Source organism: Amycolatopsis ruanii, assembly GCF_003385175.1.
Classification (GTDB): Bacteria; Actinomycetota; Actinomycetes; order Mycobacteriales; family Pseudonocardiaceae; genus Amycolatopsis_E; species Amycolatopsis_E thermalba.
In genome coordinates, this window is record NZ_PQHY01000012.1 from 56,549 (window position 1) to 111,308 (window position 54,760).

Below are 54,760 nucleotides of genomic sequence, written 5' to 3' on the forward strand. Positions count from 1 at the left end.
GACCGGATCGGGGCGCTGGAGCTGCTGATCGCCCTGATCGCGATCGAGGGCGTGTCGATGGCCGCGTTCGTGTTCGCCCAGCACGTCGCGGTGTTCCTGGCCGTCGCGGTGGTCAACACCACGGCCGAACGCGCCACCGCCGGTGTCCGCACCGCCTACGTCGCGCAGCTGGCCGACGAGGCGACCCGGGTGGCGCACCTGGCCCGGCAGCGCGTCGCCAGCCACCTCGGCTACACCGTCGGCGCCGCGGCCGGGGCCGCCTGCCTGACGCTGGGCAGCCCGGCCGCGTTCCACGTCCTGATCACCGTCGACGCGGTCACCTCGCTGATCTACGCCGCCCTGCTCACCCGGGTGCCCGCGGTGCGGCCGGTCGCACGCGCGAGCAAGCCGCGCACCCTGTTCGCCGATCCCGCGTTCCTCGCGGTGGTCTCCACGACCGGCCTGCTGTCCCTGTGCTGGGGCCTGGTCTCGACCGCGCTCCCGCTGTGGCTGGTCCGGAACACGCACCTGCCTGCCGGGCTCGCCGGCGTGGTCGTGATCGTCAACTCGCTCGGCGTGGCGCTCCTGCAGGTCGTGGCGAGCCGCGGCTGCACCGGTGCCCGGCACGGCGCCGCGCGGGCGGCGTGGTCGGGCGGCGCGCTGGCGCTGGCCTGCCTGCTGTCCGCGGCGACCGGCGGGGGTGGCGGTGCCCTGGCTGCCGGGCTGGTGCTGCTCGCCACGGCCGCCCACCTGGCCGGCGAGCTGTGGTTCATCGCCGCGAAGTGGGCGCTCACGCTCGACCTCACCCCGCCCGGCGCGACCGGCCGCTACCAGGGCCTCGCCGCCACCGCCCAGGCGGCCGCGCAGATGCTCAGCCCCGCGCTGATGACGCTGCTGGTCGGCACCTGGGGCCGGCCCGGCTGGTTCGTGCTCGCCGCGGTGTTCCTCGCCGCCGGGCTGGGCACGATCCCGGCCGCCGCCTGGGCGATCCGCACCCGGATCGAAACCGGTTCTCACGCCGTGTGACCCAGTCTCGGCTCACCAAGCTTGTCCATGATGAGAACATGTTCTAGTTTTGGGTCCGTGGAGACCGATCTGGGTTTGGCCGGCGCCGTGGTTCTGGTGACCGGGGGCGTGCGTGGCGTGGGCCGGGGCATCAGCCAGGTCTTCACGGCGCAGGGCGCACGGGTGGTGACTTGCGCCAGGCGCGAGCCGGAGGCGCCGGTGGGGCAGTTCGTCGCCTGCGATGTGCGGGAGCCGGAGCAGGTCGAGGCGCTGATCGCCCGGATCGTGGCCGAGCACGGTCGCCTGGACGTGGTGGTGAACAACGCGGGTGGAAGTCCGTTCGCCTCCGCTGCCGAGGCGTCGCCGCGGTTCCACGACAAGATCGTGCAGCTGAACCTGCTGGCCCCGCTGCTGGTGGCGCAGCAGGCGAACGCGGTCATGCAGCGCCAGGACGGTGGCGGGTCGATCGTGATGATCTCCAGCGTGTCCGCGACCCGCCCCTCGCCGGGAACGGCCGCGTACGGCGCGGCGAAGGCGGGGCTGGACAACCTGACGGCGAGCCTGGCGGTGGAGTGGGCGCCGAAGGTGCGGGTCAACGCGCTCGACGTCGGGATGGTGCGCACCGAGCAGTCACACCTGCACTACGGCAGCGACGTGGCGGCGGTCGGGAAGACGGTGCCGCTGGGACGGCTGGCCGAGCCGGAGGAGATCGGGCAGTGCGCGGCGTTTCTGGCTTCCCCGCTGGCTTCCTACGTGTCGGGGGCGACGTTGCAGGTGCACGGCGGTGGTGAGGCGCCCGCGTTCCAGGCGGCCGCGGATGTCAACAGGGAGGGTTCATGACGGGGTTGTGCCAGGACCGCGTGGTCGTGGTGACCGGCGCCGGGCGCGGCATCGGGCGGGCGCACGCGCTGGCGTTCGCGGCCGAGGGCGCGCGGGTGGTGGTCAACGACGTCGGCGTGGCCCTCGATGGTTCCGCGACCGGGGACGGTCCGGCCGCCCGGGTGGTGGCCGAAATCGAGGCGCTGGGCGGCCAGGCCGTGGCGAACACCGACGACGTCGCCGACTGGGCCGGGGCGCGGGCGTTGATCGGCACCGCGGTGGAGCGGTTCGGCCGGCTGGACGTGCTGGTCAACAACGCGGGGTTCGTGCGGGACCGGATGCTGGTCAACCTCGGCGAGGACGAGTGGGACGCGGTGATCCGAGTCCACCTCAAGGGCCACTTCGCCCCGCTGCGGCATGCGGCGGAGTACTGGCGCGCGGAGGCGAAGGCCGGGCGGATGCCGAGCGCGCGGGTGGTCAACACCAGTTCCGGCGCGGGCCTGCTGGGCAGTGTGGGGCAGTCCAACTATTCGGCCGCGAAGGCGGGGATCGCCGGGCTCACGGTGGTCGCGGCGGCGGAGCTCCAGCGGTACGGCGTGACGGTGAATGCGATCGCCCCCTCGGCACGCACCCGCATGACCGAGGAGGTGTTCGCGGAGACGATGGCCCGCCCCGATGAGGGGTTCGATGCGATGGCGCCGGAGAACATCTCGCCGCTGGTGGTGTGGCTCGGTAGTGCGGAGTCCGGCGCGGTGACGGGCCGGGTGTTCGAGGTCGAGGGTGGCAAGGTGTCGCTGGCGCAGGCGTGGCGGCACGGCCCGTCGGTGGACAAGGGCAGCCGCTGGGAACCGGGGGAACTCGGGCCGGTGGTGGAGAAACTGATCGCCGAGGCGCCCGCGCCCGAACCCGTGTACGGAGCGAGCTGATGCCGGTTCTGACCAAACGGGACGGTCACGTCGAGATCGTCACCGTGGATTTCCCGCCCGTGAACGCGCTGCCGGTGCAGGGCTGGTTCGACCTGGCCGCCGCCGTGCGGGGCGCCGGAGAGGATCCGGACGTGCACACGGTGGTGCTGCGCGCGGAGGGCCGGGGGTTCAACGCCGGGGTCGACATCAAGGAGATCCAGCGCACCGCGGGCTACGAAGCACTCGTGGGGGCGAACAAGGGCTGCTACGCGGCGTTCGGTGCGGTGTACGACTGCGCGGTGCCGGTGGTGGCGGCGGTGCACGGGTTCTGCCTGGGCGGCGGGATCGGCCTGGTCGGCAACGCGGACGTGGTGATCGCCTCGGAGGACGCCACGTTCGGGGTACCGGAGGTGGAGCGGGGCGCTCTGGGCGCGGCGACCCACCTGGCCCGGCTGGTGCCGCAGCACCTGATGCGCACCCTCTACTTCACGGCGCGCACGATCACCGCGGCCGAGCTGCACCGGCACGGCTCGGTGTACCAGGTGGTGCCGCGCGAGCAGCTGGACGAGGCGGCGCTGGCGGTGGCGCGGGACATCGCGGCCAAGGACCCCCGGGTGATCCGGGCGGCGAAGGAGGCGTTGAACGGCATCGACACCCAGCACGTGCACCGCAGCTACCGGTTCGAGCAGGGGTTCACCTTCGAGCTGAACCTGCTCGGTGCGTCGGACGAGGCCCGTGAGGAGTTCCTGAATGGCCGATAAGCGCATGACCGCCGACGAGGTCGCGGCGGAGGTTCGCGACGGCATGACCATCGGCATCGGCGGCTGGGGCTCGCGCCGCAAGCCGATGGCCCTGGTCCGTGCTCTGCTGCGCACTCCCGTGAAGGACCTGACCGTGGTGTCCTACGGCGGCCCGGATGTGGGCCTGTTGTGTGCGGCCGGGAAAGTCAGGCGGGTGGTGTTCGGGTTCGTCACGCTGGACTCGATCCCGTTCGACCCGTGGTTCGGCCGTGCCCGCGAGACCGGGGCGATCGAGGTGACCGAATACGACGAGGGCATGTTCGCCGCCGCCCTGTCCGCAGCCGCGCAACGATTGCCGTTCCTGCCACTGCGGGCCGGGCTGGGCTCCGACGTGATGCGGGTGAACCCGGAGTTGCGCACGGTGCGGTCGCCCTACGCCGACGGCGAAGAGCTGGTGGCGGTGCCCGCGCAGGACCTGGATGTGGCGCTGGTGCACCTCAACCGCGCCGACGCCCGCGGCAACGCCCAGTACCTCGGCCCGGACCCCTACTTCGACGATCTGTTCTGCCTGGCGGCGAAGAAACGCTTCGTCTCGGTGGAAAAGGTGGTGGACACCGCGGAGCTGGCTGGGCCGGTGCAGTCGCTGTTGCTGAACCGCGGCTCGGTGGACGGTGTGGTGGAAGCCCCGCGGGGCGCGCACTTCACCACCGCGGTGCCCGACTACGGCCGGGATGAACGGTTCCAGAAGCACTACGTGGCCTGCGCCAAGGACCTGGACGCCTGGCCGGGGTTCGTCGACCGGTTCCTGTCCGGCGACGAACGGCAGTACCTGTCCGAAGTGGATCGATTCGAGGCGGCGGCATGAGCGCGACCCGGGCCGAGATCGCCGTGGTGGCGGTGGCCGAACTCTTCCGTGGCGACGGCGAAATCGTGGCCAGCCCCATGGGCTACATCCCTTCGCTGGGCGCGAAACTCGCCCGCCTGACCTTCGAACCCGACCTGCTGCTCTCCGACGGCGAGGCCTACCTGATCGACGCCGACGGGAACGTGGAAGGCTGGCAGCCGTTCCGCAAGATGCTGGACACCATCGTCCCGCACGGGCGGCGTCACGTGGTGATGGGCGCCAACCAGATCGACAAGTTCGGCAACCAGAACATCTCCGCCATCGGCGACCACACCCGCCCGGCGAAGCAGCTCCTCGGCGTGCGGGGCGCGCCGGGCAACACGGCCAACCACCGCACCAGCTACTGGGTCCCGCGGCACAGCCCCCGGGTGTTCGTCGAGAGCGTGGACATCGTGTCGGGCGTGGGCTACGACAACGCCGCCAAAGCCGGACTGAAGTACCACGACGTGCACCGCGTGGTGACCAACCTGGGCGTGTTCGATTTCGCCACCCCGGATCGCTCGATGCGCGCCGTCTCGCTGCACCCCGGTGTCACGCCCGAGGAGATCACCGCTGCCACCTCCTTCGAGATCGATCTCTCCAGCGCGGCTACCAGCCGCGAACCCACCGAGGAGGAGCTCCGGCTCATCCGCGAGGTGCTCGATCCGAAGGGCTTGCGGGACAAGGAAGTGCCGTCATGACCCTGGACACCGCCCTGACCCGGCTCGTCGGGGTGCGGCATCCGGTGGTGCAGACCGGCATGGGCTGGGTCGCCGGACCCCGCCTGGTCTCGGCGACCGCCGAAGCCGGCGGGCTGGGCATCCTGGCCTCGGCCACCATGACCTACCCCGAACTCGAATCCGCGATCGCAGACGTCAAACACCGCACCGGCCAGCCCTTCGGCGTGAACCTCCGCGCCGACGCCGCTGATGCTCCCGAGCGGGTCGACCTGCTCATCCGCGAGGGCGTGAAAGTCGCCTCCTTCGCGCTGGCGCCGCGCAAGGAAATGATCGCCAAACTCCGCGACCACGGCGTCGTGGTGATCCCGTCGGTCGGAGCCGCGCGGCACGCCGAGAAGGTCGCCGCCTGGGGCGCGGACGCGGTGATCGTGCAGGGCGGCGAGGGCGGCGGCCACACCGGGGGAGTGGCCACCACCCTCCTGCTGCCCTCGGTGCTCGACGCCGTGGACATTCCCGTGGTCGCGGCGGGCGGGTTCTTCGACGGCCGCGGACTGGCCGCCGCACTCGCCTACGGGGCCGCGGGGGTGGCGATGGGCACGCGGTTCCTGCTCAGCAAGGAAAGCACCGTGCCCGAGGAGGTCAAGCGCGTCTACCTCGCGCAGGGCCTGGCCGGGACGGTGGTGACCGAACGCGTCGACGGGCTGCCGCACCGCGTGTTGCGCACTGAGCTGGTCGACAAGCTGGAAGACACCGGGCGGGTCCGGGGCACCATCCAAGCCCTCCGCAATGCGTTGCGGTTCCGGCGGATCACCGGGCTGTCGCTGCCCGCGATGGTGCGCGAGGGGCTGGCGATGAAGCACGGCAACGAGATGACGTGGAGCCAGATCCTGATGGCGGCCAACACGCCGATGCTGCTGCGCGCCGGCCTGGTCGACGGCCGCACCGACGCGGGTGTGCTGGCGTCCGGCCAGGTGGTCGGGATGATCGACGACCTGCCGACGGTGGCCGAGATCGTGCAGGTCACGGTCACCCAGGCGGAGGAGATCCTCCACCGCCTGGGCACCGCCTGATCAGAGCCATTCGATGATCGTCACGTTCGCGGTGCCGCCGCCCTCGCACATGGTCTGCAACCCGTAGCGCCCACCGCGCCGTTCCAGCTCGTGCAGCAGCGTGGCGAGCAACTTCGTGCCGGTGGCGCCGATCGGGTGGCCCAGCGCGATCCCGCCGCCGTTGACGTTCACCCGCGCGGGATCCGCCCCGGTCTCGTCGAGCCAGGCCAGCACCACGCTGGCGAAGGCCTCGTTGACCTCGAACAGGTCGATGTCGTCCACCGTCAGTCCCGTCTTGCGCAGGGCGTGCGCGGTCGCGGGGATGGGGCCGGTGAGCATCCACACCGGATCCGCCGCCCGCACCGAGATGTGGTGGATGCGCGCCCGCGGCGTGAGCCCGTGCTCCCGCACGAACTTCTCCGAGGCGAGGACGGCCGCGCTGGCGCCGTCGGAGATCTGGCTCGCCACCGCGGCGGTCAGGCGCGACCCGTCGCTGAGCGGCTTCAAGCCCCGCATGCGTTCCAGGCTGGTGTCGCGGCGCGGGCCCTCGTCAACCTCGAAGCCGTCCACGGGCACGATTTCCGCGGCGAACCGTCCGGAGTCGATGGCGTCGAGGGCGCGCTGGTGGCTGCGCAGCGCGTAGGCCTCCATCGCTTCGCGCGTGATGTCCCAGTGCTCGGCGATCATGTCGGCGCTGCGGAACTGCGACACCTCGACACTGCCGTAGCGCTCCTGCCAGCCCTTCGAGCCGGAGAACGGGTCGTCGAAGCCGTACTCCCGCCCGGCGAGCATCGCGGCGCTGATCGGGATGCGGCTCATGTTCTGCACCCCGCCGGCCACCACCAGGTCCTGGGTGCCGGACAGCACGGCCTGCGCGGCGAAGTGCACGGCCTGCTGGCTGGACCCGCACTGCCGGTCCACGGTCACCCCCGGCACGTGGTCGGGGAACCCGGCGGCCAGCCACGCGGTGCGCGCGATGTTGCCGGACTGCGGGCCGAGGGTGTCGGTGCAGCCGAGGATCACGTCGTCGACCACGACCGGGTCCACCCCGGTCCGCTCGACCACGGCGCGGATGACGTGCGCGCCCAGGTCGGCGGAGTGCCATCCGGACAGCGCGCCACCACGCCGTCCGACGGGGGTGCGCACGGCGTCGAGGAGAAATGCTTCAGGCACAACGGCTCCCTAGGGGTGCTGGCTGGACACGGACACGACCTCGCCGGTCAGGTAGGAGGCGTAGTCGCTGGCGAGGAACACCATCACGTTGGCGACTTCCCACGGCTGCGCGGCGCGGCCGAACGCCTCTCGTTGCTCCAGCTCGTGCAGCAGCTCGTCGCTGGTGACCTTGGCGAGGAAGGGGTGCATCGCGAGGCTCGGTGCGACGGCGTTGATCCGCACCCCGTGTTCGGCGGCATCCAGGGCGGAACACCGGGTCAACGCCATCACCCCGGCCTTCGCGGCGGCGTAGTGCGCCTGCCCGGCCTGGGCGCGCCAGCCGATCACGGAGGCGTTGTTGACGATCGCCCCACCACCGCCCTGCTCCACGAACTGCCGCAACACCGCCCGGGTGCAGCGGAACGTGCCGGTCAGCGTGATGTCGAGAACCCGGGACCATTCCTCATCGGTCATCTCCAGCACCGACTTCGTGCCACCGAGCCCGGCGTTGTTGATCATCACGTCGATCCGGCCGAACTGCCCCACCGCACCCGCGATCAGCGCCTGCACCTGCTCCTCGTCGGTGACGTCGCAGGCGATCGCGTGCACCTTGCCCAGCTCCGCGAGCTCGGTGGCCTTCTCCGCGAGGCGGCGTTCGTGCCAGTCGCTGATCACCACGCTCGCGCCCTCTTCCAGGCAGCGTTTCGCCACCGCGGAGCCGATGCCGGTGCCGGCGGCGGCGGTCACGACCACGACTTTGCCGGCGAGCAGGTCGTGCCCGGGCGGGTAGTGGGGGATCAACGGGCCTCCTTGGGCAGGCCGAGCACCCGCTCGGCGATGATGTTGCGTTCGATCTCGTCCGAGCCGCCGTAGATCGTGTCGGCCCGGGTGAACAGGAACAGCCGCTGCCACTCGTCCAGCTCGCCCTCGGCCACCAGCGACCGCGCGCCCAGCCCCGGCTCCACCAGCTCGCCCAGGCGGCGATGCCACTGCGCCCACATCAGCTTGCCGACCGCGACCTCCGGCCCCGCGGCCTGACCCAGCGTCCGCAGCGCGTGCGCCCGCAATACCCGCAGGCCCATCCGCGCGCGCTCCAGATCGGCGCGCAGCAGCGGATCGTCCCAGGTGCCCAGGCGTTTGGCCGCCGCCTCGATTCCGTCGAGTTCGCGGCGGAACCCGATCTGCTGCCCCAGCGTGGACACCCCGCGCTCGAACCCGAGGGTGGCCATCGCGATCCGCCACCCCTCGCCCGGCTCGCCGACCACCATCGACGCGGGGGTGCGGGCGTCGTCGAAAAAGACCTCGTTGAACTCCGAGGTGCCGGTCAGCTGCTGGATCGGGCGGACCGTCACCCCGTCCTGTTCCAGCGGCACCAGCAGGTAGGACAGGCCGCGATGCCGCTGAGACCCCCGCTCGGTGCGCGCCAGCACGAAACACCAGTCCGCGACGTGCGCCAGCGACGTCCAGATCTTCTGGCCGTTGATCACCCACTGGCCGTCCCGCAGCTCCGCCGAGGTGGACACCGCCGCCAGATCCGACCCGGCACCGGGCTCGGAGTAGCCCTGGCACCACAGTTCCTCGACCGCCACGATCTTCGGCAGGAACCGGCTCTGCTGCTCCGGCGTGCCGAACGCGATCAACGTCGGCCCCAGCAACTGCTCCCCGATGTGGTTGACCCGCGCCGGCGCCCCCGAGGCCGCGTACTCCTCGTGGAAGGCCACCTGCTCCTCCAGCGACAACCCGCGCCCGCCGAATTCGGCCGGCCAGCCCACGCACGTCCACCCCGCCGCCGCCAGGTGCCGCTCCCACGCCAGCCGCAGCTCGAACGCCTCGTGCTCGCGCCCCGGCCCGCCCAGCCCACGCAGCCGCGCGAACTCACCGGTCAGGTTGTCCGCCAGCCAGTCCGCGACCTCACGGCGGAACCGCGTCAGCTCCAACGCACGCCTCCTTGCTGCCAGGCCTCCGGGCCACCTAGGGTAATGAGAACACGTTCTAGTTTCTCGGTCCAGGGGAGGGTGCGGTGGGACAGACCACGATCCCGGCCGTCGTCCGCGATGCCGCCGCGAAGTTCGGCACGTCCGAGGCGCTGGTCGACGGCGGCGTGCGGCTGGATTTCGGGCAGCTTCTGGAACGTGTTCAGACCGTGGCCCGGGCGTTCCTGGCCCGCGGGATCGGACCCGGTGACCGGGTCGCGATCAACCTCCCGAACACCCGCCACTGGGTGCTGTCGGCGCTGGGCGCGCTGTACGCGGGCGCGGTGCTGGTGCCGGTCAACACCCGGTTCACCGCCGCCGAGACCGTGGACCTGCTGGCCCGCAGCCGGGCCAAGGCGCTGGTCGTCGCGGCCGACTTCCTCGGCGCCGACCGGCACGCCGCGATCCGGGCGACCGGCGCCGCCCTGCCGGACCTCGGCACCGTCGTCCGCGTCCCGCTCGAACAACCGCACCGCCCGGTCGAAGGCACCCTCGGCTGGGACGAGTTCCTCGCGCTCGCCGAGCAGGTGCCCGTAGCCGACGCCGAAGTCCGCGCGGACGCCGTCCGGCCGGACGACGTCAGCGACATCCTGTTCACCTCCGGCACCACCGGCCGCTCGAAGGGCGTGCTGTCCGCGCACCGGCAGGTGGTCGACGTGGCCGCCGCGTGGGCGGAGTGCGGCCGCGTCACCGCCGACGACCGGTACCTGGTGATCAACCCGTTCTTCCACAGTTTCGGCTACAAGGCCGGGATCGTGGTGTGCCTGCTGACCGGGGCCACGATCGTGCCCCAGGCGGTCTTCGACGTGCGGACCACGCTCGGGGTGATCGAACGCGAGCGGATCTCCGTGCTGCCCGGCGCGCCGACGATCTTCCAGTCACTGCTCCAGGAGCCCGACCGCGGTGACACCTCGTCGCTGCGGCTCGCCGTCACCGGCGCGGCGACCGTGCCCGCGTCGCTGGTCCGGCGGATGCGCGCCGAGCTGGGGTTCGAGACCGTGCTGACCGCCTACGGGCTCACCGAGGCGGTGGTGGTGACCATGTGCCGGCCCGGCGACGACGCCGAGCTGGTCGCGAGCACGTCCGGGCGCGCGACCGCCGGGTTCGAGGTGGCGATCCGCGGCGCGGAGGTCGTCGTCCGCGGGCCCAACGTCATGCTCGGCTACCTGGACGACCCCGAGGCGACCGCGCAGGCGATCGACGAACAGGGCTGGCTACGCACCGGCGACGTCGGCGTGCTCGACGACGGCGGCAACCTGACCATCACCGGCCGGCTCAAGGACATGTACATCTGCGGCGGGTTCAACGTCTACCCGGCCGAGGTCGAGCACGCCCTCACCGAGCTGGCCGGCGTGCGCGACGTCGCCGTGGTCGGGGTGCCGGACGAGCGTCTGGGCGAGGTCGGCAAGGCGTTCGTCGTCGGCGACGGGCTGACCGCCGAGCAGGTGATCGGGTTCTGCCGGGAGCGGCTGGCCAACTACAAGGTCCCGCGGCTCGTCGAGTTCGTCGGCGAGCTGCCCCGCAACGCTTCCGGCAAGGTGCTGAAGCGGCAGCTGAGGTGAGGAGCAGGCATGAGTGAACCGGTGGTCCGCTACGAGCGCCGGGGCGCGGTGGCGCTGGTGACGATGAACCGCCCCGAGTACCGCAACGCGCAGAACTCGGCGGTGACCTACGCGCTGGACGACGCGTTCACCCGGGCGGTGAACGACGCCGAGGTGAAGGTGATCGTGCTGGCCGGGGAGGGCAAGCACTTCTCCGCGGGCCACGACATCGGCACGCCCGGCCGGGACGTGGACCAGTCGTTCGAGCGGCGCGCGGTGATGTGGTGGGACCACACCACAAGGGAGGGCGGGGATCAGCGGTTCGCCCGGGAGTCCGAGGTGTACCTGGGGATGTGCCGCCGCTGGCGGGAGATCCCGAAACCGATGATCGCTTCGGTGCAGGGGGCGTGCATCGCGGGCGGGCTGATGCTGGCCTGGATCTGCGACCTGATCGTGGCCTCCGACGACGCGTTCTTCGCCGATCCCGTGGTGCGCATGGGCATTCCGGGGGTGGAGTACTTCGCGCACCCGTGGGTGCTGGGGCCGCGGGCGGCGAAGGAGGTGCTGTTCACCGGGGAGCGGTTCAGCGTGCAGCAGGCGAGGGAATGGGGAATGGTCAACCGGGTCGTGCCGCGGACGGAGCTGGCGCAGCGCACTCTGGAGCTGGCGGACAAGATCGCGGAGATGCCGCAGTTCGGTCTGGCGCTGGCGAAGAAGGCGGTCAACCAGGCCGAGGACCTGATGGGGCTGCGGTCCGGAATGGACTCGGTGTTCGGGCTGCACCACTTCGCCCACGCGCACAACGCGGAGACTTCGACGGATTCGCTGGGCGGGCAGGACGCGCGCTCGATGCGGGACGCGAACAAGGGGGCGTGAGTGGACCTGGACATCGATCCCGAGTCGGCGGCGTTCCGCGACGAGGTGCGGGAGTGGCTGGCCGAGCACGTGCCCACGCTCCCGTCCATGGATACCGCGGAAGGCTTCGCGGCGCACCGCGAGTGGGAGGCTCAGCTGGCCGACGCGCGGTTGTCGGTCGTGTCGTGGCCGCGCGAGTATGGCGGCCGGGACGCGTCGCTGTTGCAGTGGGTGTTGTTCGAGGAGGAGTACTACGCCGCGGGCGCACCCGGACGCGTCAGCCAGAACGGGATCTTCATGCTCGGGCCGACGCTGTTCGCGCACGGGACGGCCGAGCAGCGGGACCGGATCCTGCCCGCGATGGCGCGGGGTGAGCAGGTGTGGGCGCAGGCGTGGTCCGAGCCCGAGGCCGGGTCGGACATCGCGGCGTTGCGCAGCAGCGCGGTGCGCACCGACGGCGGCTGGTTGCTGTCCGGGCAGAAAACCTGGAGCTCCCGGGCCGCGTTCGCCGATCGCGCGTTCGGGCTGTTCCGGACCGATCCGGCGGAGCAGCGGCATCGCGGGCTGACGTACTTCATGTTCGACCTGCGCGCCGAGGGCGTGACGGTGCGGCCCATCCCGCAGCTGGACCTGGAGCCGGGGTTCGCCGAAATCTTCCTGGACCGGGTGTTCGTGCCGGATGAGGACGTGATCGGCGAGCCGGGGCAGGGCTGGCGGGTCGCGATGACCACCGCCAACAACGAACGCGGCCTGTCGTTGCGCAGCCCCGGCCGGTTCCTCGCCGCCGCCGGCCGGCTCGTGGATTTGTGGCGTGCGGAGGGGGAACCGGCCGCGGCGCGGGACCGGGTGGCCGACGCCTGGATCGGGGCGCGGGCCTACCAGCTCTACACGTTCGGCACCGTGTCCCGGCTGGCCGAGGGCGGGGAGCTGGGGCCGGAGTCCAGTGTGAACAAGCTGTTCTGGTCGCACCTGGACGTCGCCCTGCACGAGACTGCGCTGGACCTCCTCGGCCCGTACGGTGAGACCGACCCCGCGTGGGTGGACGGCTACCTGTTCTCCCTCGCCGGCCCGATCTACGGCGGCACCGACCAGATCCAGCGCAACACCATCGCCGAACGGCTGCTGAAACTGCCCAGGGAGGCCCGCCGATGAGGTTCGCGTTGTCGGCGGAGCAGCAGGACTTCGCCGCGAGTCTGCACGACTTCCTCACCGGCGCCGACCCGGTGGGCGCGGCCCGGGCGTGGGCGCAGGGACGGCACGAACCCGGGTTCAAGGTGCTGCGTGGCCTGGCCGAACTGGGCGTGCCGGCGCTGCTGATCGACGAAGGCCACGGCGGGCTCGGCGCTTCACCGGTGGACCTGGTGGTGGCCTTCGAGGCCCTGGGCGACCACGCCGTGCCCGGCCCGCTCGTCGAGACGGCCGCGGTCGCGCCCGCCGTCGAGGCGGCCGGGTCGTGGTGGCCCGCCCTGGCGGCGGGGGAGGTCTTCGCCACGGTGCTCGCCCCGCCACACGTGCCGCTGGCACTCGACGCCGACATCGCCGGCCTGGTGGTGGATCTCGGCGCGGGGCCCGCGGCACCGGCCGGGCACGGGGAATTCGTGCAGTCGGTGGATCCGGTCCGGCGGTTGTTCCGGCTCGGCACCTCCGCGCCGGCGACCGACGGCCGGGCCTTCGACCTGGGCGTTCTCGCGGTGGCCGCGCAGCTGCTCGGCGCCGGGCAGTGGCTGCTGGACGCCGCGGTCGCCTACGCGAAGCAACGCAGCCAGTACGGGCGGCTGATCGGCGAGTACCAGGCGGTCAAGCACCTGCTGGCCGACGTCGCCACCCACCTCGAACTGGCCCGGCCCCTGGTGCACGGCGCCGCGGTGACCCTGAGCCCGCGGGACGTCTCGGCCGCGAAGGTCAAGGCCGGGGACGCCGCCTACCTGGCCGCCCGCACCGCGTTGCAGGTCCACGGCGCCATCGGCTACACCGCCGAACACGACCTCGGGCTGCGGCTGACCAAGGTGCGTGCCCTGATCGGCGCGTGGGGCGACGGCGGGTTCCACCGCGAGCGGGTGCTGACGCCATGAGCCGGGTCGATCCGATGTGGACGGAGGAGGCGCGGGCGCTGCGGGAGTCCGTGCGGACGTTGCTGGCGCGGCGGTCAGGGCCGGCGGCGGTGCGCGCCGCGATGGCGTCCCCGCTGGGGTACGACGACAAGCTGTGGTCGACGTTGTGCGAGCAGATCGGCGTCGCGGCCCTGGCGATCCCCGAGGAGTACGACGGTGCCGGCGCGACGCTCGCCGAGGCGTGCGTGGTGCTGGAGGAGCTGGGGCGCACGCTGACCCCGGCCCCGATGCTCGGCTCGGCGGTGCTGTGCGGGCAGGCGCTGCTGCTGACCGGCGACGACGAGGCGTGCCGGCGGTTGCTGCCCGGCATCGCCGCGGGGAGCAGCGTGGCCGCGCTGGCCTGGTCCGGTGAGGACGGACGGTGGTCCCCGGCGTGCGTCTTCGCGGACGGGCGGGTCGACGGCCGGGCGCACTACGTGCTCGACGGCGACCTCGCGGACGTCCTGCTCGTGGTGGCGCGCACGCCGGAGGGCCCGGGCCTGTTCGAGGTCACCCCGGCGGACGCCCGCCGCGAGCCCGTGACCACCCTCGACCCGACCCGGCGGCTGGCGGTCGTCTCGCTTGAGGCCGCCCCGGCGCGACGGCTGGACACCGGCGGATTCGACCTCGGGCGGCTGCGTGCGCTCGCGGTCGTGGCGCTGGCGGCCGAGCAGGTCGGGGCCGCGGCCAGGGCGCTGGAGCTGACCGTCGAGTACACCAAGCAGCGGCGCCAGTTCGGCCGTCCGATCGGGGGTTTCCAGGCGCTCAAGCACCGCATGGCCGACGTGCACGTGCACGTGGAAGCCGCCCGGTCGGCGTTGTACGGCGCCCTGACCGGCGACGACCTGGAGGCGGACGCGGCGACGGCGCGCCTGGTGTGCTCGGAGGCGTTCCAGCACGCCGCCGCCGAGATGATCCAGCTGCACGGCGGAATAGCGATCACCTGGGAACACGACGCGCACCTGTACTTCAAACGCGCGCACGGCAGCGCGCTGCTCTTCGGTTAGGTGACCACGGGCGGCGCCGGTTCGAAGGTCGCCAGCAGTTCCTCCAGCGCGGCTTGGTCCGGGCCGACGAACGGGTCGGCATCCGGAGCCGTGGCGGCCCGGTCGAGGAACTCCGCCGCGCGCCCCGGCGCCGGGGGCAGGTGGGTGCTCAGGATGACCGCCGGGTCGAACTCCCGCAGCGGCGCCATCGTCGCCAGGTACCGGTCCCGGTCGACGTTGTGCACCCACGGGCTGTCCACTGTGGCCCACAGCAGCTGGCCGGCGTGCAGCGCCTCCGCGGGGGCGTTCGCCACGTCGTCGCAGGTGGCGAGTTCCGGGGTGGGCATCGGGGCGCCGAAGCAGTCCGAGCTGACGCACACCCCGTTGCTGTGGTCGAAGAAACCGACCGTCGCCGGGCTGTCGAACAGCGGCGGCCGGAATCCGGTCAGGCGGCGGCCGCCCGCGTCCAGCGACTGGCCGGGGTTGAGCAGGAACACCCGGTCGACCGGCAGCGGCCGCTCGGTCGACATGATGCCCATCGCCAGGTAGGTGGTGACCAAGCGGGCCCGCGGCGCCAGCTCGAGCAGGTCGAACAGCGCGCCGGTGTGATCGCGGTCCGGGTGGGTCAGCCAGATCCACCGCACGTCCGCGGGGTCGATCACCGTCCCCAGGGCGTCCAGGAAGCCGCGGCCGGGCAGGCTCAGCCCGGTGTCGACGACGACCGGTTCGGCGCCGTGCAGGACGAACGCGTTGACCGGGAGGAAGCCGATGCCGGGCACCTCGGCCTGGTCGCTCAGGACGCTCACCTCGCGCCCGATCCGGTTGATCTCCATGGCATCCGCCCTTCTTCCGCTCGTGCCGGACACGGTAGGCCGCGCGAGGCACCCGGCGATAAGGCCGAAATACCCGTTCCGGCAAATCGGGCCGCTCGGTCACCGTCGGTCGCGGGCGAGCCGGGTTATGCTGCGTCTGCTTCGACGGCGCGGCGGGGGAGGCGGTCATCATCGACGAGTTCAGGGCCGATCCGGCGGCCATCACCAAGCTCGCCCGGCTGGCCGGGCGCGCCGGGCACGCCGCTCAGCTGTACGCCGCCGCGGCGACCGGCGGTCCGAACGAACTGGGCGAGGGGCTGCTCGGGAAACTGGCCGCCCCGCTGGACCGGTGGCAGGCGCTCGGGGTCGCCAACGCCGGCCGCGCGGCCGCCCTGGCCCACGCCTACGACGCCACCCTGGTCGCGGCGGCCAAGATGTACGCCTCGACCGACCGCCGGGCGGCCGCGGCCCTCGACCGCACCTACCCGGACGCGCTGTCCGAGCGGATCGACGCCGACGACGTCGCCGCGCCCGAGACCGCGGCCACCTTCACCGACTTCGACGACGCCTCCCGCGACCCCCGCCATCCGGAACTGGAGTACACCGGGCCGGGCAACCCGTCCGAGGACGCCTACGGCGGCTGGAACATCGAGCTGCAGAAGATCTCGGACAAGATCTTCGGCGCGGCCTCGGTCAGCGGCTCCGTGCGGGGACTGCTGGCCAAGCTGATCGGCGTCGACCTGCTGACCGTCGTGCAGAAACTGGTCGCCGGCGACTGGGACGCGCTGCTGCGGCAGGGCATGGTGTTCGAGGACACCGGCCTCGCGTTCGGCAAGATCAAGCAGAACATCGACCGCGGCCGCTACGGCATCCAGGAACTGTGGACCGGGCACGCCGGGGAAGCCGCCCGCGCCTGGCTGACCGACTACTCCTACGCCTGCGCCGCGCACGCCCGGTTCTGCACCGAGGCGAGCTGGAAGATCAAGAACTTCGCCCGCGCGGCCTACGACGCCATGCTCGCGCTCGACATCGCGCTGGAAGCGTTGCTCGACTCCGGCCTCGGCGCCGTGCTGAAAATCGGCAGCCGCGCCAAGGCCGTCCTGATGGGAATCATCGGCCTCGCCGACGGCGAGTCCATCCGGCAGGCGATCGCGGGGATCATGACCGACGCGACGGCCCTGGGCACCGCCGTCGACGCGCTCAACGCCCTGGCCCACACCGTCCAGTCGATCGCCGAGATGGTGGCGGGCAACGGCGAGATCGCCGCGCAGGCGTGGCCCGGTGAGCCGTACCGTCACCCGGGGGTGCGATGAACGGCCACCTCTCGCCGTGGCGCACCGAGCAGGGCCGCGCCGCGCTGCGGAACTGGATGACACTGCTCGCCCGGGGCGAGGGGGACATCGCCGACTTCGCCCGCGACGTGGTGGCCGGCCGCGCGCAGCCGCAGGACCTGCTGTACTCCGCCTACCTCGACGAGCGGACGGTCGCCTCCCTGCACCAGGCCGTGGACGACTGGCACGCCCTGCCCGCCGACCAGCAGCAGGCGGCCATCACCGCGGCCGGGGAGACCACGGAAGCGCAGATCGCCGCCCTGGCCGCCGCGGAGGTCACCGAGCCGGCCCGCCGGACCGCCCCTCCCGCCGACGACCGCGACGACCCCGGCGACGGCATCGGGCCGATCCTGCGGCGCTGGTAGCCGCTCCGGCCATCACCGCCGCCGGGGCCCCGACAGCGCAGGCCACCGCCCTGGCCGCCGCGGCGGTCACCGAACCGCCGCCAGCCCGCGGCGTCGCTCCCCACCCCGCCGACGACCTCGACGACCCCGGCGACGGCATCGGGCCGATCCTGCGGCGCTGGTAGCCGCTCCGGCCATCACCGCGGCCGGGGGCCGCGACAGCGCAGGCCACCGCCATCGCCTCCGCCGCGGCGGTCACCGAGCCGCCGCGGGCCTGCGGCGGCTCCGGCTTGCGCCACCACCAATGTGTGTTACCTTGGGTAACAGTAAACCGAGGTAACAGGCAGTCGTGTCAGGGAGGGTGCCATGACCAGCGTCGGTGCGCACGAGCAGGCGGACACCGCGCAGCCTGACCGCCAGTCGGTCGCGCAGCGGTTGCTCGACTCGTCCGAGACGTTGTCCTACGACCCCGTCAAGGAGGTCGACTGGGACACCCCGCTGGACACGAGCTACCACGGCGCGAGCCCGGAGTGGTGCACCCTGTACGGGACCGCGTACTGGAACGAGATGACCCCGGAGCAGCAGCGCGAGCTGACCCGGCAGGAGGCCGCGTCCGTCGCCAGCACCGGCATCTGGTTCGAGATGATCCTGCAGCAGATGGTGCTGCGCGACTTCTACGCCAAGGACCCGACCGACCCGGCGTTCCAGTGGGCGCTCACCGAGATCGCCGACGAGTGCCGCCACTCGATCATGTTCGCCCGCGGCGCCGCGAAGCTGCGCGCCCCGGCCTACCGCCCGCGCCGCCTGGCCGTCGAGCTGGGCCGGTTCTTCAAGACCACCGCCAGGGGCGAGGCGGCCTACGCGGCGATCCTGGTCGCCGAAGAGGTCCTCGACGTCATGCAGCGCGACTGGATGCGCGACGAGCGCGTGGTGCCGTTCGTGCGCACCATCAACAACATCCACGTGGTCGAGGAGTCGCGGCACATGAAGTTCGCCCGCGAGGAGACGCGCGAGCGGCTCAAGGGCGCGGGCCCGCTGCGCCGCCAGTACAACGCGCTGGTCGTGTCGATCGCCGCGTACTTCATCGTCAGCAGCATGTGGAACCCCAAGGTGTACGCCAACGCCGGGCTGGACACCCAGCGCGCGCTGCGCGAGGCGAAGGCCAACGAGCACCACAAGTCGATGCTGCGGTCCAGCTGCGCCGGCCTGATGGAGTTCCTGGACTCCGCCGGCCTGCTGACCAAGGCCGCGGCGGTCTTCTACAAGCGCGCGAACCTCCTCTAGCCATGGCCTTCGCGATCACCCAGACCTGCTGCAACGACGCGTCGTGCGTGGCGGTGTGCCCGGTCAACTGCATCCACCCGACGCCGGACGAGCCGGACTTCGGGACCACCGAGATGCTCTACATCGACCCGCGCAGCTGCATCGACTGCGGCGCGTGCGCCGACGCCTGCCCGGTCGACGCGATCTTCCCGGTGGACGCCCTGACCGCCGCGATGCGGCCCTACGCCGGGATCAACGCGGACTTCTACGCCGGCCGGGAGCCGGCGGCGGCCGATCCCGCGCCGAACTTCCACGCGTGGGGCCCGCCGGTGTTCCACCGCGCCATCCCGAGCGACTTCCCGGCGCTGGAGGTCGCGGTGGTCGGCACCGGGCCGGCCGGCATGTACGCGGTCGAGGACCTGTTGCTGCACACCGGTTCCCGGGTCACGCTGATCGACCGGCAGCCGGTCGAGGGCGGGCTGGTGCGGTACGGGGTCGCGCCCGATCACCCGTCCACCAAGAAGATCGGCGAGACCTTCGCGCGGTACCACCACCACCCGCGGCTGCGGATGCGGCTGGGTGTCGAGGTCGGCCGGGACGTCACGGTGGACGAGCTGGCGCGGCGCTACGACGCGGTGATCTACGCGGTCGGCGCGTCCTCGGCGCGGCGGCTGGGGATCGCGGGCGAGGACCTGACCGGCAGCGTCGCGGCGACGACCGTGGTGGCCTGGTACAACGGCCACCCGGACGTGCCCGCGGACGCGATCGACCTGTCCGCGGAACGGCTCGTCGTGGTCGGGACGGGCAACGTCGCGCTGGACGTGGCGCGGATCCTGACCACCGATCCGCGTTCGCTGGAGGGCACGTCGATCGCGCCGGCCGCGCTGGAGCGGCTGAAGTCCAGCCGCGTGCGCGAGGTCGTGCTGCTGGGCCGCCGTGGCCCGGAGGCGGCCGCGTACACCACGCCCGAACTGCTGGCGCTCACCCAGCACGAGGACATCGACCTGGTGGTCGACGCGCACGACCCACGCATCACCGAGGCGATCGACACCGAGCCGCGGGCCGCGCTGCTGCGGGACTGCAAGCAGGAGACCATCGACTGGTCGGCGCCGCCGCAGCCCGGCAAGCGACGCATCGTGCTGCGGTTCCACTCCGCGCCGCGGGAGATCGTGGGTGCGGACCGCGTGCGGGGAATCCGGGTGACCGGCGAGGTGGAGATCCCGGCGGGCGGCGTGGTGCGCGCGGTCGGCTACCGCGGCACGCCGCTGCCCGGGCTCCCGTTCGACGAGGACAGCGGCACGATCCCGAACGACGGCGGACGCGTGCGGCCGGGGACGTACGTGGTCGGCTGGATCAAGCGCGGGCCGTCGGGTGGGATCGGGGCCAACAGGGCGTGCGCGGAAGAGACGGTGGGCCGCCTGCTCGAGGACGCCATCGCCGGACGGTTGCGGACGCCACGCCGCAAGCCTGGCCTGGTGGCACGCCTGGCGCGCCGATCCTGACTGGTTTCGGTTCGGTGGTTGCCCGGGGGCGGGTTGCTGCTGGTGATTCGTTTCGGTCGGTGGTTGGCTGCGTGCCGGGTCGCCGCTGGTGATTCATTTCGGTCGGTGGTTGGCCGCCGTGCTGCTGGTGCCCGGCTGGGCCGGCGGCCACCCGCCGTGCCGCTGCTCGTGGCCGGTTCCGGCCAGCCGCCACCCGTCGCGCCACTCCGCCGCCTACCTTCGGGCTTCCGGCCAAGGGGAGGTAGTGGTGCGAACGAAACCGTACGGCACCAGCCGCGTGTCGACCGTCTTCGCCGTGGTGTTCGGGTTTCTCACGGGGTTTCTGTGCCTGCTGCGGTTCGCCGCCGCGGTCGCGCTCGTCCCGGTGGTGGACAACACGGCGGCCGTGGTGCTGCTGGGGCTCCTGTACGGCGCGGGCATGGCCTTCTCGCTCGCCGGCGCCGGGTTGCTGCTCGCCCGCAGCCCGGCGTCGATCACCTGCCTCACCCTGGGGTGCGTGATCACGTTCGTCATCGTGCTCACCGAACTGGCGTTGCGCGCCTTGCCGCGCCACACGAGCCTGCCGGACGACCCCTACCTCGGCTGGATGTTCCTGTTCGCCCTCATGGCGCTCGTCCAGACGCGCCGCACGGACACCAAGTTCCGCGTCAGGCCTTCACCAGCCGCTTCCGGACGAGGTCCAGCACCGAGCGGCCACCGGTGAAACACCAGATCGCGATCACCGGATCACAGATCGCGCACCCGTAGGACGAGTGCTCGGCGAACGGGACGATCGGCTCGCCGCGCAGGTGGTGCACCACGTCCCACGCGGTGTGCATCAGCCAGCCGATGCCGATGAAGGTCCACGACTCCAGCCCGCGATAGGCCACGTAGGTGGCGGCCGCGGTGAACACGAACTCCCAGATCCCGAGCCCGCCCCCGCTGAGGTAGGCGGCACCGGCGCCGCCGACCATGAGCGCGTTGAACCGGCGGCGGTGCGCCTCCGGGACGAAGGAGTTGACCAGGACGTAAGCGGCGCCGATGAGCAGCGCGACAACGATCATCACGAACCCGAAACTAGGCGCCCCCGCCCCCGGTCAGTAGTGGCTGGAGTGCCACGTTCCGACGGATTCTCGCCAGTGCCTCAGACGAGCTCGGCCAGCAGCTCGCGCACGCGGCGGTCGATCTCGTCGCGGATGGGGCGGATCTGCTCGGCGGCCAGGCCCGCCGGGTCGTCCAGCTGCCAGTCCAGGTACCGCTTGCCGGGGAACACCGGGCACGCGTCGCCGCAGCCCATGGTGATCACCACGTCCGCCGCCCGCACCGCATCCGTCGTCAGCGGCTTCGGGAACTCCTTCGACAGGTCCAGGCCCAGCTCCGCCATCACCTCCACGACGGCCGGGTTCACCGAGTCCGCGGGCGCGGAACCGGCGGAGCGGACCAGGACCCGGCCCTGGGCGTGGTGGTCCAGCAGGGCCGCGGCCATCTGGGAGCGGCCGGCGTTGTGCACGCAGACGAACAGCACTTCGGGGGTCACGATGGCTCCTTCTCGAACCGGCGGCGCAGCGCCAGGGACACGTACACGAGCCCGACCAGGACGGGCACCTCGATGAGCGGTCCGACGACCCCGGCGAGCGCCTGCCCGCTGGTGGCGCCGAAGGTGGCGATGGCGACCGCGATCGCGAGCTCGAAGTTGTTGCCCGCGGCGGTGAACGCCAGCGTCGTGGTGCGCGCGTAGGACAGCCCGGCCGCCCGGCCCAGCGCGTACGACCCGGCCCACATCAGTCCGAAGTAGACCAGCAGCGGCAGCGCGATCCGCGCCACGTCCCACGGCCTGCTCGTGATCTGGTTGCCCTGCAAGGCGAACAGGACCACGATCGTGAACAACAGCCCGTACAGCGCGACCGGGCCGACGCGCGGCAGGAACCGCGTCTCGTACCAGTCCCGCCCGCGGACCCGCTCACCGATCCGGCGGGAGGCGTACCCGGCCACCAGCGGGATGCCGAGGAAGATCAGCACGCTCTTCGCGATCTCCCAGCCGGACACCGCGAGGCTCGTGGCCTCCAGGCCCAGCCAGGCGGGCAGCACGGACAGGTAGAACCAGCCCAGCACGCCGAACATGACCACCTGGAACACCGAGTTGAGCGCGACGAGCACCGCCGCCGCCTCCCGGTCGCCGCACGCCAGGTCGTTCCAGATGATCACCATGGCGATGCACCGCGCGAGGCCGACGATGATCAGGCCGGTGCGGTACTCGGGCAGGTCCGGCAGCATCAGCCAGGCCAGCGCGAACATCAGCGCGGGCCCGAGAACCCAGTTCAGCAGCAGCGACGGCAGCAGCAGCCGCCGGTCGCGGGTGACCGAGTCCAGCCGGTCGTAGCGGACCTTCGCCAGAACCGGGTACATCATCACCAGCAGGCCGAGGGCGATCGGCAGCGAGATCCCGTCGACGGCGACCGCGTTCAGGCCGCTCTCCAGGCCGGGCACCCAGCGCCCGGCCGGTCGGCGCAGCACCATCGCGGCGGCGATCCACACCGGCAGGAAGCGGTCCAGAGTGGACAGACGGGCGGCGACGGCGGTGGTGGTCATGCGATCGCCCCGGCGGGGGTGAGGACGGCGGACAGGCGGGCCAGCGTCTCCGGCTGGACGCGGTAGTAGATCCAGGTGCCGCGGCGCTCGCCGGTGATCAGGCCGGACTCGCGCAGCACCTTGAGGTGGTGCGAGATCGTCGGCCCGGTCAGCTCGAACGCGCCGGTCAGGTCGCACACGCACGCCTCGCCACCGTCGTGGGAGGCGATCAGCGACAACAGTCGCAGCCGCACCGGGTCGCCGACCGCCTTGAACACCCGGGCCAGCTCCACGGCCTGCGGCGCCGACAGCGGCTCCCGCACCAGCGGCGAGCAGCACTCGTCCTGATTCGACATGGCTCTATCTAAACACACATCTAATTCGATGGGCGTCGAGGTAGGCGGGAGACGCGGCCGGGACCCGCCCGCCCCGAGCGCGAGCGGGCCGGCGCCGGCGGGCTCGGGATGTCGGCGGCGGCCGATTCCGCCTGGCCGCCGCCGATGACGATCACCCCCGTCAGGGCAGGCCGTGCCGCACGAATGCACGTTCGGGCCGACCAGCGGCGCGCTCGGCGCCCGCAGCGCCGGGTCGAAGTCCAGGCGCAGCTCGGACAGACAGGCCGGGCTCTGTCGCGCCCGTGGTCGACCACCGGGTCCCACCCGCGGCGCGTCACCCCGGTCACCTCCGCCCCGAACCGCACCCGCTCGCCCAGCGCGGCGGCCGGCGGCTCCAGTCCCCGCGCCGGCAGTTCCGTTCGCCTGCCTGGCCGAACCGACCGGGTGCGGCCGGACGTGCGGCGGGTCAGCCGAGGCGTTCGGTGAGGCGGATGTGCACCGTGTCGCCGGCGTCCTTGCCGATCGCGCGGCGCACGTCGGCCTTGACGGGCAGCTTGTGCGTGCCGTCGCCGAGGGCCATGAACGAGCTGCGGAACGGGTGGCCGTCGATGGTGCCGCGGATCTTCACCAGGCCGCGGGTGCCGAAGTACTCGGCGGAGCCGGGCATCACGACGTAGGTCCAGCCGCCCTCGGCCGGGCTCTTCACCAGGGTCGCGTCGAATTCCTTGTCCAGTGCCGCCATGTCGTCCTCCTCGGGTGCGCTGCCATTGTCACCCGGAACGTCGACGCCGCCGCCCGCGTTTCGACATCGGAACCCGATCGCCGTCGGGCGACGTTGTCAGAGCGGGGTGATGACGATGGACCCGTACGCCGTGCTGGGCGTCCCCCGGGAGGCGACGCCGGCCGAGATCACCGCCGCGTACCGGCGCCTGGTGCGCGCGCTGCACCCCGACGCGCCCGAGCCGGATCCCGGGCGGCTGGCCGAGGTGCTGGCGGCTTACCGGGAGCTGCGGGACAGTCCGCGCCCCGCGGAGCCCCCGCGCCCGGAGCCCCGGGCCGTCCGCCGCCCGGCCCGGCGGTGGGAGCCGGACATCCGCGCCGGCCCCGTGCGCCGTGAACGCTAGTACGCCGTGAACGCTAGTACGCCGCGAACGCTAGTACGCCGCGAGCCCTGGTGCGCGGCGAGCGCTGGGCGGTGCCGGGTGCTGCCCCCAGCACCCGGCACCCGGTGCGGTCAGCTCCCGCTGATCCGCGACCACGCGCCGACGAGCGTCGGCGGGCGGAAGATCGCCCCGTTGCGCACCTGCTCCTCGAAGAACCGCTGCCCCAGCGTCTCGATGCCGACCTCCTCCGCCGTCGCCAGGCCGGTGCGCGTCAGCACGGGCAGCAGCGTCCGGATGACGCCCTCCGCCATCCGGCCGCCGGTCGGGTCGCCCGGCGCGCGGTAGGCCTGCAGCCCCAGCACCGTCGCCCCCGCCAGGCCGGCGTCGGCGAACACCGAGTCCAGCCGCGCGCCCAGGTACGGGTCCAGCCCGGACCGCCGGAACGCCTCGGTGATCCAGTGGGTGATCCGCTCGCTCAGCGGCGTGGCCGGCAACAGCCCGGCGACGCTCATCTCGTACTCCATCGACACCACCACCCCGCCGGGCCGCACGTACCCGGCGAACTTGCGCAGCACCGCCGCCGGATCCGGGGTGTAGAGCAGCACCAGCCGCCCGACCACCGCGTCCACCTGCCCGGTCAGCCGCATCTCGCGCACGTCGTCGTGCACGAACGAGACGTTGCGCAGCCCCTGCGCCTCGCACCGGCTCGCCGCCCAGCGCAGTGCCTTCACCGACTGGTCGATCCCGACGACGGACCCGGACGGCCCGACCATCCGGGACAGCTCGAAGGCGACGTCGCCGGCGCCGGTGCCCAGGTCCAGCACCCGCATGCCGGGCTCGATGCCGGCCAGCCCCAGGATCGCGCGCGTCGCGGGCGCCAGCGCGGCGGCCTGCTCCTCCAGGCGGCGCAGCTCGTCGGGCTCGCTGCCGAGCAGGTACGGGGTCTCGGTGGTGGTCATGGTGTCCTCCCTGCCGGATGTGTCCGGTTCAGGGTGACCCGCGAGGGGGTCTGGTGGCTTGGCGGAATCGTGGGGATGATGTGGAGATTCGGTGGCGAGGTGGCCCTGATGTACGAGTTCGAGGACTGCGTGGTCGACCCGCAGCGGTTCGAGCTGCGCCGCCGCGGCGAGCCGGTCCACGTCGAGCCGCAGGTGTTCGCCCTGCTGACGCACCTGATCCGGCACCGCGACCGCGTCGTCGGCAAGACCGAGCTGCTCGACTCGGTGTGGGGCTACCGGCACGTCAGCGAGTCCGCGCTCACCAGCCGCGTCAAGGCGCTGCGCCGCGCGATCGGGGACAGCGGGGAACGGCAGCGGATCGTGGCGACCGTGCACGGCGTCGGGTACCGCTTCGTCGCCGACGTCCGCGAGAACGGCGCCGCCCCGCTCCGCGTCCGCGCCCCGCAGCAGATCCGCTACTGCCGCTCACCCGACGGCGTGCGCGTCGCGTACGCGCTGTCCGGGTGCGGGCCGCCGCTGGTCAAGGCGGCGAACTGGCTGACCCACCTGGACCTGGAGTGGGCGAGCCCGATCTGGGCGCACTGGCTGGACGGCCTGGCCCGGCGGCACACCCTGGTGCGCTACGACGAGCGCGGCTGCGGCCTGTCCGACTGGGACATCGGCGAGTTCCGGTTCGACGACTGGGTCGACGACCTGGAGCTGGTGGTCGACGGCCTGGGGCTGGAGCGGTTCCCGCTGCTCGGCATCTCGCAGGGCGGCGCGGTCGCGATCGCCTACGCCGTGCGGCACCCCGAGCGCGTGTCCCGGCTCGTGCTCGCCGGCGCCTACAGCCGCGGCCGGTTCGCGCGCGCCACCACCCCGGAGGAGAAGGAGGAGGCCGAACTCGACCTCGTCCTGGGCCGGATCGGCTGGCGCCACGACGATCCGACCTTCCGCCAGGTGTTCGCCGGCCAGTTCCTGCCGGACGCCACCCGCGAGCTGTGGGACGCCTTCAACGACCTGCAGCGCGCCACCACCTCCAACGACAACGTGGTGCGTTTCCTGAACGTCTTCGCCCACATCGACGTCTCCGCCATCGCGCCGTCCGTGCGCTGCCCGACGCTGATCCTGCACTCCCGCGGCGATCTGCGCGTGCCGAAGGCGCAGGCGCAGGAACTGGCCGCGCTCATCCCGGACAGCAGGCTGTGTTTCCTGGACAGCCGCAACCACGTCCTCACCGAGCAAGAACCGGCGTGGCCGGAATTCCTCGCCGAGCTGGACTCCTTCCTCGGCAGCTGACCGCCGGGCGTCCCCGGCGACCGCTAGTATTCGGGTCATCGGTGTTGATCTCCCTGGGGAAAGCAGGCTGTGATGGCGAAGTCCCGGTTCGAGCAGTTCCCGATGGAAGGCGTCGACCTGGACCACCCGAACGTGGCCCGGGTGTACGACTACTACCTCGGCGGCAAGGCCAACTACGCGGTCGACCGCGTGTTCGCGGAAAAGGCGCTGGAGCGCTTCCCGTTCGTGCGCCCGGCCGCGAAGTCCAACCGGCTGTTCCTGCACCGGGCCGTGCGGTACCTGGTCAAGCAGGGCGTGCGGCAGTTCATCGACGTCGGCTCGGGCGTGCCCACGATGGGCAGCACGCACCAGGTCGCCGACGAGCTGGACACCACCACTCGCGTGGTCTACATCGACAACGAGCCGGTGGCGGTCGCGCACTCGCAGATGCTGCTGGAGAAGGAGGGCGACCTCGACCGGCACGCGGTGATCCAGGCCGACCTGCGCGACCCGGACCTGCTGTGGAACAAGGTCGCCGACTCCGGCGTCATCGACTTCGCGCAGCCGGTCGCGCTGTTGCTGATCGCGGTCCTGCACGTCACCCAGCCCGGCCCGGACGGCACGGACATCGGCCCGGCCGCGGTGGCGCGCTACCGGGAACTGCTCGCCCCCGGTTCGTACCTGGTGCTCTCGCACGGCACGGCCGACGGCGTGCCGGAGAGCCGGGCCCGGGAGATGGCCGAGTTCGGCAAGATGTACGACGCCACGGCGACGCCGGTGATCTGGCGCCCGCGCGGTGAGATCGAGGCGCTGTTCGGCGACCTGGAGATGGTGGAGCCCGGCGCGACCTGGACGCCGCTGTGGCACCCGGAGGAGAACGGCGCCAACGCCCCGGAGATCGAGTTCGACTCGCCCAACGACTCCGTGGTGTGGGCCGGGGTGGCGCGCAAGGCCTGACGGTCAGGCCCCCGGCAGGGTGCGCCGCCGGGTCACCGCGATCCCGGCCGCGATCACCAGGGCCGCGCTGACCAGCAGGAACGCCGGCCCGCCGCCGTAGCGGTCGCCGACCGGGCCGGCCATCGCCGAGCCCGCGGCGCTGCCGACCTGGCCCAGCGTGGTCAGCCAGCCGTACAGCTCACCGCTGCGATCGTCGGCGGTGGCGGCGACCAGCTGGTCGTGCACCGCGAGCCACGGCGCCAGCGCCAGCCCGAACACGGCGATCACCACGGCCATCGCCGCGATCGTGCCGGGTAGTGCCAGCGGCAGCGACGTCAGCGCGAGCGCGCCGAGCAGCAGGGTGTAGCTGGTGCGCTGGGCGGCCCGGGGCGGGCGCACCGCCAGCGCGAGTCCGCCGGCCAGGCTGCCCGCCGACCACACCGCGACGAGCAGCCCCGACTGCCCGGCCGCGCCCGCGTGCTCGGCGAACGCCGGCACCAGCACCCACATCGCGCCCATGCAGACCCAGTAGGCGAGGTAGGCCGCGCCGAGCGTGTGCACCGCGGGATCGTTCAGCAGACGGCCCCGCCGCGGCCGCGACCGCGGGAAGGCGGGCACCAGCGCGACACCGACGGCCAGGCCCGCGGCGCCGGTCAGCGTCGTGGCGACCAGCGCCGCCGCCGGTCCGGCCAGCGCCGCCCGGCCGCTCACCCACAGCGGGCCACCGATGTAGACCGTCTCCAGCGCGACCGAGTTGACCGCGTAGGCCCTGGTCAGATGCGATTTCGCGAGGCGGGGGAGCATGGCGCGCACGCTCGCTGACACCGGCGGGGTGACCAGTCCCGAGGCCGCCGCGAGGCCGGTGAACAGGGCCGGCCCGTGCGCGGCCGCGAGCGCCAGCTGGGCGGCGGTGAACACCGTGCCGGACAGCACGAGGACCCGGCGGTCGCCCGAGGACGGCAGCGTGCGGGCCCACAGGGGAGCGGCGATCGCGGTGCCGACGGCGGCCGCCGCTCCGGCCAGCCCCGCGGCGGCGAAACTGCCGGTGGCCTCGACCCCGGTGAGCGTGACGAGCAGCGGCCGCATCGCGATGGGCAGCTGGGCGAGGTTCAGGCAGCCGATCAGGACCAGAGCCCGTATATTCATAACTTATGAATGAGCCGGAAGCGCGGAGCGCAAACCTGCTCGGCGCGATGTCGTTGCTGGTGGCCGGCGCGGTCCGGGACGCGGTCACCGAGGCCGTCGGCGCCGGTGGCGCGCTGGGGGAGGCGCTGATCGCGATCAAGGACCAGCCGGGGCGGACGGCGGACTGGCTCGCCGGGGTGCTGCGCATCTCCCAGCCCGGGACGGCCCACCTGGTGCGGCGGCTGACCGAGCAGGGCTGGATCACGCGCGACAGCGAGGGCCGCCGCCGCCCGCTGAGGCTGACGGCCGAGGGCGAACGCCGGGCGGCGTCCGCGCTGGCCGCCCGGCGGGCGGCGCTGGACCGCCTGGTGGGGCGGTTGTCGGGGGAGCAGCGGGCGCAGCTGGCCGGGGTGGCGGAGGCGGTGCTGGGCCCGGAGGCGCGCAGTGAGCAGGTGCTGGCGGAGTTGTGCCGGTTGTGTGACCGGTCGGTGTGTGCGGAGTGCCCGGTGCACGCGGGGTTGTGCGAGCGCTCGTGAACTCCCCGGGCGGCTGAGATCGGCGGCGGTGCTGAGCGCGGACCGGCGGGCGGCCGGTCCGCGCTCGGGTCAGCGGCGGTCCAGCACGGCGCTGAGGAACCGCTTCGTGCGTTCCTCCCGCGGCTCGTGGAAGATGACCGACGGTGGGCCGGCTTCCACGACCGCCCCCGAGTCGAACATCAGCACCCGGTCGGAGATGTCCTCCGCGAAGCGCATCTCGTGGGTCACCAGCAGCATCGTCATCGACTGCGAGTGCGCCAGCTCGCGGATCACCCCCAGCACCTCGCCGACCAGCTCGGGGTCCAGCGCCGAGGTCACCTCGTCGAACAGCATCACCCGGGGCCGCATCGCCAGCGCCCGCGCGATCGCGACCCGCTGCTGCTGCCCACCCGACAGCTGCCCCGGTTTCTTGTCCACGTGCTGCTCCAGCCCGACCATCCCGAGCAGCTCCCGGGCGTGCGCGTCGGCCTCCTCGCGTCCCTGCCCGAGCACGTGGACCGGCGCTTCCGTCACGTTGCGCAGCACGGTCATGTGCGGGAACAGGTTGAAGTGCTGGAACACCATCCCGATCCGGCGGCGCACCAGCTTCATCCGGCCGGTGTCGAAACCGCCCGCGTCCCACAGGGTTTCGCCGTCGACCTCGATGCGCCCGGCGTCGGGTTGCTCCAGTGTCATCAGCAGGCGCAGGATCGTCGTCTTGCCCGACCCGCTGGGCCCGATGATCGACACCTTCTCCCCGGCCCCCACCTCCAGGTCGAGTCCGGTCAGGACCTCGTGGCTGCCGAAGGACTTGCGCACGCCACGGAAGGCGATCATCGGGTCAGCGGGGCTGGGCAAGGCGGAGCTCCAATCGTCGGATCAGCTTGGCGGCGGGGTAGCTCACGAGCAGGAACAGCAGCCCCACCAGCGTGTACGGCTCGAGGTAGCGGTAGCTGCCGGAGCCGATCGCGGTCGCGTGCCCGAGCAGTTCCAGCACCGTGATGGCGGACAGGATCGCCGAGTCCTTGAACATCTGCATCAGGTAGTTGCCCAGCGCGGGCACCACGGCCCGCACCGCCTGCGGCAGGACCACGGCCTGCCACCGGCGCCGCCACGGCAGGCTCAGCGCGGTCGCCGCCTCCCACTGTCCGCTCGGGACGCTTTCGATGCCGGCCCGGTAGACCTCGGCGGTGTAGGCGCTGTAGTTGAGGCCGATGACGATGATCCCGGTGACCATCGCGGAGAACGTGATCCCGTACAGCGGCAGCACGTAGAACGCGAAGTACGCCTGCACCAGCAGCGGAGTGCCGCGCACGAACTCCACGTAGAACCACAGGATCTGGCGCAGCACGGGAATCCGCAGGTGCCGCAGGACCGCCACCACCAGGCCGACGACGAGCGCGATCACGATCCCGGCGAGCGTCACCTGCACCGTCACCCACAGCCCGCGCAACAGCTCGGGCAGGATGCCGAAGGCGAAGTTCCAGTCCCAGACCATCACTGCACCACCCCGCCGGCGGCCTTGCGCACCAGGGTCGTGCGGTCCGGCGCGATCCGGTCCGGCGCCACCCGCTTCTCCAGCCATCCGCGGCCCAGGGACAGCAGGTAGGACACCACGAAGTACATCACCAGGATCGTGCCGAACACCGCGGTCGTCGCGCCGGTGCTGGTGCGGACCATCTGCGCGCGGAACGTCAGGTCCGCCACCGTCACCAGCGACACCAGCGAGGTGTTCTTGAGCAGGTCGATCAACACGTTGCCGAACGACGGCAGCATCACCGGGATCGCTTGCGGCAGCAGGACGCGCCGCATCTTCAGCGACGGGCTCATGCTCAGCGCGGCGGCCGCTTCGTGCTGCCCGCGCGGCAGCGAGTTGATCGACCCGCGCACGATCTCCGCGGCGTAGGCGCCCTCGTTGAGGCCCAGCGCGAGCACACCGGCCGCGAACGGGGTGAGCTGGATGCCGAAGAACGGCAGCGCGAAGAACAGCCAGAACAACTGGACCAGCATGGACGTGCCGCGGAACACCTCGACGAAGATCCCGGCGGGCCAGCGCAGCAGCCGTCGCGGCGACAGCCGGGCCAGCCCGGCCGTGAACGCGACGACGAGCGCGAGCGCCATGCCGCAGACGGTCAGCGCCAGCGTGATGAGCAGGCCGTCGAGCAGCAGGGGGAGGTAGGGAGCGATGGCGGACATCGCGCTCAGCCGCTCACCGCGCAGAGCTGGTCGCGGGTGACCCCGCGGACGTCGTCCGCGGAGAAGCCCCACTTGGCCAGCGTGCCGGCGTATTCCGGGGTTTGCTTGAACGCGGCGAGCTGCTCGTCGTAGGCCTGCTGGAAAGCGGTGTCGTTCTTGCGGAAACCCGCGCCGGCGCCGGTCTGCTGGACGTCCTTGATCGCGGCGGTGATCTCGATGCCTGCGGTCTTCAGCGAGTTCAGCGACAGCGTGGGCAGGAAGAACGCGTCGGCGCGGCCGGCCAGGACCGCCTCCACGCCGCTGCGGCCGTCGGGGACGCTGACGATCTGGCCCGCCGGCACCTTTTCGGTCTTGAGCACGCCGTCCTCGAACCCGCCGGGCAGCACGGCGACGCGCACGGCCGGGTCGGCCTTGACGTCGGCGATCCCGGCGAGCTTGCGCGGGTTGCCCGCGGGCACCGCGAACGATTCGGTGGAGACGATGTCCGGCTCGGAGTAGAGGATCTCCGCGCAGCGCGACTGTTTCATGAACAACCCGGCCGCGATGATGTCCCAGCGGTTGGCGTTGAGGCCCGGGATCATCGACTCGTACGGCGTCACGACGCCCTGGATGCTGCCGATTCCCATCCGCTTCAGCACGGCCGACACGACGTCGGGCTCGACGCCGGTGACCGAGCCGTCGGCGTTCACCTTGGTGTAGGGCGGTTCGTTGGCGATCGCGACGCGCGCGTACCCCTGGCTCCGGACCTGGTCCAATGTGGAGTTCGGCTGCCCGGTGCCGGGCTGCGTGAAGCTGCAGCCGGCGAGGAAGCCGGTGAGCGGCGCCGCCACGACGGTGGCGCCCGCGCCACGCAGCAGGTTTCGGCGGGAGATTCCGGTAGGGCGCATCGAAGTGCCTTCCTCGGGAGCTCGAGTCACCCGACCGGGCGACGTGATCGCGATCAAGCTAGGTGCGCGCTCGTAGGATTGTCAATGCGGAGATTGTTGACAATAAGTAAACCCGCAGCCGACCGCGAAAGCCGCCGCCGTGCGGCGGTGAGGATCGCCCGTTCGGCCTCGCCCAGGTGGAGACTGCCGCCGCCCAGCGGACTCCGCCGGGGCCGCGCAGTCCGGGTGCGCCGGGAACCGCACCGGCGCGACGAAAAGCGGCTCCCCGAACCGCCGATCGTGTCAGACTTCGCCGGAGAACCACTGGGGGTTTCCGTCACCCTGGGCGCGCGCGCCGTGGATGTTGCTGCGCCGGCCCGCCATCGCGGTGGCCGTGGCCGCGGCCGCGTTCCTCGTCGCGCTCCCCGCGGCCGCCGCCGCGCTGTTCCTGTCCGCCGCGGGCAATGCCAGTCTGCAGAGCCAGGTCGCCGACGCCTGCCCGGCCTACACCGGCGCACACGTGAGCGCGGGGCTGCGGTTCGACGACCCCGCACCGGCCGGCGCGGTGCTGCTCGACGCGCGTGAGCGGGCGCTGACCAGCGGAGGCGCCCAGGTGCCGCGGCTGTCCGCCCCGGTGACCACGCTGGTGCAGCAGGCGGCGCTGGGCGGCGGCACCGTGAACCTGGTCGCCCGCACCGGGTTCGACCGGCACGTGCTGGTCGTCGGCGGCGGCCGCGGTCCCGGCGTGTGGCTGCCCGACGGCTTCGCGGCGGACAGGGGCATCCGCGTCGGCGACCGCGTCCCCGTCACGCTCGCCGGCCGCACCGTGACGATGCCCGTCGCGGCGGTCTACCGGGACCTGCGGTCTGCTCCCGACCAGCCGTACTGGTGCAGCCTCACCGACCTCTACCGGGGCCGGCCGCTGTCGGAAGCCCCGGTCTACCCGCTCGCGCTCGTGCCGCGGGAGGAGTTCCTCGCCGCGGCCGACGGCAGTGGCCTGCGCGCCGCGACGGTGATCGAGCTGCCGCTCGACGCGACCGGACTGACCACCGCGAACGCCGTGCCCGTCCTGGACGACCTGGCCCGCCTGCGCGACGACACCAACCAGGCCGGCGACCACTACCCCGACGGCGTCCAGTTCACCTCGGCCCTGCCCGGCATGACCGACCGGGCGACCCTCGTGGTCGACGCGCTCACCGGCACCGTCGTGCCCCTCGCCGCGGCCGCCGCGATCGCCGGGCTCGTCGTGGCCGGGGCCGCGGGCGGGTTCTGGGTGGACCGGCGCCGGGCGGAGCTGACCGTGTTGTCCGCGCGTGGCGTCGGCCCGGCCGCGCTCGCCGGGAAGGCCGTGCTGGAGGTCGCGCTCGTCGTCGCCGCCGGGATGGCCGGCGGCTGGTTCGCGGCGCGAGCCCTGGTCGGCTCGGTGGGGCCGGGCGATGCGTTCACACCGGCCGCCCTCCGGGGCTCGGTCTGGGCGGCCACCGGCGCGTTCCTGGTGACCCTCGGCGCGGTCGCGCTGGTCGCGTGGCGGCGGACGGCGCGCCTGTTCGACGTGCCGCCGGTGCGGGCGCGCCGCGCGCGGTGGGTGCCGTGGGAACTCGTGCCGCTCGCCGCGGCCGTGGTGAGCTGGTTCGTGCTCGGCGACGACGTCCAGACCGGGGCGAGCGGGGCGGTCGGCACGGTGGCGCGCGTGCCGCCCCGGCTGGTGGTGGCGCCGATCCTGCTGGTGATCGCACTGGCGGTGGCCGCGGCGCGCGCGTTGCTGGGGGCTGGCCCGCGCCCGGGCCTGCGGCGGCCCGGGGCGCCCCGGCTGGTTCCTGGCCACCCGGCGGGTGCTGGCCGGCCCGGTCGCGGCGGCGGTGCTGGCCGGGGCGACGGCGGTGCCGGTCGCACTGGCGGTGTACGGCGCGTCGGTGACCGGCTCGGTGGACCGCACCCTGCACGCCGAGGGGCAGCTGATCGTCGGCACGGACGTGGTGTTCTCGCTGGAGTCCCGCGTGCCGGTGCCGCCCGGACTGGCGGACCGGGCGAGTCTGGTGTCCGCCTACGGCAACGCCCGCGTCGGCGGCAGCACGGTCGAGGTGCTCGGCGTGGACCCGGCGACGTTCGGCCGCGCCGCGTTCTGGGATCCCGCGCTGCCCGGGCCGTCGCTGGACGACCTGCTCGGGCGTCTGGCGCGCGGGGAGCCGATCGCGGCGCTGGCCGGGCTGAACCGCGCCGATGGCACGTCCACTGTGGACATCGGCGGGCGGGGTGTGCCGCTGACGGTGGTGGCGGTGCCGCAGCTGCCGGGCAAGAAGTCCGGCAACCCGCTGCTCCTCGTGCGGCAGGACGTCCTGGACGGGCTCGGCCTGGTGACCCGGCCGCAGTTGTGGGTGCGCGGCGATCCGGACGAGATCCGGCCGCAGGTGTCCGGGCTGCCGGTGCGCACCTACGCCGAGGCGTCGACCGTGACCGCGGCCGGGGTGTACTCGCCGATCACCTACACGTTCGGGTTCCTCGCGGCGGTGTCGCTGTTGTGCGGGGCGATCATCGTGGTCGGGTTGCTGCTCTACCTGACGGCGAAGGCCCGGGCGCGGCGCAGCGCGTACGTGCTGCTGCGCCGGATGTCGGTGACCCCGGCCGACCACTGGCGGGCGTTGTGCTTCGAGGTGGGCGGGCTGTTGCTGGCCGGGTTCGTCACGGGGCTGGTGCTCGCCGCGGTGGCGGTCGGTCTCACCGCGCGCGCCTACGACGTCAACCCCGCGACCCTGCCCGGCACGCTGCTGAGCCCGCCGTGGGGCCTGGTCGCCGGGCTGGCGGCCGCGGCGGCCGTCACCACCGCGCTCGCGGCGGGCGCGGCACAACGCGCGGTCTCCCGCGCCTGTCCGGCGGAGGTGCTGCGTGACTCGCGATGACCCGGCGCTGTGGTGCGAGGGTGTGGCCTACGACTACCCCACGCGGGGCGAGACCGTGCACGCCCTGTCCGGGGTGGCGCTGACGGTGCCGCGCGGGGCGATCACGGCGGTGGTCGGGCCGTCCGGCTCGGGCAAGTCGACGCTGCTGAAGATCCTGGCGTGCCTGGAGCGGCCGGAGGACGGTCGCGTGTGGATAGCCGGGACCGAGGTCACCGCGCTGTCCGCCCGCGCGCGGCGGGCGGTGCGCCGCACGCGGGTGGGGTACGTGTTCCAGGACCCTGCGGACAACCTGCTCGACTACCTCACCGTCGCCGAGCACCTCGCGCTGGCGGCGCGGCTGCGCGGCCGGGACACCGGCGCCGAGCTGGTCGAGGTGCTGGGGCTGGGCCACCGCACCGGGCACGTGCCGCGGCGGTTGTCCGGCGGTGAGCAGCAGCGGGTCGCGCTGGCGTTCGCCGCGACCGGGGAACCGGCGGTGGTGATCGCCGACGAGCCGGCCGCGCAGCTGGACCGCGACTCCGCCGGCCGGGTGGCCGAGGCGCTGCGGCGGCTGGCCGACCGCGGGCAGGCGATCCTGCTCGCCACGCACGATCCGGAGGTGAGCCGGGTGGCGGACCGGGTGGTGGAGCTGGTGGACGGCCGGATGGGGGAGGGCTGATGCTGAGTCTGCGCGGGGTGCGCAAGAGCTACGGCGGGACACCGGCGCTGCGGCCGGTCGACCTCGACCTGGTGGCGGGGGAGCTGGTCGTGCTGACCGGGCCGTCCGGATCGGGCAAGAGCACACTGCTGATGATCGCCGGCGGGTGGGAGACCCCGGACGGCGGCGAGATCGTGCCGCGCCCGCCGCTGCCGGAGGTGCCGGTGGACCGGATGTCCTGGCGGGACCTGGGTTTCGTGCCGCAGTCCATCAGCCTGTTCGAGGAGCTGACCCTGGCCGACAACCTGGCGCTCGCCCGCGGTGGCCCCGGCGGCGCGGAGCTGCTGGAGGCGCTGGAGCTGGGACACCTCGCCGCGCGACGCCCGGGCGAGGTGTCGCGCGGCGAGCAGCAGCGGGCGGCGGTGGCCAGGGCACTGGTCGCCGCGCCGTCACTGGTGATCGCCGACGAACCCACCTCCCACCAGGACCACCGCCGTGCCCGGCTGGTGCTCGACCTGCTGCGGGCGGCCGCCGTCCGGGGCGCGGCGGTGCTGATCGCCAGTCACGACGCGGCCGTGGTGTCCCGCGCGGACCGGGAAATCCGGCTCGACGCTCCCGCGGTCGCACCCGGATGAGCCGAGCACCTCAGCGACCACGGTCCAGAGAGGACGGACGGTATCAGCGGCGCCGGAAAATCCTGCGCCGGGTGCGAGCCGGGGTCGTGAATCGATTTCCGTTGTGTAACGGGGGAAAACCGGGGAACAAGCACATCCGTGCGCGTCTTGCTGAACGCCGGACCCTGGCTGTCCGTTCCGCCGGCCGGATACGGCGGGATCGAAAACGTCGTGGCCACTTTGGTCCCGGCGTTGCGGGATCGTGGCGTCCAGGTCGTGCTGGCCACGGTCGGGACGAGCACGATCGCGGCCGACGAGGTGGTGTTCCGCCATCCGGTGCCGCAGTTCCCGTTGCTGCAACTGCCCTACAACCGCGTCATGGGCTGCGTGATGGCGCACATGGACCACGTGGTGCGGGAACTGGCCCGGCGCGAGGACGTGGACCTGGTGCACGACCACGTCGAGGCGGTCGGGCCGGTGGTGCTGGCCGCGCTCGGCTCCGCCGCGCCGCCCGCGCTGCACACCCTGCACTGGGACCTGGGCAAGCACCCGGCGCTGTACGAGAACTTCGACGGCCGCGGCCGCGTGCGGGTCAACGGCGTGTCGGCCGACCAGCTGTACCGGGCTCCGGCGGCGCTGCGCGCGGCGAGCCTCGGGCACGTGCACCTCGCGACACCGCTCGCCGGCCGGCGGGCCGGCGTGGACAAGGGCCGGTACGCGATCGTGCTCGGCCGGATCACGCCCGGCAAGGGCCAGGACGTCGCGGCGCGGCTGGCCCACGCGGCGGGGCAGGAGCTGGTGCTCGCCGGGCCGGTGGGCCCCTACGACCGGCCGGCGGCGCTGGCGCGGGCGCTGCGGGACGACCCCGACGCGCTGCGCAACCCCGACGTGCAGTACTGGCAGGAGCGGGTGCGGCCGTGGGTGGACGGGCGGTGCGTGCGGTGGGTCGGCTCGGTGGGCCCGGCGAAGCGGGACGCGCTGCTCGCCGGCGCGCTGGTGAGCCTGTGCCCGCTGCAGTGGGACGAGCCGGGCGGGACCGCGGTGGTCGAGTCGCTGGCGCTGGGCACCCCGGTGGCCGGCTACCGGCGCGGCTGCCTGCCCGAACTGGTGGACGACGGCGGGACCGGGCTGCTGGTGGCCCCCGGCGACGAGGACGGACTCGTGACCGCCTGGCGCAACGCGCGACGGCTGGACCCGCGGACGTGCCGCCGGGTGGCCGCGGAGCGCTTCTCCCCGTCCCGCATGGCCGACGACTACGTGTCCCTGTACGAGAAGGTGTGCACCGGGCAGGACTCGTTCGCCTGACTAGCCGAACGTGAACACCGCCTGCAGCACGTGCCTGCGCCGCCGCGCGAGGGCCATCAGCAGCTCGGGCGCTTCCTCCACCGGCACCACGTCGGTCACCACGTGCGCCAGGATCCCGGGCCCCTCGGCGCGCAGCAGGTCGATCGTCCGCGCCGACAGGCGCTCGCGGTCCCACGTGTGCGCCAGCCCCCGCGGCACGCGGCCGATCTGCGCGCACCGGATCGCCAGCCCGTTGTGGTGGAACTCCTCGCCGAGCCGCACCGCGTCCGCGCCGTCCTGGTAGAACGCCAGGTCGATCACCGTCCCCTGCGGTCGGGCCGCGCGCAGCGCCATCGCCAGGCTGGACGGCTGCCCCCGGCACTGGAACACCACGTCCGCGCCGCGGTCGCCCGGCCCGTGCCGCCACCGCGTCTTCAGCAGCACCGCCGGATCCACCGCCCCCGGATCGAGCGCCTCGATCCCGAACCGCTCCACGACGGCGCGCCGCTGCGGAGTCGGCTCCACCACGACGACCTCCTCGGCCCCGTGCCGCCGCGCGAACAACGCGGTCAGCAGCCCGACCACCCCCGCCCCGGTCACCACCACGCGCCGCTCGCGCACCCCGTCCGCCAGCGACCGCACGTCCGTGCCGTGCAGGTCGGCAGCCGCGTGCAGCAGCCCGTTCGCGCAGATCGGGCCCATGTGCGCGACGTAGATGCCGAGCAGCGGGTCCAGGTCGGCAGGCAGCCGCACCATCCGCTCCGACCGCGGGTCGGCGCGGTAGCCGTCGCGGTGCCCGTAGGTCATGGCCAGCAGCTCGCCCTCGGCGAACGCCGGATCGCGGCTCGCGGTCACCCGCGCGACCTGCATGTACCCCCACCGGCGCACCGGGTAGCCCCGCTCCGGCCCGCGCGCGTCGAACAGGCCCAGCTCGGCGTCCCAGCCCGCGTGCAGGCTCGGGTGCGTGCCCTTGACGAAGCTCAGGTCCGTGCCCGCGGACAGTCCACTGTAGAGGGTGCGGACCTCGACGTCGCCGTCCGGCGCGGGTTCGCGGACCAGGCTCACCCGGCCCGGCCCGGTCACCACGAGCACCCGGTCCTCACCCATCGAGCCGCACCGGAATCCCGCGGGTGGCCGAGCGCGCGATCGCGTGGGCCAGCCGGTGGGTGCGCACCGCCTCCGCGTAGGAGGTCCGGACCCCCGCGGTGCGGCCCAGCACCGCGTCGACGAAGTCCCGGTCCGCCGCGCGTTTGGCGTCGTCCGGATCGACCCGCTGCACCTGCGCGCCGTCGCCGTCGCGGACCTCCAGGACGTCCTCGGCGACCGACAGGGCCAGCCCGTCGGCGAACACCTCCAGCCCGGCGCGGTGCTTCCACCCGAGCAGGCAGGTCGCCACGAGCGTCCCGACCCCGCCGTCGGCGAATCGCAGCGTCGCGACGGTGGCGCCGTCCACGTCGGCGTCCGGCGCGCTCGGCGGCGCCCCGTCGGCGACCGCGTGCACCTCGGTGACCTCGCCGGCCAGCAGACGCGCCAGGTCCAGCACGTGGATCGCCTGCTCGATCACCTGCCCGCCGGAGCTGTCCCGCCGCACCCACCACGGCACCGGCGGCACCCGGTCCAGCCACGCGCCGATCGCGAGCCGCACCGGGCGACCGTCCAGCACCTCCCGCGCAGGCACCACTGCCGCCGAGTAGCGCCAGTGGTGCCCGACCGAAGCGAGGACGCCGGCCCGGTCCAGCGCGGCGGCGACCCGGTCCGCGACGCCGGTGTCCAGCGCGATCGGCTTCTCCACGAACATCGGGATCCCCGCCTCGGCGAGGGCTTCCTCGGCCGGGCCGTGCGCCATCGGCGGCACGCACACGTAGGCGGCGTCGATGCCGGAGTCGATCAGCTCCGGCACCCCGGGAACGGCCCGCGGGCCGAACGCCCGCGCCCGGTCCGGATCGAGGTCGGTGACGGCGACCAGCTCGACGTCGCCGAACCCGGCGAGCATGCGCGCGTGGCGGGCGGCCACCCCACCCGCGCCGACGAACCCGATCCGGCACCTCGTCACCATCGCTCCTCCACGCGGCCGGGTTCCCGCTGCCGAAGGAGTGAAACGGCGGTCAACGGGTGCGCCGGTTTCCGCTGTCCGGCAGCGGGTATCACGCTCGACTCGCGCGGAAGGGAACCCGAGATGACACGACAGCTCTCCCGGAGACTGGCCGACGGCCTCGGCGTCTTCAGCATCAGCCTCGGGACCGTGCAGCTCGCCGCGCCACCGTGGCGACCGCCGCCGCGGCCGCGGTGGCCGTCGCCGCCGTGATCACCAGCCGCAACGGCAACCGCGCCCCGGTCGAGGCCGCGGGGCGCATCACGTGAACCGGCCGGTCGCCGAGGTGTACGCGGCCTGGCGCGAGCTGGAGACCCTGCCGCGCGTCCTGAGCCACCTGGAGCCCGTGCGGCCACTGGGCGGATGTCGAGTGGGACGCGAGATCACCAGCGAGGAGGCCGGTGAGCACCTCGAATGGCGGTCGGTGGGCGACGCGGGTGCGCAACTCCGGCCGCGTCGAGTTCCGCCCCGCGCCCGCCGACTCCATCCCGACCGAGTCGATGCAGGCGTCCGGCCCGCGCCCGCGGTGATCTCGTCCAGCGCGTCCAGCACCGGCGTTTCGGCGTAGTCGATCACGTCGGTGGCACCGGCCCGCTCCCGCGCCATGTCCAGCCGGTAGCCGAACCGGCCGAACGCGAGCTCACCCCGTAGCGGGCGACCAGCCCAGCTCGGGGCCGAGTTTGGTCGCGATGTCGGTCAGGATCTGCACGTAGTCGGCGTGCTCGAAGGTGAACGGCAGCGCGAAGGCGACCTCGTCGACCTCCCGGTAGGCGGCGTGCGCGTGCAGCCGCTCGGCGATCTCGGCGGACGTGCCGACCAGGTCGGGTGCGAACATCAACCGCGCCGGGCCCTGCGGCGTGGTGGTGCGGGGCATGCGGTTCGCCGCGTACTCGGCGTACTTCGCGCGCTGCTCTGCGGTGGCCGAGTCGGTCGGGATGACCACCAGGCCCTGCGACACCCGCGCCCGGTCGCCGTCGGGGTGGTGGGCGCGGAACGCGCGGATGAGGGCGAGCTGGATCTCGGCGAAGTCCGCCGCCTCCTCGGCCTTGACCACGCTGCTGGTCAGGAAGTTCATCCCGTTCTCACCCGCCCAGCGCGCCGAGCCGAGGCTGCCGCCGCCGTACCAGAGGCGGCGGCCCAGCCCGGGGGAGTGCGGCTGGACGCGGTCGGAGTACACCTCGAAGCCCTCGGTGCCGCGGAACGTGGTGACCGGCTCGCCGCGGATCGCGTCGAGCAGGCGGCGGACGCGCTGGTGGCTGAAGTCCTCGGCGTCGGCGGTGCCTGGGTAGAGGGCGTCCTTGACGTGCTCCCAGTGCGTCGGCGGGCCGGCGGACAGGCCCGGGTTGAGGCGGCCGCCGGAGAGGACGTCGACGGTGGCGAGGTCCTCGGCGAGGCGGAGCGGGTTCTCCCAGCCCAGCGGGATCACCGCGGTGCCCAGCTCGATGCGGCGCGTGCGCTGCGAGGCGGCGGCGAGGACCGCGACCGGCGAGGAGATGCCGTACTGCAGGTGCCGGTGCCGCACCCACGCGCTGTCGAAACCGAGCTGCTCACCCAGCTCGATGATGCCGAGCGTGCTTTCGTGGCCCGCGCGCGGGTCGGCTTCGTCGAACAGGCCGATGGTGAGGAAACCCAGTTTCCGCAGCGGTCGTGACACACGTCCTCCCGGGGTCCGTGATCACGATTCTGGCAGGACTTCCCGGGAGGGCGTGCCGTTCCCAAGGGGTGGGCGCTAGCTCGCGGCCAGCAGCTCGGGGGCTGGGGCGTAGGCGGCCAGCTCCTCGTGCAGGCCGGGCGCCTCCAGGACCTCCGGTTCCGGGCTGCCGGCGCACTCCCCGCCCAGCGCGCGCCGCACGAAGGCGGCCACCACCCGGGGCGCGGGCACGACCTGGCCGCCCAGGTAGCCGAGCACCAGCAGGTCCTCGCCGCAGCGGGCCTCCACCGCCACGGCCCAGCCGTAACGCTCGTCCCACAGCAGGGCCACGTCGCGCTCGGGGAACGCGGGGACGTGCCCGTCGATCGCGATGTAGGCGCCCAGCGGTGCCTCCAGTTGCACGCAGGAGCCCTGCCCGCTCAGGCCGAGCATGTCCTCGATCAGTTCGATGTACCGGCGCAGGCCCCGCGCCGTCCTGCTCTGCGGGTCCAGACCCGGGTTCGGGAACACCTGCCCTCACCTCCCGCGAATATCTATAGTGATGACTGTAGATTGAGTCAAGCAACTGAAGCAGATAGACTCGTCAAGTGGCTGTAGACAAGCTGGATGACGAGGACTACCCCGCCTGGACGATGGGGCAGGCGGCGGACGCGCTGGACGTGCAGCCGGCGTTCCTGCGCAGCCTCGACGCCGCCGAGGTCGTCCAGGCCCACCGCTCGTCGGGCGGCCACCGCCGCTACTCGCGCCGCCAGCTGCGGCTGGCCGCGCGGGTCCGCGAGCTGTTCGACGACGGGATGACCCTCGCGGCGGCGGAGCGGATCGTCCGGCTGGAGGACCAGCTGGCCGCCACGCGTGCCGAGAACGCGGAACTGCGGCGCCGGCTGGGCGAGAGGACCGATGGGACGGAGACCGAACAGGAGGTTTGAGGGATGGCGCTGGAAAACGTCTGGATCCGCACGCTGGGCGACGGGCTGGTCCGGGCCGATCAGATCATCGGGATCTCCAACCACCGCACCCCCTCCATGACGGGCAAGCCCGGGCGGTGGCTGCTGACGGTGGCCCTGCCCGTGGCGACGGGCAGCGGGAGCGCCGACGGCTGGGGGCTGACGAACCTGCACCGCACGCTGGTGCAGACGGACCAGGAGGTGGCCGGCGCGCCCGACCGCCTGGCGCGGCTGCTGGCCCAGCTGGCCGCGGTGGACACCGCGGGCGTCATCACGGCCACCCCCTGCGGCCCCGACCGCAGCGACGTGCGGTTCGAGTTCAGCCGTTTCGAGGCGGAGGCGGCGCCGGCAACGTCGGAGGCTCAGCCCGAGGCGGTACCGGAGGTGGTCGGGGTGCGCTGACGGGCTGGCCCGGGCGGCCCCGGCCGTTGCGCCCGGCGGGGAGCCTGCTGCGCGATGGTGCCGAACAACCCGGCGTGCGCTGAGGCGCTTGCCAGGATGCGGGCGCCTCGCGCTGCGGGGCGCCCCGCCGAATGGCCGGGCCTCGGCCCGTTGGGCCGCTGCGGAGAGGCGCGGATGCGCGGCGCTTGCCCGAACGGCCAACCCTGGCCGTGCGCGCGGCGGGCGGTTCCTGCTGCGCGGTGGGGTTGCTGGTGGTGCCGGAGGTAGCCGGGGTGCGCTGAGGCGCTGGCCCGGACTACGGGGCGCCTCGCGGTGCGGGACTTCCCGCCGAATGGCCGGGCCGGGCCTAGGCCCGCCGCTGTGCCGCTGCGGAGGCGCCGTGCCGCAAGTGCGCGGCGCTGCTCGACGGCCGGTCCCGGCCGTCGCGCGCGGGTGGGGTGCCTGCTGCGCGGTGTGCCGAGGTGGTCGGGGTGCGCTGAGGCCCTGGCCCGGACTACGGGGCGCCTCGCGGTGCGGGACTTCCCGCCGAATGGCCGGGCCGGGCCTAGGCCCGCCGCTGTGCCGCTGCGGAGGCGCCGTGCCGCGGATGCGCTGCGCTGCCCGAACGGCCGCCCCCGTCGCCCTCGTGCCAGTGGCATCCGAGCCGCCGCTAGGGCGCGAGCGCGCCCTAGCGGCGCCGCCCGGCGGGGCGCCCCTGCCGCTGGTGCATCGCCAGCCGCTGGGGCGCGCCTCAACCCGTGTCCTTGAGCGCCTCCGCCATCGACGGGTACACGTTCAGGAAATCCAGCAGATCCGTGAACGCCATGACCCGCCGCACGGCGTCCCCCGCCACCACCCGCAACTCCGCCGGCGCGGCCTCCCGGTGCGTGCCGGCCAGCAGCCCCAGCCCGCTCGAACTGATGAACCTCAGCTCGGACAGATCGAGCACCAGCAACCGCGGCCGGTCGACCAGCGCGAGCCGGATCAGGCGGCGCAGCTTGGGCAGCGTCGCGATGTCGAGTTCGCCCGTCGCGGTCAGTACGACGTCTCGTCCCCGGTGCTCGGCCGACACCGTCATCGCGTGCGCGGGTCCGGCCGGTGAACGGTCGCTGGGTGGTGCCATCCGCCCATCATGCATAAGGATCCGGAATCCGGCAGTGGTCCGGTTACCCCGCCGGGCGTCGGCGCGCGCGGCGTGTTTGCCGCGCAATCACCGGGGCAACTCCACCCGCCATTCGTGCGCGCCCGGCCCGGCATCGCCGATTTCCTTGTCCGGCAAGCGAATCCGGGCCCGCGTCCCCGGCGGCACGGTCACCGACAACCACATCCGTCCACCCCCCACCCGCCACGCGCTGCGAATCACGCCATAGGGGCTGTGGTGTTCGGCCTCGGCCCACCGCAACCCACCGCCCGGACACGGCTGCACGACGAAACGCCGGTACCCCGCCTCCGCCGCGCCGGGGTCGTCCGGCAACCGGATCCCGGCGACGTGCGTGTGCAGGAACGAGATCACCGCGCCCTTCCCGTAGTGGTTGAGCGAACCCCGCGCCCGCCCCGCGTCCACGCCGTCCCAGTACTCCCAGATCGTCGTCGCCCCGCGGTCGAGCATCCCGAGCCACGACGGCACGCCCCGCGCGAGCAGCACCCGGTACGCCTCGTCCACGTACCCGGCATCGGCCAGCACCGGCAACAGCAGCCCCGTGCTCAGAAACCCCGTGCCCACGCGATAACCGGCCCGCTCGACCAGCGACACCAGCCGGGCCGCCACCGCCGCGCGCAGCGACGACGGCACCAGGCCGAACGCCAGCGCCCGCACGTGGTTCGCCTGCGTCGGCACCGCGATCGACCCGTCGGCGGCGAGGTATTCGCGCTGCCACGCCTCCCGCGCCCCGGCGGCGATCCGGCGGTAGCCGTCCGCGTCCTCACCCAGCAGGGTGGCGATCCGGCTCAGCAGATCCGCCGATCGGGCGAGGTAGGCGGTGGCCACGATCCCGTGGTCCTCACCCGGATCGGGCGCCGGGGTCTCGCCCGGCTCCAGCCACTCCCCGAAGTGGAACCCGGTGTCCCACAGGTACTCCTCGTGCGGCGCGGGCGCGCCCCGCCGGTCCGGGTGCCGGTTCTCGCGGGCGGTCCGCGCGGCGAAACCGACCCACCGGCGCATCGAGCCGAACTGGCGGCGCAGCAGCTCCAGGTCGCCGTAGGCGCGCCACATCTCCCACGGCACGATCACCGACGCGTCGCCCCAGCCCGCGGAGCCGTCCATCGCGGTCCCGCCGGAGGGCTTCGGGGCGATCGTGGTGACCCGCCCGTCCGGCAGCTGGTCGGCCGCCAGGTCGCGCAGCCACTTGTCGCTGAACCCCGCGACGTCGTGGGTGAACGCCGCGGCCCCGGCGTAGACCTGCCAGTCCCCGGTGAACCCGGACCGCTCGCGCTGCGGGCAGTCGGTCGGCAGATCGCAGGCGTTCGCGAGGAAACTTCGCGTCGCCGCCTCGTGCAACGCGTTCAGGTCCTCGTCACCGCACCGGAACCACCCGGTGCGCCGCAGGTCGGTGTGCACGACGACGGCCGTCACGTCCTCGGCCCGGCCGTCGATCTGCACGTAGCGGAAGCCGTGGGTGGTGTGGCGCGGTTCGAACACCCCGCCGCCCTCGACGACGTCGACCTGGCCGGCGGGCAGCGGCTGCCGGGTCGCGAAGTCGAACGCCCGCAGGTGCCCGGTGTCCACCCGCCCGTCCGGGCCGAGGAACTCGCCGTGGGTGAGCGTGATCCGCCCGGGTGGCGCGGTCAGCCGGACCCACCCGTTGAGGTTGCGCCCGAAGTCGATCACCTGGCTCCCGCCGGCCCGGCGGACGCTCACCGGCGCCAGTTCGGCGGCCCGCCGCACCGGGGGCGCCACGGACAGCTCCAGCCGCGACCGGTCGTCGTAGAGGCCGCCACGCACCGGACGGGCCGCCGCCCACTCCGCGGTCGCGGGCCCGCGCGTCTGGCCGTCCATCAGGTCCGCCGTCATGCCCGACGGGCGGGACCGCCAGCCATCGCCGGTCACCACGGTCGCGCCGGTGCCGTCGGCCAGGGTGGCGCCGAGAGCGAGCAGCGCCGCGACGCGCGTGCCGAACCCGTCGGCGGTCCGCTCGAACCCGTGCCGCCCGCGGAACCAGCCATCCGACAGCAGGATGTCGACCGTGTTGACGCCCTCGCGCAGGTGCCCGGCGACGTCGTAGCGCTGCGCCTGCAACCGTGACCGGTAGGCCGTGAAGCCGGGCGTCAGCTCCTGGTCACCGACCCGGACACCGTTGATGAACAGCTCGTATACACCGTGTGCGGTGGCCCAGGCCGTCGCCTGCACCACCGCAGCGCCCAGCGTGCACTCGGTATGCAAGTTGTATACAGGTCGCCGGCCGGGTGGTGGCACCGCGTCTTCGGCCGGCTCGATCCACTGCGCGGTGCCGAAGTCCGGCGCGGTCACGGTCCAGGGCGCGGGCGCCGACCAGCCGGACTCGCCCAGGTCCGTCCACACCCGCACCTGCCACTCGCTGCCAGGCACCCCGGCCGGGACACCCGCGTCGACCAGCACGGAACGGCCGTCCGCCCGCCGTCCGGACTCCCAGCTCACGCGTCCGTCGTGGACGATCCGGACGGCGTAGGCGTGCTGGACCGCCGCGTTCTCCGGCAGCCACCAGGACAGCCGGGGCCGCGGCACCCCGCAGGGCTGGCCGGGCGGGAGGTGTTCGAGCCGCAGCTCCGCGGGCTGGTTCATGGCCGGAACCGTAGCCGACAAAAACTGAGTCAACAAGGTTTTTGGCGGGCCGGGCTAGAGTGACCGCCGTGGGACGACGCAGGACCGGGAGCTACGCGGCGGGCCGGGAGCGCCGCGCGCGGATCGTGGCCGCGGCCGCCGAGCGCTTCGCCGAACGCGGCTACCACCGGGTCCCGCTGGCGCGCATCGCCGCCGACGTCGGCCTCACCGAGGGCGGCCTGCTCTACCACTTCCCGACGAAGAAGCACCTGCTGCACGCCGTGGCCGAGCACCGGATCGCCACCACCGCGCGCTGGTGGACGGAGCTGGACGCCGACGCGACCCTGGCCGACGTCCTGGCGGAGATGGTCGCCTCGACCGAACGGCACCTCGCGCAGCCGGGCCTGATCGAGCTGTTCGTGCTGTGCTCGGCCGAGGCGGCGGACGCCTCCAGCCCGGCGCACGCGGTGTTCGCCGCGCGCTACGCGGAGACCGTCGACGCGATCGCCGCCCTGTTCACCCGCTGCGCGGAGCGGGGGGAGCTGGCGCCCGGCACCGACTGCCGGGAGCTGGCCAGGGAGTGCGTCGCCGTCAGCGACGGGCTGCAGCTGCAGTGGGTCCTCGCCGACGGGGACCTCGACCTCGTGGGTGGCGTGCGCGCTCACCTGGCCCGGATCGCCGGCGCGGTGAGCACGACCTCGGTCTGAGCGCGGGCCAGGCCGGCCAGCGCGGTCACCGCGACCAGGCACACCCCGGCGGCGACGGCGAGCGTGCCGAACACGGCGTGCGCGCCACCCGCCCCGATCGCCATGCCGCCCAGCGTCGGCCCGAAGAACGCGCCGATGAACGACGTCCCGTTGGACCAGCCCAGCGCGGCGGCGCGGGCGGGCGCCGGGAACACCGACGACGTCGTGGTGTGCACGAGGTTCATCGTCGAGTGGCCGCCGACGCCCATCGCGGCGATGCACACCGCGGCGGTCACCGGGCCGGTGGGCAGGACGAGCATCCCGGCCAGGCCCGCGATCGTGCAGGTGCCGGTGGCCACGGCGATCCGCGCGCTGCCGTGGCGGTCGGCGGCCCACGCGGTGACGAACGACCCGAGCACCGCGGCGCCGGTCAGCGCGAAGGTGAACAGCAGCGCGCTGCTCAGCGAGAACCCGAGGTCGATCATCGCCTGCGCGGCCCACACGTTGAGCCCCTGCCAGGCGACCATGTTCGCGATGACGGCGCCCGCGACGGCGAGCAGGATCCACTTGCCCCGCCCCGCGACCAGGGCGGCGAGCTTGCGCCGCCCGGTCCACGACTGGTCGGCCGCGGCCCGCGCGGGGTCGGCCGGGACCCGCAGCGGCGCGAGGACGGCGAAGATCAGCACGCTCAGCCCGGCGCCGACGAAGAACAGCGTCCGCCAGCCGAACGCGGGCAGCACCGGGATCGCGAGCAGCGCGGCGACCACCCCGCCGAGCGGGATGCCGGCCATCGTGATGGTCACGACCAGCGACGCGCGCCGGGCGGGGGCCTGGTCGCGGGCGATGGTCATCGCGGTGGTCAGCGCGGCGCCGACGCCGAGGCCGTTGAGCAGCCGGGCGAACGCGAGCATCGTGCCGCCGGTGGCGAGCGCGAAGGCCAGCGAGCCGAGGCCGAAGACCACGATGCCGGTGGCCAGGGTGGTCTTGGCGCTGGTGCGTTCGGCCAGTGCGGGGGCCAGGAGGGCGCCGAGCGCGTCGCCGAGGTAGACGACGCCGCCGATGAGGCCGGTCTGGCCGTCGGTGATGCCGAGGGCGGGGTCGGCGAGCAGCAACGGCACGACCGAGCCGTAGACGATGAGGTTGTAGCCCTCGATGACGGTGACGATCATGCAGACGGCGACGACGAGTCGCCGGTGTGCCGCGGACGCCCCGGTGCGGGGCGAGTTGGCCAGCTTCATTGGTGTCCTCCGGGCGGGAGTGATGGCCGTCTCAGGGTGCGGTGGCGGGGGCCGCGGCAGAACGGGTTCGTCCCGGTTCCCGGGACAGCTCCGGTATCGGTGGTGTCACCGGTTCTGTCCGCGACCGGTCGCACTTTTCCTCCCGTGTCTCCAGTGAGGGAAAAGCCCATGCGCAGCCCGCCGGCGTCAAGCTCCCGAACGTGGCGTGGGGCAACGGTGCGTGCCGCGCGGATGGCACCTGGTTCGAGAACATGCTGACCGAGTGGACCTCGCACGGCTTCCTGGTCATCGCCAACGGCAGGGCCGGTGGTTTCGGCTCGACCACGTCGGACATGCTCACCGAGTGGGAGGTGGTCGCGGCACCTGGCGGCGCGGGGCCGGCCACCCCGCGCCGGTTCACGCTGGGGCCGGTGCGCCACCGGCGGGAGGCGGTCGCGCTGGCGTGGCCTGTGCGCCGCTCGGTCCGCGCGGTGTGTGCGCCATCGGCGGGAAGCGGCCGCCCCGTTCCGCGGCCGCCGCTCTGCGTGCCACCGGCCACAAGGCTCACCTGCCGAGCACGGCCGCCACGTCGATCGCCGGGTTGACGCGCCGCAGGCCGTGGACCGCTGCTTCGAACTTGGTCGCGAAGGCCTGGCTCGGCATCACCACGGCGACCGCCTGCCACGTGCCGCCCGCGCCGAGCCGCGCCGTCGCCACCGCGGAGATCCCGCGGTCGTGCTCCTCCCGGTCCACCGCGACCCCGGCTCGCCGCACCCGCGCCAGCTCCGCCAGCAACGCGGTCCGTGACGTCACCGTCGCCGGGGTGAACCGGTCCAGGCGCTCCGGCAGCAGCTCCGCCACCCGCGCGTCCGGCAGCTCGGCCAGCAGCACCTTGCCGATGCAGCTGGCGTGCAGCGAAAAGCTCTTGCCGACCTGCGTCACCCCGCGCAACCGGGCCGGGGCGGCGATCTGGTCCACCACCACGACCTCCCGCCCGCTGAAGACGGCCAGCTCGACCCGCTCCTGCACCTCCCGCGCGAGCGCCACCAGGTCGGGCCGGGTGGCGGCCAGCAGCCGCAGGTGGCTGTTCATCCCGAACTTCAGCAGCGCCGGCCCGAGCACGTACCCGGGCCGGTCCGGCTCGCGGGAACGCACCACGTACAGCTCGCGCTCCAGGCTCTGCAGCACGCGGTGCACGGTGGAGCGGGGCAGCCCGGTGCGCACCGCCAGCTCGGTGACGGTCAGGCCGCACCGGCTCTCGGCGAGGGTGTCCAGGACGAGCGTGACGCGGGCGAGGTCGGCCATCTCACCGGGTCCAGGTCCGGGTCACGGTCAGTGACCGCACCCGCCACCCGTCCTCGGCGACGAGCAGCGCGTACTCGCCCAGCGTGTGCAGTTCGGGATCCGGCCGCAGCACCCACCGGGTGTAGTGGGCCCGCGCCGACCACAACCCGTCACCGGCGGGTTCCACGATCAGGTTGCTCACGTCGTGCCGATGCGGCGCCGGGTCCGTCCACAAGCGACCGAACAGCTCCCGCGCCCCGCCGGGATCCGCGCTGCGCGCCGCGGGGAACACCACCCGCGCCGCGCCCAGCAGGTCCACGACCGCGTCGACGTCCTTGCGATCGGCGATCTCGACGTAGGTGTGCAGCAGGTTGGCGATGTGGTGCCGGGCGGTCGCGCTCACGCCTGCCGGTCCCGCCAGGCCCGCACGTACGCGCGCCCGTAGTCGTTGCCGTGCGGCGTCCGCAGCACGGTGTGGATGTGGAACGGCTTCGGCGTGTCGTAGTCGAGGAAGACCCCGCAGTGGTGGTCCAGCTCGGCGATCACCACCGGCGACTGCACCCGGTAGTAGAACACGTCCCCGGGCTCGTGCCCGCCGATCCAGGAGAACCACGTCTCGTCCAGGAACGACCGCACCTCCCGCATCCGCGCCGCCCGCGGCCCCTCGGGCAGCAGCGACACGAACGACTCGACGATCGCCAGCACGAGCTCCCGCGCCGCGGCCGGCATCTCCGCGACCCGCACACCCTCGACCGGGATCACCCGGTTGTCCTGGAACGCGCCCGCGAGGTGCCGCTCGTCGCCGGGGTGCACCCGCCCGGGCGGCATCGCCGGGTCCACCATCCGCTCGTACACCACCGCGGCGCGCCGCTGGTTCTCCGGCAGCGCGGCCATCAGGTCGGTGCCGAGCCGGATCCGGTCGGTGTAGGCGGTGGTGCCGGCGTGCGGGCCCTCGTCGATCTCGTTCGGCTCGGCGCCGAGGAACACCGGGCTGACCACCATGCGCCCCGCCACCACCAGGCAGTTGACCGCGCAGTGGTGCCCGAACAGCTGCCAGCCCCACGGCTCCACCGGGTCCGGCTCGCCGTAGAGCGCGACGTTGTAGCTGAACTCGTTGAGGATGCTCGCCAGCCCGACGACCTCGCCGAGGAACCCGTTGATGCGCATCATGTCGTGCACCAGCCGGAAACCCTCCGGGCTCAGCGAGGCCCGCACCAGCTCCAGGGCCGCGCGCCGCACCTCGGGCGGCTGGAACTCCAGCCGGATCCCGGTGTCGAACTGCATGAACTCCGGGTTGGCCCAGGTCTGCCACTCGACCGCGTCCACGGCGTACCGCAGCTTGCCGCGGCTCTCCTCGTCCAGCGCCGCCTCCAGCGCGCGGGCGGCGGCGACCATCGCCTCCACCGGGGCCTCCTCACCAGGCCGGGCGGGCTCGAACGGGTGGACCTCCGGGCGGAGCGTGCCGTCCTCGGTGACGCCGCGGAACTCCTGCAGCTGCAACGGTTCCCAGCCGCGGATCAGGCCGCCGGTGAACGGGTCCTCCTTCGCGGCCTCCCGGTAGGTGTAGGCGTCCATCCCCTTGATGCCGGTGATGCGCGGGGAGTCCGGCGGGAACAGGTATCGGCGGAATTCGGCCGGGGCCACGGTGCCTCCTCAGTCGGTGGTGTTGTGCCGGGCGACGGCGGCGCGGACGGCCGCTTCGTCGCCCGAAGCGATGGCGTCGACCAGGTCGACGTGGACCCGCAGCCGCCGCGCCCGGTACGCCTCGGCGTCGGTGTCGCGCAGGTGCGGTGCGGTGGTGGACAGGTGCCCGAGCGTGCCCAGGTAGACCGCGCGGGCCATGGCGTTGGGGCACAGCGCGGCGATCTCCTCGTGCAGCGCCCAGTTCGCGCGGACGAACTCCGCCCACGACGGCGCGGCGGCCATCGCGTCGAGGCGGGCGCGCAGGCGGGGGATGTCTTCGGCCGTGCGGCAGCGCGCGGCGCCGACGTCGATCAGCTCTTCGAGGTGGTTGCGCAGCTCGACGGCGTCGGCGACGGACGAGGGGTCCTCGCGGACGCCGAGCAGCGTGTGCCGCATCCGCACCACCGGGCCCTGGTCGGCGACGAACAGCCCGCCGCCGCGGCCCGGCCGGATCGCCAGCACGCCGCGGTCGCGCAGGAGCCGGATGGCCTCGCTGACGGTGGCCCTGGCCAGCCCCGACTCCCGGCGGATCTCGTCGATCGTGCCCACCGGGTCGCCCGGCGCGAGCCCCCGGATCCGCTCCTCGAGCAGGGCGGCGAGCTGCTCGGCGCGGGTGCGCCCGAGTCCGGTCAGGTTCGTCATGGTGCTATTCAACCATAAAGGTTCTAACCTTTAGGAAGTTTTCTGGAGCGAAGGAGCAACGATGCGGATCGTGGGAGTGGCGCGCGGCGCCGGCACCGAGGTCGGAAGCCTGGCGGAGGACGGGTCGGTGACCGTGATCGCCGGGCTGGAGGAGTTCTGGTCGGACCCGGAGGGCTTCCTGGCCCGGCCGCGGTCGGGCCAGACGCTGACGGACGTGCGGCTGGTGCCGCCCGTGCTGCCCGGGGCGCGGGTGATCTGCATCGGGCTGAACTACCTCGCGCACGTCGCCGAGGGCTCCTACCGCGACGCCGAGCTGCCCGAGTACCCGACGCTGTTCGCGCGCTGGACCCAGTCGCTGACCGTGGACGGCGCGGAGATCCCGGTCCCGGCCGACGAGGACGGGCTGGACTGGGAGGGGGAGATCGTCGCGTGGGTCGGCCGGACGCTGGTCGACGCCACGCCAGAGGAGGCGCTCGCCGCCGTGGCCGGGTACTCGGCGTTCAACGACGTCACCGCGCGGCGAGCGCAGAAGCTGACCTCGCAGTGGATCCTCGGCAAGAACGCCGACTCCTCCGGCCCGCTCGGCCCGATGGTCCCGGCCGCGGAGGTCGGGGACCTGCGGGACGGGCTGCGGGTGCGCACGCGGGTCAACGGCGAAACCGTGCAGGACGGCAACACCACCCAGATGGTGTACCCGGTCGGCGAGACGCTGGCGCACATCTCGCGGACCTTCACGGTCCGGCCCGGCGACCTGCTCGCCACCGGCACGCCGTCGGGCGTCGGGTACGCGCGCACGCCGCGGTGGCTGCTCCAGCCGGGTGACGTGGTCGAGGTCGAGGTCGACCGGCTGGGCGTGCTGCGCAACACGATCGTGGACGGCAAGCAGCGGCTGCTGTCCCGGGAACCGGGACGCGGAGGGGCCGCCTGACCCGGTCCCGCACCTATCTTCGCCCGGTCAGGCTAGGAGAGACCGGGAGGTCGACGTGGACTTCGACGTCGCAGTCATCGGCTACGGGCCGGTGGGCAAGCTGCTGGCGATCCAGCTGGGCCGTCGCGGGCACCGGGTGGTCGTCCTCGACCGCAACGAGGCCGACTACCCGCTGCCCCGCGCGGTGACGCACTGCTCGGACTTCGCGCGGATCCTGCAGTCGGTCGGGTTGCCGCCGTCGGCGATCCCGGACATCACCGAGCCCTACGACGACCTGTACGTGTGGCGCAACGGCGACGGCGAGACGCTGGTCGAGGTCGACTGGAGCGGGCGCGGCGAATCCGGCTGGTACAACACGTACTTCTTCAGCCAGCCCGCGCTGGAGGCCCGGCTGGACTCGATCATCCGCGGCCTGCCTGCGGTGCGGGTGCTGCGCGGCTGGGAGGCGACCGCCGTGGACGCGGCCACCGGGGCGGTCGAGGCGTGCCGGGGCGGCGAGCGCCTCGCGGTCTCGGCGTCCTGGGTGGTCGGCGCGGACGGGGCGAACAGCCGCGTCCGCGGGTGGGCCGGGATCGGCTGGCATGACGAGGGGTACTTCCACGACTGGCTGGTCGTCGACGTCAAACCCCGGCCGGGGCTGGAGTTCCCGCACATCGCCACGCAGTCCTGCGACGTGCGGCGGCCCTCGACCATGGTGCCGGGCGGACCCGGGCGGCGGCGGTGGGAGTTCATGCGGCTGCCGCACGAGTCCAAACAGGACCTGAATCGCGCGGAGAAGGCGTGGGAACTGCTGGCGCCGCACGGGATCACACCCGGGAACGCCGAGCTGGAGCGGCACTCGGCCTACACCTTCCAGGCCGGCTGGGCTCAGCGGTGGCGGGCCGGCCGGGACGTGCCGCCGGGGGACGCGGCGCACCTGATGCCGCCGTTCGCCGGGCAGGGGCTCGGCGCGGGGGTGCGGGACGTGATGAACCTCGGGTGGAAGCTGGACCTGGTGCTGCGCGGCCTGGCAGGGGCGGAGCTGCTGGACACCTACGGCAGCGAGCGGCTGCACCACGCTCGGGCGTTCGTGCGGTTCTCGGTGGAGCTGGGGAAGGTCATCTGCATCGCCGATCCGGCGGAGGCCGCGGAACGGGACCGCCGGATGATCGCGTCCCGGGCGGCCGGCGGCAAACCCCCGGCGCCACCGCGCCCGGGCCTGGGGCCGGGCCTGCACACCGGCGAGTCCGGCGGGATCCTGGCGCTGCAGGGCCGGGTGTCGGCCGGCGGGGTGACCGGGCTGTTCGACGACGTGTTCGGTGGCCCGGGTGCGCTGATCACCCGGGAACCGTGCTCGCCGGGCGGCTTGGCGGAGCTGGGGATTTCCGTGGTCGCGCTGGACGAAGTGACCGATGTGGACGGTACCTACACCCGGTGGTTGTCCGAACTGGACGCCCCGGCGGTGCTGATCCGGCCGGACTTCCACGTCTTCGGCGCGGGGGATCCCGCCTGGCTGGCGGGAGAGTTCATCGCCGCCGTTCAGGGCCGCCGCAGGCCCATGCCCCGCGAGATCGCCAGCGCCGTCGCGCGCACGACCTGCTCGTAGGCCTGCGGCCGCGCCGCTCCGGCCGGTACCACCACCGACACCGCCGCCACGAGCGTGCCCGTGTGGTCGTGGATCGGCGCGGCCACCGACGACACCGGCGCCGGCTTGCGGCGATCGAAGATCGCCACGCCCAGGCGCCGCGTGTCGGCCAGGCGGCGGCGCAGCTTGGCGCCTTCCGCGGGGGACAGCTCCGCGAACCGCTCCTCCAGCAGCTCCGGCGGCGCGCCCGACAGCAGCACGATCCCGACGCCGGTGTCGTGCAGGGGAAGCCGCCCGCCGACCCGGTAGGCGATCTCCACCGCCCCGCGCGTCGACAGCCGCTCCACCAGCAGCGCCTCGGCGCCGTCCCGCACCGCGAGCAGCACGTGCTGCCGCGTCACCTCGTGCAGGTCCTCCAGGTAGGGCAGCGCGACCTCCCGCAGCCCGTGGCTGCGCGGCGCGAGCGACGCGATCTCGAACAGCCGCAGGCCGATCACGTACCGGCCGCGCTCGTCCCGTTCCAGCGCGCCCCATTCCCGCAACCGGGCCGCCAGCCGCACCGCGGTGCTGCGCGGCACGCCCGCCCGGCGGCTCAGGTCCGCCAGGCCCAGCGCCCGGTGCTCCTCGTCGAACGCGGCCAGCAGCGACAGCGCCGGGTCCACCACCGGCGCGCCGCTCTTCGGTCGTTTGCCACGTCGCGCGACCGGGGTTTCGCCGTCCATCCATCGAGTCTGACAGACCCAACCAATGGAACGCTCGCTGTCCCGCCGTG

General features: G+C 73.3%; 60 protein-coding genes (1 of these 60 only partly in view). 31 read left to right on the forward strand and 29 right to left on the reverse strand.

What is annotated here, in order from left to right:
* The 7 genes in view from D0D28_RS09235 to D0D28_RS09265 are tightly spaced (at most 57 nt apart) and all read left to right on the forward strand, a layout consistent with a single transcriptional unit that may run on beyond the window.
* Positions 1-1,005, forward strand: the 3' portion of a protein-coding gene (locus tag D0D28_RS09235; RefSeq protein ID WP_116110353.1) for an MFS transporter. Its footprint begins 222 nt before the window's first position; only the last 1,005 of its 1,227 coding nucleotides appear in the window; the start codon falls outside the window, past its left edge; its stop codon occupies positions 1,003-1,005.
* 57 nt (positions 1,006-1,062) lie between these two features.
* Positions 1,063-1,824 carry an SDR family oxidoreductase gene (locus D0D28_RS09240; protein WP_094008171.1) on the forward strand — a complete coding sequence of 254 codons (762 nt, stop codon included), beginning with the start codon at positions 1,063-1,065 and terminating at the stop codon, positions 1,822-1,824.
* Positions 1,821-2,729 carry an SDR family oxidoreductase gene (locus D0D28_RS09245; protein WP_094008170.1) on the forward strand — a complete coding sequence of 303 codons (909 nt, stop codon included), beginning with the start codon at positions 1,821-1,823 and terminating at the stop codon, positions 2,727-2,729. The genes D0D28_RS09240 and D0D28_RS09245 overlap by 4 nt, the downstream gene beginning before the upstream one ends.
* Positions 2,729-3,469 (forward strand): enoyl-CoA hydratase family protein, encoded by a 741-nt coding sequence (locus D0D28_RS09250; RefSeq protein ID WP_094008169.1) that lies wholly within the window; start codon positions 2,729-2,731, stop codon positions 3,467-3,469. Before D0D28_RS09245 ends, D0D28_RS09250 begins: the two co-directional genes overlap by 1 nt.
* Positions 3,459-4,313: a CoA transferase subunit A gene (locus tag D0D28_RS09255; RefSeq protein WP_116110354.1), complete on the forward strand. Its 855-nt coding sequence runs from the start codon at positions 3,459-3,461 to the stop codon at positions 4,311-4,313. The genes D0D28_RS09250 and D0D28_RS09255 overlap by 11 nt, the downstream gene beginning before the upstream one ends.
* Positions 4,310-5,032 carry a CoA-transferase subunit beta gene (locus D0D28_RS09260; protein WP_116110355.1) on the forward strand — a complete coding sequence of 241 codons (723 nt, stop codon included), beginning with the start codon at positions 4,310-4,312 and terminating at the stop codon, positions 5,030-5,032. Before D0D28_RS09255 ends, D0D28_RS09260 begins: the two co-directional genes overlap by 4 nt.
* Before the next feature lie 2 nt (positions 5,033-5,034).
* Positions 5,035-6,081, forward strand: coding sequence for an NAD(P)H-dependent flavin oxidoreductase (locus tag D0D28_RS09265; RefSeq protein ID WP_116110392.1), 1,047 nt, complete (start codon positions 5,035-5,037; stop codon positions 6,079-6,081).
* Here the strand turns inward: D0D28_RS09265 and D0D28_RS09270 are convergent, their stop codons facing one another.
* The 3 genes from D0D28_RS09270 to D0D28_RS09280 are packed head-to-tail and all read right to left on the reverse strand — an operon-like array spanning position 6,082 to position 9,149.
* Positions 6,082-7,233, reverse strand: coding sequence for an acetyl-CoA C-acetyltransferase (locus D0D28_RS09270; RefSeq protein WP_116110356.1), 1,152 nt, complete (start codon positions 7,231-7,233; stop codon positions 6,082-6,084).
* Positions 7,234-7,242: 9 nt separating this feature from the next.
* On the reverse strand, positions 7,243-8,013 hold the full coding sequence (locus D0D28_RS09275) for an SDR family oxidoreductase (protein ID WP_094008165.1): 771 nt from the start codon (positions 8,011-8,013) through the stop codon (positions 7,243-7,245).
* Positions 8,010-9,149, reverse strand: a complete 1,140-nt coding sequence (locus D0D28_RS09280; RefSeq protein WP_116110357.1) for an acyl-CoA dehydrogenase family protein — start codon at positions 9,147-9,149, stop codon at positions 8,010-8,012. Before D0D28_RS09280 ends, D0D28_RS09275 begins: the two co-directional genes overlap by 4 nt.
* An 83-nt stretch (positions 9,150-9,232) precedes the next feature.
* On the opposite strand from D0D28_RS09280, the gene D0D28_RS09285 reads away from it, so the two are divergent.
* Genes D0D28_RS09285 through D0D28_RS09305 form a run of 5 tightly spaced genes read left to right on the forward strand, consistent with a single transcriptional unit; the run spans position 9,233 to position 14,678 of the window.
* The gene (locus D0D28_RS09285) at positions 9,233-10,747 is read left to right on the forward strand and encodes a FadD3 family acyl-CoA ligase (RefSeq protein WP_116110358.1); all 1,515 of its coding nucleotides are present in this window, start codon (positions 9,233-9,235) and stop codon (positions 10,745-10,747) included.
* A gap of 9 nt (positions 10,748-10,756) precedes the next feature.
* Entirely contained in the window at positions 10,757-11,602 is an 846-nt protein-coding gene (locus tag D0D28_RS09290) for an enoyl-CoA hydratase (RefSeq protein WP_094008162.1), read from the forward strand.
* Positions 11,603-12,733 carry an acyl-CoA dehydrogenase family protein gene (locus tag D0D28_RS09295; protein ID WP_094008161.1) on the forward strand — a complete coding sequence of 377 codons (1,131 nt, stop codon included), beginning with the start codon at positions 11,603-11,605 and terminating at the stop codon, positions 12,731-12,733.
* Positions 12,730-13,653, forward strand: coding sequence for an acyl-CoA dehydrogenase family protein (locus D0D28_RS09300; protein ID WP_116110359.1), 924 nt, complete (start codon positions 12,730-12,732; stop codon positions 13,651-13,653). Before D0D28_RS09295 ends, D0D28_RS09300 begins: the two co-directional genes overlap by 4 nt.
* On the forward strand, positions 13,650-14,678 hold the full coding sequence (locus D0D28_RS09305) for an acyl-CoA dehydrogenase family protein (protein WP_240323142.1): 1,029 nt from the start codon (positions 13,650-13,652) through the stop codon (positions 14,676-14,678). Before D0D28_RS09300 ends, D0D28_RS09305 begins: the two co-directional genes overlap by 4 nt.
* On the opposite strand, the gene D0D28_RS09310 is transcribed toward D0D28_RS09305, so the two are convergent.
* Positions 14,675-15,490: an MBL fold metallo-hydrolase gene (locus D0D28_RS09310; RefSeq protein WP_094008159.1), complete on the reverse strand. Its 816-nt coding sequence runs from the start codon at positions 15,488-15,490 to the stop codon at positions 14,675-14,677. The two genes, D0D28_RS09305 and D0D28_RS09310, sit on opposite strands and share 4 nt — an antisense overlap.
* Positions 15,491-15,903: 413 nt before the next feature.
* Between D0D28_RS09310 and D0D28_RS09320 the strand changes: the two genes are divergently transcribed.
* The 5 genes from D0D28_RS09320 to D0D28_RS09340 all read left to right on the forward strand — a co-directional run bounded on the left by D0D28_RS09320 (position 15,904) and on the right by D0D28_RS09340 (position 20,612).
* Complete coding sequence (locus tag D0D28_RS09320; RefSeq protein WP_116110361.1) at positions 15,904-16,782, forward strand: hypothetical protein; 879 nt, start codon at positions 15,904-15,906, stop codon at positions 16,780-16,782.
* Positions 16,779-17,165, forward strand: coding sequence for a hypothetical protein (locus D0D28_RS09325; RefSeq protein WP_116110362.1), 387 nt, complete (start codon positions 16,779-16,781; stop codon positions 17,163-17,165). The genes D0D28_RS09320 and D0D28_RS09325 overlap by 4 nt, the downstream gene beginning before the upstream one ends.
* A gap of 345 nt (positions 17,166-17,510) precedes the next feature.
* The gene (locus tag D0D28_RS09330; protein WP_116110363.1) at positions 17,511-18,428 is read left to right on the forward strand and encodes an AurF N-oxygenase family protein; all 918 of its coding nucleotides are present in this window, start codon (positions 17,511-17,513) and stop codon (positions 18,426-18,428) included.
* 2 nt (positions 18,429-18,430) lie between these two features.
* On the forward strand, positions 18,431-19,909 hold the full coding sequence (locus tag D0D28_RS09335; protein WP_116110364.1) for an FAD-dependent oxidoreductase: 1,479 nt from the start codon (positions 18,431-18,433) through the stop codon (positions 19,907-19,909).
* Positions 19,910-20,156: 247 nt separating this feature from the next.
* Complete coding sequence (locus D0D28_RS09340; protein ID WP_162831020.1) at positions 20,157-20,612, forward strand: hypothetical protein; 456 nt, start codon at positions 20,157-20,159, stop codon at positions 20,610-20,612.
* Here D0D28_RS09340 and D0D28_RS09345 read toward each other — a convergent pair.
* The 5 genes from D0D28_RS09345 to D0D28_RS09370 all read right to left on the reverse strand — a co-directional run bounded on the left by D0D28_RS09345 (position 20,557) and on the right by D0D28_RS09370 (position 23,533).
* Entirely contained in the window at positions 20,557-20,952 is a 396-nt protein-coding gene (locus D0D28_RS09345) for a DUF6010 family protein (protein WP_094008152.1), read from the reverse strand. The two genes, D0D28_RS09340 and D0D28_RS09345, sit on opposite strands and share 56 nt — an antisense overlap.
* Before the next feature lie 80 nt (positions 20,953-21,032).
* A complete protein-coding gene (locus D0D28_RS09350) occupies positions 21,033-21,428 on the reverse strand; it encodes an arsenate reductase ArsC (RefSeq protein ID WP_094008224.1) in 396 nt (131 codons plus the stop codon).
* A complete protein-coding gene (gene arsB / locus D0D28_RS09355; protein ID WP_116110366.1) occupies positions 21,422-22,477 on the reverse strand; it encodes an ACR3 family arsenite efflux transporter in 1,056 nt (351 codons plus the stop codon). The genes D0D28_RS09350 and arsB overlap by 7 nt, the downstream gene beginning before the upstream one ends.
* On the reverse strand, positions 22,474-22,812 hold the full coding sequence (locus D0D28_RS09360; RefSeq protein ID WP_094008150.1) for an ArsR/SmtB family transcription factor: 339 nt from the start codon (positions 22,810-22,812) through the stop codon (positions 22,474-22,476). Before D0D28_RS09360 ends, arsB begins: the two co-directional genes overlap by 4 nt.
* Before the next feature lie 445 nt (positions 22,813-23,257).
* Positions 23,258-23,533, reverse strand: a complete 276-nt coding sequence (locus tag D0D28_RS09370) for a DUF1905 domain-containing protein (protein ID WP_094008148.1) — start codon at positions 23,531-23,533, stop codon at positions 23,258-23,260.
* A gap of 115 nt (positions 23,534-23,648) precedes the next feature.
* On the opposite strand from D0D28_RS09370, the gene D0D28_RS37300 reads away from it, so the two are divergent.
* Complete coding sequence (locus D0D28_RS37300; RefSeq protein ID WP_275895892.1) at positions 23,649-23,915, forward strand: J domain-containing protein; 267 nt, start codon at positions 23,649-23,651, stop codon at positions 23,913-23,915.
* Between the two features lie 110 nt (positions 23,916-24,025).
* On the opposite strand, the gene D0D28_RS09380 is transcribed toward D0D28_RS37300, so the two are convergent.
* Complete coding sequence (locus tag D0D28_RS09380) at positions 24,026-24,853, reverse strand: class I SAM-dependent methyltransferase (protein ID WP_094008146.1); 828 nt, start codon at positions 24,851-24,853, stop codon at positions 24,026-24,028.
* A 108-nt stretch (positions 24,854-24,961) separates the two neighbouring features.
* On the opposite strand from D0D28_RS09380, the gene D0D28_RS09385 reads away from it, so the two are divergent.
* Both D0D28_RS09385 and D0D28_RS09390 read left to right on the forward strand, forming a co-directional pair.
* Positions 24,962-26,131 carry an alpha/beta fold hydrolase gene (locus D0D28_RS09385; RefSeq protein ID WP_240323143.1) on the forward strand — a complete coding sequence of 390 codons (1,170 nt, stop codon included), beginning with the start codon at positions 24,962-24,964 and terminating at the stop codon, positions 26,129-26,131.
* Between the two features lie 72 nt (positions 26,132-26,203).
* Positions 26,204-27,067, forward strand: coding sequence for an SAM-dependent methyltransferase (locus D0D28_RS09390; protein WP_094008145.1), 864 nt, complete (start codon positions 26,204-26,206; stop codon positions 27,065-27,067).
* 3 nt (positions 27,068-27,070) lie between these two features.
* On the opposite strand, the gene D0D28_RS09395 is transcribed toward D0D28_RS09390, so the two are convergent.
* Positions 27,071-28,192, reverse strand: coding sequence for an MFS transporter (locus tag D0D28_RS09395; protein WP_116110368.1), 1,122 nt, complete (start codon positions 28,190-28,192; stop codon positions 27,071-27,073).
* A 5-nt stretch (positions 28,193-28,197) separates the two neighbouring features.
* On the opposite strand from D0D28_RS09395, the gene D0D28_RS09400 reads away from it, so the two are divergent.
* Entirely contained in the window at positions 28,198-28,707 is a 510-nt protein-coding gene (locus tag D0D28_RS09400; RefSeq protein ID WP_162831021.1) for a MarR family winged helix-turn-helix transcriptional regulator, read from the forward strand.
* A 69-nt stretch (positions 28,708-28,776) separates the two neighbouring features.
* Here the strand turns inward: D0D28_RS09400 and ehuA are convergent, their stop codons facing one another.
* The 6 genes from ehuA to D0D28_RS09430 all read right to left on the reverse strand — a co-directional run bounded on the left by ehuA (position 28,777) and on the right by D0D28_RS09430 (position 33,428).
* A complete protein-coding gene (gene ehuA / locus D0D28_RS09405) occupies positions 28,777-29,523 on the reverse strand; it encodes an ectoine/hydroxyectoine ABC transporter ATP-binding protein EhuA (RefSeq protein WP_094008142.1) in 747 nt (248 codons plus the stop codon).
* Between the two features lie 4 nt (positions 29,524-29,527).
* A complete protein-coding gene (ehuD, locus tag D0D28_RS09410) occupies positions 29,528-30,184 on the reverse strand; it encodes an ectoine/hydroxyectoine ABC transporter permease subunit EhuD (protein WP_094008141.1) in 657 nt (218 codons plus the stop codon).
* Complete coding sequence (gene ehuC / locus D0D28_RS09415; RefSeq protein WP_094008140.1) at positions 30,184-30,882, reverse strand: ectoine/hydroxyectoine ABC transporter permease subunit EhuC; 699 nt, start codon at positions 30,880-30,882, stop codon at positions 30,184-30,186. Before ehuC ends, ehuD begins: the two co-directional genes overlap by 1 nt.
* Before the next feature lie 5 nt (positions 30,883-30,887).
* Positions 30,888-31,769: an ectoine/hydroxyectoine ABC transporter substrate-binding protein EhuB gene (gene ehuB / locus D0D28_RS09420; RefSeq protein ID WP_116110370.1), complete on the reverse strand. Its 882-nt coding sequence runs from the start codon at positions 31,767-31,769 to the stop codon at positions 30,888-30,890.
* A gap of 316 nt (positions 31,770-32,085) precedes the next feature.
* A complete protein-coding gene (locus tag D0D28_RS09425) occupies positions 32,086-32,868 on the reverse strand; it encodes a hypothetical protein (RefSeq protein ID WP_116110371.1) in 783 nt (260 codons plus the stop codon).
* A complete protein-coding gene (locus tag D0D28_RS09430; protein WP_116110372.1) occupies positions 32,868-33,428 on the reverse strand; it encodes a hypothetical protein in 561 nt (186 codons plus the stop codon). Before D0D28_RS09430 ends, D0D28_RS09425 begins: the two co-directional genes overlap by 1 nt.
* A gap of 152 nt (positions 33,429-33,580) precedes the next feature.
* On the opposite strand from D0D28_RS09430, the gene D0D28_RS09435 reads away from it, so the two are divergent.
* From D0D28_RS09435 to D0D28_RS09450, 4 genes are all read left to right on the forward strand, one after another.
* Entirely contained in the window at positions 33,581-34,645 is a 1,065-nt protein-coding gene (locus D0D28_RS09435) for a hypothetical protein (RefSeq protein ID WP_116102200.1), read from the forward strand.
* On the forward strand, positions 34,632-35,303 hold the full coding sequence (locus D0D28_RS09440) for an ABC transporter ATP-binding protein (protein ID WP_116110373.1): 672 nt from the start codon (positions 34,632-34,634) through the stop codon (positions 35,301-35,303). The genes D0D28_RS09435 and D0D28_RS09440 overlap by 14 nt, the downstream gene beginning before the upstream one ends.
* Positions 35,303-35,917: an ATP-binding cassette domain-containing protein gene (locus tag D0D28_RS09445; RefSeq protein ID WP_094008137.1), complete on the forward strand. Its 615-nt coding sequence runs from the start codon at positions 35,303-35,305 to the stop codon at positions 35,915-35,917. The genes D0D28_RS09440 and D0D28_RS09445 overlap by 1 nt, the downstream gene beginning before the upstream one ends.
* Positions 35,918-36,055: 138 nt before the next feature.
* A complete protein-coding gene (locus D0D28_RS09450; RefSeq protein WP_167481591.1) occupies positions 36,056-37,201 on the forward strand; it encodes a glycosyltransferase in 1,146 nt (381 codons plus the stop codon).
* Here the strand turns inward: D0D28_RS09450 and D0D28_RS09455 are convergent, their stop codons facing one another.
* Positions 37,202-38,287 carry a zinc-dependent alcohol dehydrogenase gene (locus tag D0D28_RS09455; RefSeq protein ID WP_116110374.1) on the reverse strand — a complete coding sequence of 362 codons (1,086 nt, stop codon included), beginning with the start codon at positions 38,285-38,287 and terminating at the stop codon, positions 37,202-37,204.
* Positions 38,280-39,236, reverse strand: coding sequence for a Gfo/Idh/MocA family protein (locus D0D28_RS09460; RefSeq protein ID WP_205413213.1), 957 nt, complete (start codon positions 39,234-39,236; stop codon positions 38,280-38,282). The genes D0D28_RS09455 and D0D28_RS09460 overlap by 8 nt, the downstream gene beginning before the upstream one ends.
* A gap of 437 nt (positions 39,237-39,673) precedes the next feature.
* Between D0D28_RS09460 and D0D28_RS37305 the strand changes: the two genes are divergently transcribed.
* Positions 39,674-39,802 carry a hypothetical protein gene (locus D0D28_RS37305; protein ID WP_275895893.1) on the forward strand — a complete coding sequence of 43 codons (129 nt, stop codon included), beginning with the start codon at positions 39,674-39,676 and terminating at the stop codon, positions 39,800-39,802.
* A 110-nt stretch (positions 39,803-39,912) separates the two neighbouring features.
* On the opposite strand, the gene D0D28_RS09465 is transcribed toward D0D28_RS37305, so the two are convergent.
* Both D0D28_RS09465 and D0D28_RS09470 read right to left on the reverse strand, forming a co-directional pair.
* The gene (locus tag D0D28_RS09465) at positions 39,913-40,926 is read right to left on the reverse strand and encodes an LLM class flavin-dependent oxidoreductase (RefSeq protein WP_094008503.1); all 1,014 of its coding nucleotides are present in this window, start codon (positions 40,924-40,926) and stop codon (positions 39,913-39,915) included.
* A gap of 75 nt (positions 40,927-41,001) precedes the next feature.
* Positions 41,002-41,433, reverse strand: coding sequence for a DUF6292 family protein (locus D0D28_RS09470; RefSeq protein ID WP_094008504.1), 432 nt, complete (start codon positions 41,431-41,433; stop codon positions 41,002-41,004).
* Between the two features lie 122 nt (positions 41,434-41,555).
* Here D0D28_RS09470 and D0D28_RS09475 point away from each other — a divergent pair, with 122 nt between their 5' ends.
* Positions 41,556-41,849: a MerR family transcriptional regulator gene (locus D0D28_RS09475; RefSeq protein ID WP_094008505.1), complete on the forward strand. Its 294-nt coding sequence runs from the start codon at positions 41,556-41,558 to the stop codon at positions 41,847-41,849.
* Positions 41,850-41,852: 3 nt separating this feature from the next.
* A complete protein-coding gene (locus D0D28_RS09480; RefSeq protein WP_240323144.1) occupies positions 41,853-42,269 on the forward strand; it encodes a hypothetical protein in 417 nt (138 codons plus the stop codon).
* Positions 42,270-42,999: 730 nt separating this feature from the next.
* Here D0D28_RS09480 and D0D28_RS09485 read toward each other — a convergent pair.
* On the reverse strand, positions 43,000-43,371 hold the full coding sequence (locus tag D0D28_RS09485; protein ID WP_205413214.1) for an STAS domain-containing protein: 372 nt from the start codon (positions 43,369-43,371) through the stop codon (positions 43,000-43,002).
* Between the two features lie 87 nt (positions 43,372-43,458).
* A complete protein-coding gene (locus D0D28_RS09490; protein WP_116110376.1) occupies positions 43,459-46,005 on the reverse strand; it encodes a family 78 glycoside hydrolase catalytic domain in 2,547 nt (848 codons plus the stop codon).
* A 68-nt stretch (positions 46,006-46,073) separates the two neighbouring features.
* On the opposite strand from D0D28_RS09490, the gene D0D28_RS09495 reads away from it, so the two are divergent.
* Positions 46,074-46,691: a TetR/AcrR family transcriptional regulator gene (locus D0D28_RS09495; RefSeq protein WP_094008516.1), complete on the forward strand. Its 618-nt coding sequence runs from the start codon at positions 46,074-46,076 to the stop codon at positions 46,689-46,691.
* Here the strand turns inward: D0D28_RS09495 and D0D28_RS09500 are convergent.
* The 5 genes from D0D28_RS09500 to D0D28_RS09525 form a co-directional block, all read right to left on the reverse strand.
* The gene (locus tag D0D28_RS09500) at positions 46,646-47,908 is read right to left on the reverse strand and encodes an MFS transporter (protein ID WP_205413215.1); all 1,263 of its coding nucleotides are present in this window, start codon (positions 47,906-47,908) and stop codon (positions 46,646-46,648) included. The two genes, D0D28_RS09495 and D0D28_RS09500, sit on opposite strands and share 46 nt — an antisense overlap.
* A gap of 543 nt (positions 47,909-48,451) precedes the next feature.
* A complete protein-coding gene (locus D0D28_RS09510; protein ID WP_116110377.1) occupies positions 48,452-49,192 on the reverse strand; it encodes an IclR family transcriptional regulator in 741 nt (246 codons plus the stop codon).
* 1 nt (position 49,193) lies between these two features.
* Positions 49,194-49,574: a nuclear transport factor 2 family protein gene (locus D0D28_RS09515; RefSeq protein WP_205413216.1), complete on the reverse strand. Its 381-nt coding sequence runs from the start codon at positions 49,572-49,574 to the stop codon at positions 49,194-49,196.
* Complete coding sequence (locus D0D28_RS09520; RefSeq protein WP_205413217.1) at positions 49,571-50,815, reverse strand: DUF3500 domain-containing protein; 1,245 nt, start codon at positions 50,813-50,815, stop codon at positions 49,571-49,573. The genes D0D28_RS09515 and D0D28_RS09520 overlap by 4 nt, the downstream gene beginning before the upstream one ends.
* A 9-nt stretch (positions 50,816-50,824) precedes the next feature.
* The gene (locus tag D0D28_RS09525) at positions 50,825-51,496 is read right to left on the reverse strand and encodes a FadR/GntR family transcriptional regulator (RefSeq protein ID WP_116110378.1); all 672 of its coding nucleotides are present in this window, start codon (positions 51,494-51,496) and stop codon (positions 50,825-50,827) included.
* 61 nt (positions 51,497-51,557) lie between these two features.
* On the opposite strand from D0D28_RS09525, the gene D0D28_RS09530 reads away from it, so the two are divergent.
* Together D0D28_RS09530 and D0D28_RS09535 are read left to right on the forward strand one after the other, a co-directional pair.
* Entirely contained in the window at positions 51,558-52,424 is an 867-nt protein-coding gene (locus D0D28_RS09530) for a fumarylacetoacetate hydrolase family protein (protein ID WP_116110379.1), read from the forward strand.
* A 55-nt stretch (positions 52,425-52,479) separates the two neighbouring features.
* Positions 52,480-54,009 carry a bifunctional 3-(3-hydroxy-phenyl)propionate/3-hydroxycinnamic acid hydroxylase gene (locus D0D28_RS09535; RefSeq protein ID WP_116110380.1) on the forward strand — a complete coding sequence of 510 codons (1,530 nt, stop codon included), beginning with the start codon at positions 52,480-52,482 and terminating at the stop codon, positions 54,007-54,009.
* On the opposite strand, the gene D0D28_RS09540 is transcribed toward D0D28_RS09535, so the two are convergent.
* Positions 53,943-54,710 carry an IclR family transcriptional regulator gene (locus D0D28_RS09540; protein ID WP_116110381.1) on the reverse strand — a complete coding sequence of 256 codons (768 nt, stop codon included), beginning with the start codon at positions 54,708-54,710 and terminating at the stop codon, positions 53,943-53,945. The two genes, D0D28_RS09535 and D0D28_RS09540, sit on opposite strands and share 67 nt — an antisense overlap.
* Positions 54,711-54,760: the final 50 nt, after the last annotated feature.

Bases quoted from the DNA above. Each gene is read 5' to 3' on its own strand.
- D0D28_RS09345 (WP_094008152.1), bottom strand. From the start codon at position 20,952: ATGATCGTTGTCGCGCTGCTCATCGGCGCCGCTTACGTCCTGGTCAAC.
- D0D28_RS09395 (WP_116110368.1), bottom strand. From the start codon at position 28,192: ATGAATATACGGGCTCTGGTCCTGATCGGCTGCCTGAACCTCGCCCAG.
- D0D28_RS09250 (WP_094008169.1), top strand. From the start codon at position 2,729: ATGCCGGTTCTGACCAAACGGGACGGTCACGTCGAGATCGTCACCGTG.
- D0D28_RS09360 (WP_094008150.1), bottom strand. From the start codon at position 22,812: ATGTCGAATCAGGACGAGTGCTGCTCGCCGCTGGTGCGGGAGCCGCTG.
- D0D28_RS09485 (WP_205413214.1), bottom strand. From the start codon at position 43,371: ATGGCACCACCCAGCGACCGTTCACCGGCCGGACCCGCGCACGCGATG.
- D0D28_RS09460 (WP_205413213.1), bottom strand. From the start codon at position 39,236: ATGGTGACGAGGTGCCGGATCGGGTTCGTCGGCGCGGGTGGGGTGGCC.
- D0D28_RS09400 (WP_162831021.1), top strand. From the start codon at position 28,198: ATGAATGAGCCGGAAGCGCGGAGCGCAAACCTGCTCGGCGCGATGTCG.
- ehuD (WP_094008141.1), bottom strand. From the start codon at position 30,184: ATGGTCTGGGACTGGAACTTCGCCTTCGGCATCCTGCCCGAGCTGTTG.
- D0D28_RS09300 (WP_116110359.1), top strand. From the start codon at position 12,730: ATGAGGTTCGCGTTGTCGGCGGAGCAGCAGGACTTCGCCGCGAGTCTG.
- D0D28_RS09445 (WP_094008137.1), top strand. From the start codon at position 35,303: ATGCTGAGTCTGCGCGGGGTGCGCAAGAGCTACGGCGGGACACCGGCG.
- D0D28_RS09390 (WP_094008145.1), top strand. From the start codon at position 26,204: ATGGCGAAGTCCCGGTTCGAGCAGTTCCCGATGGAAGGCGTCGACCTG.
- D0D28_RS09245 (WP_094008170.1), top strand. From the start codon at position 1,821: ATGACGGGGTTGTGCCAGGACCGCGTGGTCGTGGTGACCGGCGCCGGG.
- D0D28_RS09490 (WP_116110376.1), bottom strand. From the start codon at position 46,005: ATGAACCAGCCCGCGGAGCTGCGGCTCGAACACCTCCCGCCCGGCCAG.
- ehuC (WP_094008140.1), bottom strand. From the start codon at position 30,882: ATGTCCGCCATCGCTCCCTACCTCCCCCTGCTGCTCGACGGCCTGCTC.
- D0D28_RS09260 (WP_116110355.1), top strand. From the start codon at position 4,310: ATGAGCGCGACCCGGGCCGAGATCGCCGTGGTGGCGGTGGCCGAACTC.
- D0D28_RS09325 (WP_116110362.1), top strand. From the start codon at position 16,779: ATGAACGGCCACCTCTCGCCGTGGCGCACCGAGCAGGGCCGCGCCGCG.
- D0D28_RS09310 (WP_094008159.1), bottom strand. From the start codon at position 15,490: ATGGAGATCAACCGGATCGGGCGCGAGGTGAGCGTCCTGAGCGACCAG.
- D0D28_RS09385 (WP_240323143.1), top strand. From the start codon at position 24,962: ATGTACGAGTTCGAGGACTGCGTGGTCGACCCGCAGCGGTTCGAGCTG.
- D0D28_RS37300 (WP_275895892.1), top strand. From the start codon at position 23,649: ATGGACCCGTACGCCGTGCTGGGCGTCCCCCGGGAGGCGACGCCGGCC.
- D0D28_RS09480 (WP_240323144.1), top strand. From the start codon at position 41,853: ATGGCGCTGGAAAACGTCTGGATCCGCACGCTGGGCGACGGGCTGGTC.
- D0D28_RS09510 (WP_116110377.1), bottom strand. From the start codon at position 49,192: ATGGCCGACCTCGCCCGCGTCACGCTCGTCCTGGACACCCTCGCCGAG.
- D0D28_RS09330 (WP_116110363.1), top strand. From the start codon at position 17,511: ATGACCAGCGTCGGTGCGCACGAGCAGGCGGACACCGCGCAGCCTGAC.
- D0D28_RS09320 (WP_116110361.1), top strand. From the start codon at position 15,904: ATGTACGCCTCGACCGACCGCCGGGCGGCCGCGGCCCTCGACCGCACC.
- D0D28_RS09475 (WP_094008505.1), top strand. From the start codon at position 41,556: ATGGGGCAGGCGGCGGACGCGCTGGACGTGCAGCCGGCGTTCCTGCGC.
- D0D28_RS09255 (WP_116110354.1), top strand. From the start codon at position 3,459: ATGGCCGATAAGCGCATGACCGCCGACGAGGTCGCGGCGGAGGTTCGC.
- D0D28_RS09500 (WP_205413215.1), bottom strand. From the start codon at position 47,908: ATGAAGCTGGCCAACTCGCCCCGCACCGGGGCGTCCGCGGCACACCGG.
- D0D28_RS09335 (WP_116110364.1), top strand. From the start codon at position 18,431: ATGGCCTTCGCGATCACCCAGACCTGCTGCAACGACGCGTCGTGCGTG.
- ehuA (WP_094008142.1), bottom strand. From the start codon at position 29,523: ATGATCGCCTTCCGTGGCGTGCGCAAGTCCTTCGGCAGCCACGAGGTC.
- D0D28_RS09305 (WP_240323142.1), top strand. From the start codon at position 13,650: ATGAGCCGGGTCGATCCGATGTGGACGGAGGAGGCGCGGGCGCTGCGG.
- ehuB (WP_116110370.1), bottom strand. From the start codon at position 31,769: ATGCGCCCTACCGGAATCTCCCGCCGAAACCTGCTGCGTGGCGCGGGC.
- D0D28_RS09525 (WP_116110378.1), bottom strand. From the start codon at position 51,496: ATGACGAACCTGACCGGACTCGGGCGCACCCGCGCCGAGCAGCTCGCC.
- D0D28_RS09455 (WP_116110374.1), bottom strand. From the start codon at position 38,287: ATGGGTGAGGACCGGGTGCTCGTGGTGACCGGGCCGGGCCGGGTGAGC.
- D0D28_RS09540 (WP_116110381.1), bottom strand. From the start codon at position 54,710: ATGGACGGCGAAACCCCGGTCGCGCGACGTGGCAAACGACCGAAGAGC.
- D0D28_RS09290 (WP_094008162.1), top strand. From the start codon at position 10,757: ATGAGTGAACCGGTGGTCCGCTACGAGCGCCGGGGCGCGGTGGCGCTG.
- D0D28_RS09380 (WP_094008146.1), bottom strand. From the start codon at position 24,853: ATGACCACCACCGAGACCCCGTACCTGCTCGGCAGCGAGCCCGACGAG.
- D0D28_RS09530 (WP_116110379.1), top strand. From the start codon at position 51,558: ATGCGGATCGTGGGAGTGGCGCGCGGCGCCGGCACCGAGGTCGGAAGC.
- D0D28_RS09370 (WP_094008148.1), bottom strand. From the start codon at position 23,533: ATGGCGGCACTGGACAAGGAATTCGACGCGACCCTGGTGAAGAGCCCG.
- arsB (WP_116110366.1), bottom strand. From the start codon at position 22,477: ATGACCACCACCGCCGTCGCCGCCCGTCTGTCCACTCTGGACCGCTTC.